46 protein-coding genes, 2 tRNA genes, 1 riboswitch and 1 other annotated feature (1 of these 50 running past the window's edge) are annotated in these 57,671 nt (G+C 37.2%); of the genes, 18 read left to right on the forward strand and 30 right to left on the reverse strand.

Features of this window, described 5'->3' with window-relative positions:
* Positions 1-386: 386 nt before the first annotated feature.
* Positions 387-1,601, reverse strand: a complete 1,215-nt coding sequence (locus tag HMPREF2937_RS11920) for a PDDEXK-like family protein (protein ID WP_083326954.1) — start codon at positions 1,599-1,601, stop codon at positions 387-389.
* A 334-nt stretch (positions 1,602-1,935) separates the two neighbouring features.
* Here HMPREF2937_RS11920 and HMPREF2937_RS13850 point away from each other — a divergent pair, with 334 nt between their 5' ends.
* The 3 genes from HMPREF2937_RS13850 (at position 1,936) to HMPREF2937_RS11935 (ending at position 5,258) form a co-directional block, all read left to right on the forward strand.
* Positions 1,936-2,496: a hypothetical protein gene (locus tag HMPREF2937_RS13850; RefSeq protein ID WP_070864664.1), complete on the forward strand. Its 561-nt coding sequence runs from the start codon at positions 1,936-1,938 to the stop codon at positions 2,494-2,496.
* Positions 2,497-2,533: 37 nt separating this feature from the next.
* Positions 2,534-3,091, forward strand: coding sequence for a hypothetical protein (locus tag HMPREF2937_RS14135; protein ID WP_257245415.1), 558 nt, complete (start codon positions 2,534-2,536; stop codon positions 3,089-3,091).
* Positions 3,092-3,257: 166 nt separating this feature from the next.
* Complete coding sequence (locus tag HMPREF2937_RS11935) at positions 3,258-5,258, forward strand: CocE/NonD family hydrolase (protein WP_070864665.1); 2,001 nt, start codon at positions 3,258-3,260, stop codon at positions 5,256-5,258.
* A gap of 79 nt (positions 5,259-5,337) precedes the next feature.
* Here the strand turns inward: HMPREF2937_RS11935 and HMPREF2937_RS11940 are convergent, their stop codons facing one another.
* From HMPREF2937_RS11940 to HMPREF2937_RS11990, 12 genes are all read right to left on the reverse strand, one after another.
* Positions 5,338-6,531, reverse strand: a complete 1,194-nt coding sequence (locus HMPREF2937_RS11940) for an FAD/NAD(P)-binding oxidoreductase (RefSeq protein WP_070864666.1) — start codon at positions 6,529-6,531, stop codon at positions 5,338-5,340.
* Between the two features lie 360 nt (positions 6,532-6,891).
* Positions 6,892-8,574, reverse strand: coding sequence for a trypsin-like peptidase domain-containing protein (locus tag HMPREF2937_RS11945; protein ID WP_070864668.1), 1,683 nt, complete (start codon positions 8,572-8,574; stop codon positions 6,892-6,894).
* Between the two features lie 215 nt (positions 8,575-8,789).
* Entirely contained in the window at positions 8,790-8,939 is a 150-nt protein-coding gene (locus HMPREF2937_RS14140) for a hypothetical protein (RefSeq protein WP_257245416.1), read from the reverse strand.
* 15 nt (positions 8,940-8,954) lie between these two features.
* Positions 8,955-9,521: a hypothetical protein gene (locus HMPREF2937_RS11950; RefSeq protein WP_257245417.1), complete on the reverse strand. Its 567-nt coding sequence runs from the start codon at positions 9,519-9,521 to the stop codon at positions 8,955-8,957.
* Positions 9,522-9,600: 79 nt separating this feature from the next.
* On the reverse strand, positions 9,601-10,080 hold the full coding sequence (rlmH, locus tag HMPREF2937_RS11955; protein ID WP_070864669.1) for a 23S rRNA (pseudouridine(1915)-N(3))-methyltransferase RlmH: 480 nt from the start codon (positions 10,078-10,080) through the stop codon (positions 9,601-9,603).
* A gap of 447 nt (positions 10,081-10,527) precedes the next feature.
* Complete coding sequence (locus HMPREF2937_RS11960) at positions 10,528-11,328, reverse strand: MBL fold metallo-hydrolase (RefSeq protein ID WP_031262349.1); 801 nt, start codon at positions 11,326-11,328, stop codon at positions 10,528-10,530.
* Positions 11,329-11,623: 295 nt separating this feature from the next.
* Complete coding sequence (locus HMPREF2937_RS11965) at positions 11,624-12,412, reverse strand: two-component system regulatory protein YycI (protein ID WP_070864671.1); 789 nt, start codon at positions 12,410-12,412, stop codon at positions 11,624-11,626.
* On the reverse strand, positions 12,409-13,743 hold the full coding sequence (locus HMPREF2937_RS11970) for a YycH family regulatory protein (RefSeq protein WP_070864673.1): 1,335 nt from the start codon (positions 13,741-13,743) through the stop codon (positions 12,409-12,411). The genes HMPREF2937_RS11965 and HMPREF2937_RS11970 overlap by 4 nt, the downstream gene beginning before the upstream one ends.
* Positions 13,733-15,562, reverse strand: coding sequence for a cell wall metabolism sensor histidine kinase WalK (gene walK, locus HMPREF2937_RS11975; RefSeq protein ID WP_002480278.1), 1,830 nt, complete (start codon positions 15,560-15,562; stop codon positions 13,733-13,735). The genes HMPREF2937_RS11970 and walK overlap by 11 nt, the downstream gene beginning before the upstream one ends.
* An 11-nt stretch (positions 15,563-15,573) precedes the next feature.
* Positions 15,574-16,272: a response regulator YycF gene (gene yycF / locus HMPREF2937_RS11980; protein WP_002480279.1), complete on the reverse strand. Its 699-nt coding sequence runs from the start codon at positions 16,270-16,272 to the stop codon at positions 15,574-15,576.
* A 373-nt stretch (positions 16,273-16,645) separates the two neighbouring features.
* Positions 16,646-16,718 (reverse strand) — tRNA-Asp (locus HMPREF2937_RS11985).
* A 5-nt stretch (positions 16,719-16,723) separates the two neighbouring features.
* A tRNA-Glu gene (locus tag HMPREF2937_RS11990) sits at positions 16,724-16,798 on the reverse strand.
* Positions 16,799-16,905: 107 nt separating this feature from the next.
* On the opposite strand from HMPREF2937_RS11990, the gene HMPREF2937_RS11995 reads away from it, so the two are divergent.
* Positions 16,906-17,799 carry a YitT family protein gene (locus HMPREF2937_RS11995; protein WP_002480280.1) on the forward strand — a complete coding sequence of 298 codons (894 nt, stop codon included), beginning with the start codon at positions 16,906-16,908 and terminating at the stop codon, positions 17,797-17,799.
* Between the two features lie 113 nt (positions 17,800-17,912).
* Here HMPREF2937_RS11995 and HMPREF2937_RS12000 read toward each other — a convergent pair whose 3' ends face one another.
* From HMPREF2937_RS12000 to HMPREF2937_RS12020, 5 genes are all read right to left on the reverse strand, one after another.
* The gene (locus tag HMPREF2937_RS12000) at positions 17,913-19,199 is read right to left on the reverse strand and encodes an adenylosuccinate synthase (RefSeq protein ID WP_002480281.1); all 1,287 of its coding nucleotides are present in this window, start codon (positions 19,197-19,199) and stop codon (positions 17,913-17,915) included.
* A 382-nt stretch (positions 19,200-19,581) separates the two neighbouring features.
* Positions 19,582-20,979 carry a replicative DNA helicase gene (gene dnaB / locus HMPREF2937_RS12005; protein ID WP_002480282.1) on the reverse strand — a complete coding sequence of 466 codons (1,398 nt, stop codon included), beginning with the start codon at positions 20,977-20,979 and terminating at the stop codon, positions 19,582-19,584.
* A 31-nt stretch (positions 20,980-21,010) separates the two neighbouring features.
* A complete protein-coding gene (rplI, locus tag HMPREF2937_RS12010) occupies positions 21,011-21,460 on the reverse strand; it encodes a 50S ribosomal protein L9 (RefSeq protein WP_002480283.1) in 450 nt (149 codons plus the stop codon).
* Complete coding sequence (locus HMPREF2937_RS12015) at positions 21,457-23,424, reverse strand: DHH family phosphoesterase (protein WP_070864675.1); 1,968 nt, start codon at positions 23,422-23,424, stop codon at positions 21,457-21,459. The genes rplI and HMPREF2937_RS12015 overlap by 4 nt, the downstream gene beginning before the upstream one ends.
* A 14-nt stretch (positions 23,425-23,438) precedes the next feature.
* Complete coding sequence (locus HMPREF2937_RS12020) at positions 23,439-24,365, reverse strand: DUF2232 domain-containing protein (RefSeq protein WP_172954256.1); 927 nt, start codon at positions 24,363-24,365, stop codon at positions 23,439-23,441.
* Between the two features lie 216 nt (positions 24,366-24,581).
* Between HMPREF2937_RS12020 and HMPREF2937_RS12025 the strand changes: the two genes are divergently transcribed.
* Together HMPREF2937_RS12025 and HMPREF2937_RS12030 are read left to right on the forward strand one after the other, a co-directional pair.
* Positions 24,582-24,773, forward strand: coding sequence for a hypothetical protein (locus tag HMPREF2937_RS12025; protein ID WP_023014867.1), 192 nt, complete (start codon positions 24,582-24,584; stop codon positions 24,771-24,773).
* Between the two features lie 137 nt (positions 24,774-24,910).
* Positions 24,911-25,141, forward strand: a complete 231-nt coding sequence (locus HMPREF2937_RS12030; RefSeq protein ID WP_002480287.1) for a hypothetical protein — start codon at positions 24,911-24,913, stop codon at positions 25,139-25,141.
* A gap of 278 nt (positions 25,142-25,419) precedes the next feature.
* Here HMPREF2937_RS12030 and serS read toward each other — a convergent pair whose 3' ends face one another.
* Positions 25,420-26,706 carry a serine--tRNA ligase gene (gene serS, locus HMPREF2937_RS12035; RefSeq protein WP_070864676.1) on the reverse strand — a complete coding sequence of 429 codons (1,287 nt, stop codon included), beginning with the start codon at positions 26,704-26,706 and terminating at the stop codon, positions 25,420-25,422.
* A 394-nt stretch (positions 26,707-27,100) separates the two neighbouring features.
* On the reverse strand, positions 27,101-28,615 hold the full coding sequence (gene hutH, locus HMPREF2937_RS12040) for a histidine ammonia-lyase (RefSeq protein WP_070864678.1): 1,515 nt from the start codon (positions 28,613-28,615) through the stop codon (positions 27,101-27,103).
* 435 nt (positions 28,616-29,050) lie between these two features.
* Between hutH and HMPREF2937_RS12045 the strand changes: the two genes are divergently transcribed.
* Positions 29,051-29,869: an NAD(P)H-hydrate dehydratase gene (locus HMPREF2937_RS12045; protein WP_070864680.1), complete on the forward strand. Its 819-nt coding sequence runs from the start codon at positions 29,051-29,053 to the stop codon at positions 29,867-29,869.
* 91 nt (positions 29,870-29,960) lie between these two features.
* Here HMPREF2937_RS12045 and gyrA read toward each other — a convergent pair whose 3' ends face one another.
* The 6 genes from gyrA to dnaA form a co-directional block, all read right to left on the reverse strand.
* The gene (gyrA, locus tag HMPREF2937_RS12050) at positions 29,961-32,645 is read right to left on the reverse strand and encodes a DNA gyrase subunit A (RefSeq protein WP_002480291.1); all 2,685 of its coding nucleotides are present in this window, start codon (positions 32,643-32,645) and stop codon (positions 29,961-29,963) included.
* Positions 32,646-32,706: 61 nt separating this feature from the next.
* Positions 32,707-34,635 carry a DNA topoisomerase (ATP-hydrolyzing) subunit B gene (gyrB, locus tag HMPREF2937_RS12055; RefSeq protein WP_031262353.1) on the reverse strand — a complete coding sequence of 643 codons (1,929 nt, stop codon included), beginning with the start codon at positions 34,633-34,635 and terminating at the stop codon, positions 32,707-32,709.
* A 12-nt stretch (positions 34,636-34,647) separates the two neighbouring features.
* Positions 34,648-35,760, reverse strand: a complete 1,113-nt coding sequence (gene recF, locus HMPREF2937_RS12060) for a DNA replication/repair protein RecF (RefSeq protein ID WP_002480293.1) — start codon at positions 35,758-35,760, stop codon at positions 34,648-34,650.
* Positions 35,757-35,966, reverse strand: coding sequence for a S4 domain-containing protein YaaA (gene yaaA / locus HMPREF2937_RS12065; protein WP_199790672.1), 210 nt, complete (start codon positions 35,964-35,966; stop codon positions 35,757-35,759). Before yaaA ends, recF begins: the two co-directional genes overlap by 4 nt.
* A 368-nt stretch (positions 35,967-36,334) precedes the next feature.
* Complete coding sequence (dnaN, locus tag HMPREF2937_RS12070) at positions 36,335-37,471, reverse strand: DNA polymerase III subunit beta (protein ID WP_060803763.1); 1,137 nt, start codon at positions 37,469-37,471, stop codon at positions 36,335-36,337.
* Positions 37,472-37,728: 257 nt separating this feature from the next.
* The gene (gene dnaA, locus HMPREF2937_RS12075; RefSeq protein WP_023014873.1) at positions 37,729-39,093 is read right to left on the reverse strand and encodes a chromosomal replication initiator protein DnaA; all 1,365 of its coding nucleotides are present in this window, start codon (positions 39,091-39,093) and stop codon (positions 37,729-37,731) included.
* Between the two features lie 644 nt (positions 39,094-39,737).
* On the opposite strand from dnaA, the gene rpmH reads away from it, so the two are divergent.
* From rpmH to HMPREF2937_RS12120, 9 genes are all read left to right on the forward strand, one after another.
* Positions 39,738-39,875, forward strand: coding sequence for a 50S ribosomal protein L34 (gene rpmH, locus HMPREF2937_RS12080; RefSeq protein ID WP_000240855.1), 138 nt, complete (start codon positions 39,738-39,740; stop codon positions 39,873-39,875).
* 142 nt (positions 39,876-40,017) lie between these two features.
* A complete protein-coding gene (rnpA, locus tag HMPREF2937_RS12085) occupies positions 40,018-40,371 on the forward strand; it encodes a ribonuclease P protein component (RefSeq protein ID WP_023014874.1) in 354 nt (117 codons plus the stop codon).
* A gap of 133 nt (positions 40,372-40,504) precedes the next feature.
* Positions 40,505-41,884: a tRNA uridine-5-carboxymethylaminomethyl(34) synthesis GTPase MnmE gene (gene mnmE, locus HMPREF2937_RS12090; protein ID WP_096754688.1), complete on the forward strand. Its 1,380-nt coding sequence runs from the start codon at positions 40,505-40,507 to the stop codon at positions 41,882-41,884.
* A gap of 15 nt (positions 41,885-41,899) precedes the next feature.
* Positions 41,900-43,774 (forward strand): tRNA uridine-5-carboxymethylaminomethyl(34) synthesis enzyme MnmG, encoded by a 1,875-nt coding sequence (gene mnmG, locus HMPREF2937_RS12095; RefSeq protein ID WP_002480299.1) that lies wholly within the window; start codon positions 41,900-41,902, stop codon positions 43,772-43,774.
* Positions 43,775-44,497, forward strand: coding sequence for a 16S rRNA (guanine(527)-N(7))-methyltransferase RsmG (gene rsmG, locus HMPREF2937_RS12100; protein ID WP_023014876.1), 723 nt, complete (start codon positions 43,775-43,777; stop codon positions 44,495-44,497).
* 46 nt (positions 44,498-44,543) lie between these two features.
* Entirely contained in the window at positions 44,544-45,386 is an 843-nt protein-coding gene (gene noc / locus HMPREF2937_RS12105; protein WP_070625486.1) for a nucleoid occlusion protein, read from the forward strand.
* Positions 45,387-45,509: 123 nt separating this feature from the next.
* Positions 45,510-46,505 carry a hypothetical protein gene (locus HMPREF2937_RS12110; RefSeq protein WP_070864682.1) on the forward strand — a complete coding sequence of 332 codons (996 nt, stop codon included), beginning with the start codon at positions 45,510-45,512 and terminating at the stop codon, positions 46,503-46,505.
* 238 nt (positions 46,506-46,743) lie between these two features.
* Positions 46,744-47,652: a hypothetical protein gene (locus tag HMPREF2937_RS12115; RefSeq protein WP_070864684.1), complete on the forward strand. Its 909-nt coding sequence runs from the start codon at positions 46,744-46,746 to the stop codon at positions 47,650-47,652.
* A 97-nt stretch (positions 47,653-47,749) separates the two neighbouring features.
* Positions 47,750-47,861: riboswitch (SAM riboswitch) on the forward strand.
* A gap of 82 nt (positions 47,862-47,943) precedes the next feature.
* Positions 47,944-49,104, forward strand: coding sequence for an aminotransferase class I/II-fold pyridoxal phosphate-dependent enzyme (locus tag HMPREF2937_RS12120; protein ID WP_070864686.1), 1,161 nt, complete (start codon positions 47,944-47,946; stop codon positions 49,102-49,104).
* A 593-nt stretch (positions 49,105-49,697) separates the two neighbouring features.
* Here the strand turns inward: HMPREF2937_RS12120 and HMPREF2937_RS12125 are convergent.
* The 4 genes from HMPREF2937_RS12125 to HMPREF2937_RS12140 form a co-directional block, all read right to left on the reverse strand.
* Positions 49,698-50,447, reverse strand: a complete 750-nt coding sequence (locus tag HMPREF2937_RS12125; protein WP_031262359.1) for a cyclase family protein — start codon at positions 50,445-50,447, stop codon at positions 49,698-49,700.
* Between the two features lie 102 nt (positions 50,448-50,549).
* Positions 50,550-52,793, reverse strand: coding sequence for a 5-methyltetrahydropteroyltriglutamate--homocysteine S-methyltransferase (metE, locus tag HMPREF2937_RS12130; RefSeq protein WP_023014882.1), 2,244 nt, complete (start codon positions 52,791-52,793; stop codon positions 50,550-50,552).
* On the reverse strand, positions 52,790-54,631 hold the full coding sequence (locus tag HMPREF2937_RS12135; RefSeq protein WP_070864687.1) for a bifunctional homocysteine S-methyltransferase/methylenetetrahydrofolate reductase: 1,842 nt from the start codon (positions 54,629-54,631) through the stop codon (positions 52,790-52,792). Before HMPREF2937_RS12135 ends, metE begins: the two co-directional genes overlap by 4 nt.
* On the reverse strand, positions 54,585-55,757 hold the full coding sequence (locus HMPREF2937_RS12140; RefSeq protein WP_002480308.1) for a trans-sulfuration enzyme family protein: 1,173 nt from the start codon (positions 55,755-55,757) through the stop codon (positions 54,585-54,587). Before HMPREF2937_RS12140 ends, HMPREF2937_RS12135 begins: the two co-directional genes overlap by 47 nt.
* A gap of 119 nt (positions 55,758-55,876) precedes the next feature.
* Positions 55,877-56,222 (reverse strand) — a binding site (T-box leader).
* Positions 56,223-56,555: 333 nt separating this feature from the next.
* Between HMPREF2937_RS12140 and HMPREF2937_RS12145 the strand changes: the two genes are divergently transcribed.
* Positions 56,556-57,368: a ParB/RepB/Spo0J family partition protein gene (locus tag HMPREF2937_RS12145; RefSeq protein ID WP_070864689.1), complete on the forward strand. Its 813-nt coding sequence runs from the start codon at positions 56,556-56,558 to the stop codon at positions 57,366-57,368.
* Between the two features lie 83 nt (positions 57,369-57,451).
* Positions 57,452-57,671 carry the start of a mechanosensitive ion channel family protein gene (locus HMPREF2937_RS12150; protein WP_031262363.1) on the forward strand. Its footprint extends 647 nt past the window's final position, so only the first 220 of its 867 coding nucleotides appear in the window; the start codon lies at positions 57,452-57,454; the stop codon falls past the right edge of the window.

The following is a 57,671-nucleotide window of genomic DNA, read 5'->3' on the forward strand; positions in this document are numbered from 1 at the left end:
TTTATATATCAACCGAATTTGACAAAGAGCCAAACTTTAAAGCTATACACATAATAAAACTCTGCAGCATCACTGACTTAACCAGTGTACTGCAGAGTTTTTTCTTTCAAAATATCAATATCTCAAAAAATAATAAATACCAAATGCTACAAGATAAATAACTAAGAATATCACAAAGTTCAACACTATCTTTACAGGCCACGATTTTGAACCAAAACATTTCTTAGTTATTGTAGAACTAATTAACGTTGAACAGAAGACAGTTATACCTATGAAAAGAACTAGTGAAATATCTTCCATATAAAGAGAACACCTTTCTTAGTTCCCCTAATAATTATCCCAATTTAACTTTAACATAATATACGAAGATAATATTATGACGGTTTTCAAACATTATCGACTGTGGCTTTCTCATTATTCATATAGCCTTCTATTAACTTCTCTTCTAATTTATTTAAATCGTTCTTAAGAAACTTATCGAATGCTTGTTTAACTTTTTCTAGCACTTCTTCATGACTCATTACGCCTTCATTAGAATGTGTATAAAAATTCTTAGAGTAAATTGTATGATGTTTACGTGTTAATTTTTTTCTGAAGACTTTAAAGACCTTACTATGTTGAAGCGCAATATTAAGCATATCTGTCCTTACTTCATTTTCTCCTGGACCAATCAACAAAGTAACCCCTGTGAAATGGCTATTATTCTTAATCTCAAACAGAAGGATTCTACCACTATCAGTCCAAGGGATTTCAGTATTATTTTTAGGCATAATACGTTCTAAATTTTTAGTTGTAAATCTGATATAACCTTTGCTACTTTGATCTAAGATTAGGTTTTCATGTTCAGGTATATATGTCTGCAACATTTTAGAGATTTCACTTAATGTATCTGGTTTATATTCATAGATTAAATCCAATGCTCTCTTATGTTTGGCATAAATCTCACCACAAATTTTTTCTAATGCTTCGTCTCCCACGATATGCCTCCTTAAAATATCAATATACTGTTCAATAAAATCTACTGCTTGTGGATGCATCATTGCTTTTTTATTCACCATAGTTTCATCGATACATTCAATGATTTGGTTATAAGAGATATTGGACCATACCTCAACATTACTAGCTTCTTCACCATGCGGTGTTAAGAATATAAATAATTTCTCATAACCGCTATAGAATTGTTCCACCTTATCTTGATACTTCTTCAATTGATACTTAGATTCTTTACTCCATATCTTGTTTTCAATCACAATAAGCGTTTGATTTTGTTCTGACACGACTAATAAATCAATGTTATTCCACTCTCGTAACACTTTCGCATCGTCAAAGTCATTTAATAATAACTTAAAGATTGTTTGTTGATCTTTTTTGGACTCTGAGCATTCAATATAAGCTCGAATTAAACTTTTAATAAAGGCATCGTCAAGCCCATGAATCTCATTTGGATTCAATAACCAAGCCAACATATTACTGTGACGTATTTCGGTGTTCACAACACCAAGTATTTCAAACAAATTAAACTGGTTGGAATACTTTTCAATTTCTTTCAAAGAATCAATGTCTTTCAGAAATTCCATTAATGCTTGTTCATCATTATTCATTCAGCTGCTCCTTGATGTTTTCTTTATCTATATTTAAAGCTTCTTTTAGTCAGCTATGTCATTTATAAGCACAACTTCTAATTTATTCATTTATTATATCATCAACACTTTCAATTTAAGTATCGCTTTTCCTAAGTTATTTAAGCGGATTTATCCACTTATTTCTATGCATCTTAATAAAGAAAAACATCTACTTTATTAGTTATTTCAATTTAGCAACTCTAACTTTATTACATAAAACTAAAAGGTTCTCTATTTATTAAAAAAGTTCTATGAAAGGTTTGTTAAATAGATTATTCTATTAATAACAACGTTAAAGATGGGAGATAGTGTATTGAAAAAGATTGTTGTTAGTTTAGGAATTGTAGCACTTGTAGCTGCATTAGGCATTGCGATTGTCTTTGCGTATGGCAGTTATAAAGATTTGGAACTGAAAAAAGAAGAAACTAAAATAGCTGAAGAAAAAGAGAAAAAAGCAAAAGAGAAACAAAAGAAAAAAGAACAAGAAGACAACGAAAATAACACTGAAGCAGTGAATAGTGAAGAAAGTAATACACGAGAAGCATATGACCAAACACAAAACGATACTAGCGCTTCCCAAGCACCTCAAGCACCTATAAAAGAAACTCAACCTGCACAAAATCAAAACAATAATAACCAAGCATCTTCTAAAAATACATCAGAATCACCAAGTAGCTCTTATGATCCAGATGCTGAGTATGCAAAACAAAAAGAAATGTATGAAAAAGCTGCCAGAGGAGAAATTCCTGAGCCAGGCGCAGACATTTCTGGTGACAATTCACAATTAATGGAACGTGATCCAAGTACGCTTACGAATGATGAAGTTGAACAAAGGGATAGAAGAACAAATGCGATGGAAGCGGAAAGTCAATAATCTAACGTAATACACATATAATAAGGGGAACTAACATATGAATAAGCTTTTAGTAATTTTATCCGTCGTATTAGTACTTGGAATCATAGGTGCTGTGGGTTTCTTTGGATACAACAAATATCAAGAAGTCGAATTAGAGAAAAAGAAATTAGAAGCACAATTAAAACAAGGTGAAGAAAATGATGAGTCAGAAGCTGAGTCTAATAACACTGAAAACATAGGTCAGTCAGATGAATCGACAAGTAATCAACAAGAAGTACAAGCTACTGACGGAAGTGAAACTGTTAAAATTAGTGGCGATTCAGGTAGTGGTACTGCTAATAAAGAAGAATTCTCTGATTTACAAGTGAACAGAGATAATGTCTTCGATTATCTAATCGCTGCCATTAATCAAAGTGAAGGCGGAGACGCTTCAAAAATTAAGTTTCAACAACCAGAACTAATTATGCAAGATGGCGGAATGTGGAAAATTCCTGCGAATAATAAATCAGGACATGGCTCTTATACTTTCATAGTTAATCAAAATGGTACAGTAGAATTTTGGGATGGCATGATGAATGATAAGTTCGATGAAATACATGTGACTTTACCTTAATAAACGAGGATTGAGTGTGATTGCTCAATCCTTTTTTATTTTACCTTCCTTGATTACAGCTAATGTATAAGTTTGACGTTATAAACTCTATGAATGAGAATAGATATGATTCAAAAGTGATAAAGAGATTGTTTTAAATGGCTAAAATAAGGAGGATTCATAATAAATGGGTGTTTTTGATGTAGATTATAATAAGATTAACATTTTGAAAGATATGCCTTATGAGGTCGAAATCACACATCATACATGGATTACCATGTCAGATGGCACAAAGCTTTCAGCTAAAATTTGGTCACCTGTTATGGAAGGTGTGAATAAAGGAACGGTATTAGAATATTTACCATACAGAAAAGATGATTTCACTGCTTTAAGAGATGAAATTAGGCATAAATACTTCGCAGGACATGGTTATACTGCGATCAGAGTAGATATTAGAGGTACTGGAGATTCAGAAGGTATCATTGAGGATGAGTATCCAAAAATCGAACAAGATGATGGTGTAGAAGTCATTGAATGGATTGCGAAACAACCTTGGTCTAATGGTTCTGTCGCGATGATTGGTAAATCATGGGGCGGTTTCAATGGTTTGCAGATTGCCGCAAGACAACCCGAAGCCTTAAAGACTATCATCACATTATGTTCGACAGATGACAGGTACGCAGATGATGTTCATTATCGCGGCGGCACAATGATGGCTTCAGACATGTTGTGGTGGGCGTCTACGATGTTTGCGTATAATGCTCGTCCTCCATTCCCTAAATTTGTCGGTGATAGATGGTATGATATGTGGCTAGATAGATTAGAAAATACACCGCCATTTGTAGAAAAATGGGTAGAACATCAAACAAGAGACAGTTACTGGAAACATGGTTCAGTCAATGAGAATTACTCTGATATTCAAATTCCAGTTCTTACAATGAGCGGTTGGGCAGATGCATATCCAAACGCTGTCTTTCGTTTAATGAATAACTTAAATGTACCTAAAAAGGCCATTGTCGGTCCTTGGGCACATGAGTTCCCTGATCTTGCGATACCTGGCCCTCAAATAGGTTATCTTCAAGAAGTATTAGAATGGTTAGATAAATGGATGGGCTCAACTAAAGATACAACACATCAAGATGAATTCTTAGTATATCTTCAAGATTCAGTAGAACCTCAAACCTCTTATTCATACCGTGATGGTAAATGGTTAGATTTACTACAAGAACAAGTGAATCATCAAGATACCCCAAAAGATTCAGAAGGTACTGTGAGATTAATTAACCGTCAACATCACGGGCTGTACTCAGGCGTCTTCTGTCCATTTGGACAAGAAGGGGATTTACCAGATGACCAAACAATTGATAATGCGTTAGCAACGACAGTGTTACTAAAAACACGAGATACAGACATCAATATGATTGGTATGCCTATCGCAAAGCTGCGTGTGAAATCTGATAAAGAACAAGCTAATATTCATGTCAGATTGTCAGATGTACATCCTAACGGTAAGAAGACTTTAATTACGAGAGGTCAATTCAACATCAATCATCATAAGAGTCATGAGTTCCCTGAAGCCTTACCTATTGATGAATATGTCGATGTCGAATTTCCACTGGATGTTATTGGTTATAACTTACCAAAAGGACATCAGTTAGAAGTTTCTATGTCACCAACCTATTGGCCTCAAGTTTGGCCTTCTGCTGAAATTGTGAACTTAGATGTGGATTTAACAAACTCAAAAATCGAAGTACCTTATGTGAATGATTTTAAAGCAGTTACTTTAAATTATCCACATTCAGAAACAGCAGAACCTTTAGAGAAAGAAGTTATCAGAGAAGGCAGTCGAACAAGAAATGTGATTAAGCAACTTACTGAGGATAAGTGGGTGTTAGCGGATTACTCAGATGAAGGCTTAAGAAACTTACCGCATTTAAATATTACGTATGGTACAGAAAACTATAATGACTTTGTGATTGTCGAAGATAATCCATTATCTGCTTATGTTAAATGTACCTGGGATGTAGTGGTCAAAGATGATGACATCGATACAAGAGTCGAAACGATTAGTGAGATGTGGTGTGATGAAACTTACTTCTATCTCTATAATAAACTTATTGCCTATAATAATGAGCAACACTGCTTTGAAAAAGAATGGCACAAAAAGTATAAACGTAACTTTGTATAAAGTTAAGAGGGTGAGACAAGACGTCCCACCCTCTTTTTCTGGTTAAATACAAACAGTTCAATATGAACTTTTTAACTACTTACATCAAGCCTTTTAACATACCGTACCAATACATTCTTGGTAAGATATCTTTCTTCAAGATATACATACTTCTACGTTCTTTAGCTTGGTTAAATGGCATCGTTTCTCTTGGTTTTTTATTATAATCAAACTCAGCTAACATCATCGTATTATAACTTGTCACGATTGGACATGATGTATAACCATCATAATGATGTGTCAGCATTTCTTGATTCATCACTTGTAGTAAGTTATTCACAACAACTGGTGCTTGTTTTCTAATTGCGGCACCTGTTTTAGATGTTGGTGAGTTAGAAGCATCACCTAACGAAAAGACATTGTTGTATGTCTTGTGCTGCATTGTCGTAGGGTCGATATCTACCCAACCTGCATCATCTGCTAGCGCACTGTTTTTAACGACATCTAAAGGTCCCATGGGCGGTGTGACATGCAACATCTCATAATCTAATGTTTTAGTCTCACCTGTTTGTAAGTTTTCAAAAGTTGCTTTTCTTTGTTCGCCATCAATTGCGATTAAGTGGTGTTGATAATCTACATTAATGCCTCTTTCTTCAACAATACGTTCTAAAGGCTTTTTATATTTATCCACTTCGAACATCGCAGGTTTTGCGGTCTCAAAGATAACATTCGCTTGATTGCGCATATTATGTTTTCTGAAGTAATCCTCAGCTAAAAACATAATTTTCATAGGTGCCCCACCACATTTAACCGCTGTATTCGGATGGGTGAATATCGCATTTCCGTCTTTAAAATTAGACAATTGATTCCAGGTTTCTTTCGCATATTGTGGTGCATAGTTAGAGCACACACCATTTTTGCCGATATTTTCTTTAAGTCCTTTCACATCAGACCAATTCACTTGTAAGCCTGGACATACCACTAAATAGTCATAACTGACTTGTTTCTCATTATCTAGTTGGATGCGATTCTCTTTTGGATTAAATTGCTGAACAGCTTGTTTAATCCAATCAACACCCTTAGGAAGTACTTGTTTCATACTTTTACGTGTGGATTCTAATTTTGATGCCCCTGCACCTACTAACGTCCATAAAGGTTGATAATAATGATCTGACGCAGGATCAACAATTGCGATTTGTCCTTTTAAATCTTTTCTCTGTCTTAAAAGTCGCGCTGCCACTGTGATACCAGCTGTACCGCCACCTATAATGACCACTTTATAATGTTGAGCCATCTTTACCACGTTCCTTTATTTTATGATTGATGACTGATCTTGATTAGCTTCTCAAAAATACCTCTAGGGGTATATTAAAAGATACATCGATATAAGTCAAATGCCTTTAGGGGTATTTATTTGTATATCAATGATGTATAAATAATAGATTCCATTTAATCCCCTTAAAAATAATCCTATTATATATTTTACCCTCACAGTTACACGAAACACTTAATAGACCCCGTATTTTTCATAAATTCTTTGTTTATAGTAAAAACTACATAACTGGCATCATTAAAAATAAAAAAACGACTACTCATTATTAAAACAATCGCTAATATTGTCTAATAAGTGAATAGTCGTTTATGACAAAACTCTTTACTTAATGTTCTTGATAACTTCCTGACGTAGTTTACCTCTTAATTCTGCCATCGTATTCATATTATATTTTTGATATTCTCCAGAAGCAATTCTGAAAGCATGTACACCTAATACTTCATTTTTACTGTTTAATACTGCCCCACCTGAAGATCCAGGTTCAGCCATCATCTGATAATAACCAATAGGATTCACATTACGTGCCATCATAGAGTATTTACCAGTTGAATGATACATCGTACCCATTAGATCATTTTTAAATTTTCCAGCTGGTAAACCATAATGATACATATGGATAGATGTATTCGCTTTAATTTTCGTGATGGATGTTTCTGGTGCGATTTTACGTACGGTCATATATTGAGATAAATCTTCTTTCGTATACAACAACGCGACATCTCCATATTGAAGCATCTTAACGCCTGTAACGGTAACAGTACGTGCTACTTTCGAACCTTCTCGTAATAAATCTATTCTTAAGTTTTGTACTTTTGAAGGTGTCATCGGTTTACGTGCTTGTGAATCGTTGACCACATGATTCGCAGTTAGAATTGTGTGTTTTCCAATTGCGGTACCTGTGCCATAAGTCAGCTTTTTAGTCGTTGGATTGTAGTTAAATATCGTCGCAATATTAGCTGCTTTAGCTGTTGTATGATTAATCGTTACCCCTTTATTACCAGAGGCTTTCATAATTTTTAATGCATCATTGATACCTGAGGCATAGGTAGTCTGCCCGAAGTCTCGAACATTCTCACTACCAGGTATCCCTTTTGGCCAAAGTTTTGGTGCTTGATTATAGTAATTGCTTACTGGAGCTTTCGGCTTAGGCGCAACCTTAGGTACTGGCTTTGGAGCTGTTTTAGGTTTCGTTGTGACTACTACTGTTTTCTTTTTAACAGGTGCTTTCTTTACTGTTGTAAATAACAATTGAACTTTTTTCTTTGGTACTGCTGATGCTTTCTTTTTAGAAACAACTGGTGCCTTTTTCTTACTTACTGTTTTAGCTTTTGGTTTTGATTTAGTGTTTGCTTTTGGCTTTGCTTTTACTATTTTAGATTTTGACACTACTTTTGATTTTTTAGTTACAGGTGCTTTTTTAGCAACTTTTTTAACAGCTGGTTTAGATTTTTTAACTGAGCTTGATAAGTGTTGTGGTTTGATCCCTTTCGGACTCGTAAAAGTTGTTTTAGCCTTTGTTTGTTTAACGTTTGAAGGTACTGCTTTTATTGGTTTAACTGATTGAGATTTAACTGGAGCTGCTTTTTTAATACTTTTAACTGGTGGCGATACTTTAGTATTCTGTTTTGTGATTACATTAGATGTTTTTTGAAGTGGTTTATTAGGTACAATCGGAGGTGTTTGTACCGCTTCAGTTGATACAACTTGAGGTTGTTTTAACTCTGTCTGTTGCTTTGGCATTATTGGAGAATGTGTAGCTTCAACGCTATTTTGTGTAGAAAGTTGTGGCCCATTCTGTGAGTGGTTTGTAACCTGTTCTTCGCTTCCTATAGCCGCTTCTTTATCAGTTGTAACAGCTGCTCTCTGATTAACTTGTCCCTCGATCTCTTGATTCGTTTCTGACGCGTGTGCACTGTTATTTTGAATCACGAACACGCAACCCATCAACATTAAAATTAATATAAAACTATATACATATTTACCCATTGAGAATCCTTGATTCATCAGACCTCATCCCCTTATTTCTATCTATGAAATGGGCACACCCTTATTTCCTCATAAGCATATCCTTTTTAACTAGGTATAGCAATATATTTTTAAAGATTTAATTGACTATTTTTAGTAGTTAAAATGTTCCAGAAAAATGGAGTGTTAATTAATAAAAAATTCGATTGAGAGATAACCGTTAAGTTATCTCATCAACCGAATTAATGAGGTTTCTATCCATGGTTATGAAATAGTAATAGTTTATTTTCGTTAACATTTCCCGCATCTAGAGCGTCAAGTACTTCTCCATTAGAGAGATGATTCCCCAGTGTATTTCCAGTTTCTTGAGCATCTTCCCAATTTTTTTCAAACAATTTTTCCATATCAGCATACATCTTTCATAACTGGTGTATTTCTTCTTCTACCATTTGACTTAAACTTTCAGTTATTGAAAGTGCTGTTAAAGATTCTAATAGCTTTTGTTGAGATGATGATAATGCACCACCACTTGCTTGTACCATATTCGCTTTCAATGTTTTAATTTGTTGTAGTTTATTTGACGCTTGCTTTTTCGCAAACATAAAGGATTTATTATTTGCATCTTGATATTCCTTTAGCTTTTCTAATTCAGCTTTAATCTCACGTTGTTCTCGTTTTCCTAAAAATCCAACCATTGAATGCCTTTTTCCATTTTTGATAATTATTTCATTACCTGCTGATACATACTGTAAATGTTTTACGATACCATCTAATTCGTCCTTATCCGAAACAATTCTTAATATGTTACCATCATAATTTTTGATAAATGACTCTATATATTCATCTTTTCCTATATCATTAAGATTAGATGTTGGTCGCTTTACAAATCTTCGAACATCTTTAACCGTTAACGGTGCAGGATTATAAACAACCACATTCTCAATATCGTTACTAATACCTACAATTATCGCATCACGTCCTCCCAAAGAGTGGCCCGTAATTGTATCTATTAAATATTTTAGTTTAATTTATATTTACATATTATTAGTCTTAACAAAAACCGCATCATTTGTGATACGCTTCCCCGCGCATGATCTTGAATGCTCTATATACTTGTTCAAGTAAGATGACACGCATCATTTGGTGAGGGAAAGTCATTTTGCTGAAGGATAAGGCGTAATTACTTCTGTCTAGGACGTCTTGATGCAAGCCATTTGATCCTCCGATAATGAAGGTAAAGTCACTTTGACCTTGAATCATACGTTGTTGAAGGTTTTTAGCTAATCCCTCTGATGTTAACATGTTACCTTTAATCTCTAATGTAATGACTATGGATTGTGGTTTTACTTTCACTAGTAGTCGTTGTCCTTCTTTTTGTTTCACTTGTTCTATTTCTTTATCGCTCATATTTTCTGGTGCTTTTTCATCAGGAACTTCGATGATTTCTATTTTTGTATAGGCACCTAAGCGTTTTTGGTATTCTGCAATGGCTTGTTTCCAGTATTTTTCTTTTAATTTGCCTACGGCAAGTACAGTTATCTTCATCACATTCTCCTTATATCTGAATAGTTATTCGAGTTATCCACCTATTCACAGCTTACTGTCTTAATAAGTGGCTTATGTATATAAATTCACTGCTATTCTTGTGTATTTTACCCACATTTCTGTGGTTAACTTGTAGATATGTGGATAACTCTGTTAATAATGTGGGTATTTCTCTGTGGATTGTGCACAAATGTGGGTAACTTATCCTCATTTTGTGCATAACTTTGAGGTCAGTCTTACATAGTTATTCACAGTTTTACGCTTTCTTTACACAAAATTGTGAATAACTACCCTACGTGCACACTACCTTAGAAATTATACATTTTCTCCCTAAGTTTTATCTACACTTTTTCCGTTTTTTGTGATGACTTTTGCGTGTTTTTTTACTTTTCTTCGTAAAAAAACAGCCAATGAAGTGGTTCGCTTCATTGGCTGTCTCAAACTTATTTATATTGTATAAATCGGTGTAGGTTCTGCTTTATCTGTATCGCATAGTAGAACTTCTTTATTTGTATCAATATCATGATGATTTAAGACTTGTCCTACACTCATACGCGCTAAGTCTTTCATATTGTTATCTTGTGATAAGTGAGAAAGATAAATACGTTTCGTGTTGCCTGTAATGACATCACACATTGCCATTGCCGCATCTTCATTTGAGACGTGCCCCATATCACCTAAGATACGTTGTTTAGTTTTCCAAGGGTAACGACACATGCGCAACATATCTACATCATGGTTACTTTCAAACATGAAGGCATCACTGCCTCTGATCATACCTTTCATACGGTCTGAAACATAGCCTGTGTCTGTAATCATCGTAAATTTTTTGTAGTTATTATGGAAAATATAGAATTGCGGATCAATCGCATCATGTGACACATTGAATGATTCAATATCGAATCCAGCTAATGAATGTGTTTCATATGGATTGAAAATGAATTTTTGATCCATTGGAATCTTGCTGTCTTTCTTTTCTATCGCTTGCCAAGTTTTTTCGTTGGCATAAATCGGTAATTTATATTTACGCGCAAGAACACCTAATCCTTTAATATGGTCAATGTGTTCATGCGTGACTAAAATCCCATTTAAATCTTGAATATTTTTATCAATCTTACTGAAGAGTTCTTCCATCTTCTTGCCAGTTAATCCAGCATCAACGAGCAGGCTTCCTTTATCACTTTCTACATAAGTGGCATTGCCTGTACTACCACTCGCAAGTACGCTCATACGTATCAAGCGATTCACCCTTTCTAAGTTTCTAACTGTTTCTATTTATTTTGGACATCCGAATACATTTTAATTATTATCTCAAATTATGAGCTGTTTGTTAAAAATACGGCTTGGTCATACTGCCGTTTGAGTGGCCGAACAGTGCCGTCCCTCATCTTTTTTAATTTTTACTTATCTATTGTACACCTAATTGATACAGCTGCCCACCATATCAGATGAAATAGTTTCACACATTGAACATCCTATGTATAAGAGGAGTACCATCAGATTAATCTCATGATACTCCTCTTTGCTTATTTTATATTGTTGGTTATCTCACAATAATCTTCGGATTTTTTGAAGTCGCTTCAACATAGTACGTTTTCGTTTTGGTACTGCCAGCGTGATTAACTTTAATCTCCCAACTTGCTTGGAGAACTTGAACATTGGTTTCTCTCACTACTGAGTAATATCCTAAACGAATATTAGTGACCGCATCATTACGTTTTAAATAACGGTTGAAGTATAAAGCTTCAATCGCATTACGCGCACTGATGACATGTTGTGCTTCGTTATTTTCACCTTTTGAAGTACTGAGCTCATGTAGCGCTGTTTGGCGATAACTGCTCGCTTCTTCGTCATCATTAATTTTAAACTTCAACATTGCTTTATCATTGTTCATAATCGGCAAACCATTAAAAGTTTGTTCGAACGTTTCTTCGTTATTATCTGTACTAAATAATTGGTAATCTTCACCTTTATAAATATTTTTCTTCATGTACATTTTAAGGCTGGTTACTTGATCATTGCTGACGCTGATCGGTGGGCTGATGTTACCTTGTGCGATTTTACCATCATCTTCTGTTTTAACTTCGTCTTTTGATTTCGCGTAATTCGTGAAATCTTTAGAACGGCCTGTGACTAGTTGAACTTTCAATCCTCTGACATCCGGTAATTCTTTGGGAATACTGATTTCTTCTTGTCTAAAATTGACCTCATTATTCCCTTCAGCATCATTAATGTAAGATTTGTTGATTTTATTCACATACATCACAGCTAACATAATATTGATGATGAGGAACACGAAAATGAAGAGTGTCTTTGCGTACTTCCAATTCATGACTTAAGCCCTCCATTCTCGTAAGCATACCATTCACCATCATACTGCACATACCACTGTGGTACATACTCACTATTACGCTGAACTTCCATGTCATCTTCTTCTCGATCTTTCATCGTATAACCAATCGTGATATTCGTTATTTTCTTAAAGTCGATGGATGGATTATTTGCTAAGTTAGAACGTACTGTTTCTGCGCCAGGGAGTTTTTCCTTTTCTTCACCGCTATCAATGGTGATATTGCTTTTTAATAAAGAGCGTCCATAACTGAAAACACCTTTCTCACCCCAAGCCACTTGGATGGTACTTAAGTTATTTTCGTTAAATACAGGTACACCATTTAAAAACATTTGATAAGTTAATTCACCAGACTCATCATCCGTATCAAAGAGGCGGAAATCATCTGTAAAACCACCATGTGCGTTAATAAAGTCGAATGTACTAGGAATCGTTTCTAACATATTCTTAGATTTTGATTCATCTTCAGATAAGTTCATATAACGATAGAGTTCATTTTTAGAATCATATGTTGCGACACCTGTATTATTGTTGTAAGTCGTATTACCGCTTTTCGTACTACGCACCACTACAGAATCATTAAAGAGTATCGAATTCATCGTTTCCACACTAATGTGATTAAAAATCGTACGGTACGTTTTTAAATGTTGCGGCTTTTCAGGCGCAAAGATATGCGTTGCCGCATCAATTGTATTTCTATTCGTAATAATATCTGCGAACGGTATTAAATTCGGTTTGATTTTACCTACTAAGTCATTAACCTTGTTGCTTGGAATAGATGTTGTCATACGCATCACACGGTGATGGTCACTGCTGATGGCATAAATGACTGCTGTATCCTTTTGCTCTGCATCAATCAATAAACGATTGAACTCATACTTATTTGAGACCTTCGCATCCATATTCAAGACTTGACCCAAATACATAGATAAAGGCATATCATACGCAAAGTCTAACACCAAGAAGTTATCGCTGAGTTCTGGAATAAATAGGTTATGCGCATGATAGACTTCATGAGCATCTTCAACCTCTTGATTCTTTAATACCTTCACAATATTACGGTTAATCGTACGGGTTTCTAAAGCACCTGTGAACTTATCATCATTCGAATACACCACTTGATACGGTGAAATGACACTCGCCATAGGTTCTGAATTCGCTTTGCCGATGGTATTCTGATTTGTTTTTTTATTATCTTGGCTTTCAAGATTCGCAAGGTCTGGTGAGAAGTTCCACATTAAATATGTCAGCACAATACTCATTAAGACTAAAAGTGTGAGAATCACGGATTTCGCTGCTTCTTTATGCCTCATCCCAATCACCATCTTCTATAACTTCACACGGTAATGTGATGAAGATTGAGGTACCTTGTCCCTCGACACTATTTGCCCAAATACGTCCGTTATGTGCTTCCACAATTTCTTTTGAAATCGCAAGACCTAAACCTGTACCGCCCATCTTACGTGTACGTGCTTTATCTACACGGAAGAAACGATCAAAGATTTTATCCACTTTATTAATCGGAATACCAATACCATTATCTTTAATACGAATCGTCATACGGTTATACAATGGATTCGGTTTCACGTGAAACTCAACACGCTTGCTGCCACGTGAGTATTTCATCGCATTCGTAATGACGTTATCAAACACTTGCGTCATCTTATCTGGATCAATTTCCGCAAAGATAGTTTCATCAGGAATGTCACGCACAAATGTTACATCTTTTGAAGCCATCTCATGACGGTTGATGATTTTATTAATGAACATATTAAAGTCCACAATTTCTTTAGTGATTTGTTCTGTATCATTATCCATACGTGATAAATTCAATAAGTCATTAACCAAGCGAATCATACGTACCGTTTCTTCTCTTGTTACAGATAAGAACTGCGGTGCAATTTCAGGATCTTGCCAAGCGCCTTCTTCTAGAGCTTCTAAATAACTGTTCATAGAAGTTAACGGCGTACGCAACTCATGTGAAACATTCGCAACGAATTCACGACGTTCTTGTTCTACTTGTTGCTGTTCTGTTACATCATGTAACACCGCAATGTAACCTGTCACAAAGCCAGTGTCTTGTACAATCGTACTGAAGCTGACACGCGCAATAATACCTTCCGCTTCATTAATATCTAACAAGAAGCTATTATTATTTTCCTGCATCTCATCTAACGCGAATTCATCTTCTAAATCTAAGACACCCAGCATGTTGTAACCCATAACATCTTCTTTAGACATACCTAACATCTTTAATGCCATATCATTCACAATACGCACACGTCCACGTCTGTCCGTCGCAATGACCCCATCACTCATATGTGTGATAACTGAGTCCAAACGACGTTTCTCACTTTCCGTATTCGCTTGTGCTTCTTGTACACGTTTTGACAAGTTGTTGAAGGCTAATGCCAGTTCACCGATTTCATCATTACCATAGATTTTTACACGTTGCGTATAATTACCTTTTGACATTTCAACCGTTTGGTTACGCATATCCGTAATCGGTTTAGTAATCGTACGCGCAATGAAGAATCCGAGTAATCCTGTGATAAATAAAGAAATCGCAGTACCTACAATGAAGATTTGGTTAAAGTTGTTTAATTGGTCATAAACACTATCGATATCCGCTTCAATATAAATATCACCGATGACACCTTTAGACGACTTCACAGGCAAGTTATAGATCCATACACGCTGTTTACCTTTACCATAGTCTTTCAGCATCGTATGGTCATTCGCTTGTCCTAATGAAAGTGCCTTTTGAATAGAAGTATCATTGGCTTTTTGATTAATGATACTGTTAGAAGATTGTTTCGTCGACGCGACTATAATTTGATCTTTATCAATATAGTTGATTTGTTCAATTTCTTGGCGGTTCGCATATTCATTAAGTAATTCTTGAATCTCTTTTTGCGTATTGACTGATTTGTCTTCTTCATTGACCTTCTCCACGTTAATCTCTATTTGTTTCGCATACTGCGAAATATTATTTTTGAATGTCTGTGTTAATTCACGTTCTAAGTTATTGGTAAAATATAAACCAATAATCTGCATCCCAATAATAATTAACAAGACATAAACAATCACGAGCTTCGTGTGAAGGGACTGAAATTGTTTAAGCCATTTCATATCCTATGGCCTCAGTCGTGCTGCTGCAAGAAGTATCCGACACCGCGGCGTGTCACGATATATTCTGGATGTGACGGATCATCTTCGATTTTTTCTCTTAAACGACGGATTGTAACATCGACCGTACGTACGTCACCGAAATAATCATAGCCCCATACCGTTTGCAGTAAGTGTTCACGTGTCATAACTTGTCCCATATGGTTCGCTAAATAATGGAACAATTCAAATTCACGATGTGTCAATTCAATATCTTTGCCGCGTTTCTTAATAGAATACGCATCTGGGTAGATGACAATATCTTTAATTTTAATTTCGTTCGGTGCATTATTTGCTTCTTGCGGTTGTGTATATTGACGACGTAAGTTCGCTTTCACACGTGCAATCAATTCACGTGTGCTGAAAGGTTTCGTCACATAGTCATCCGCACCTAGTTCTAAACCAAGCACCTTATCAATTTCTGAGTCTTTTGCCGTCAACATAATAATCGGCATTTCATATTTCTTACGTACTTCACGGCAGACTTCCATACCATCTCTGCCTGGAAGCATAATATCTAAGAGTACGATGTCTGGTTCTTCTTCATAAATTAAGTCAATCGCATCATTTCCGTCATATGCACAAAAGACTTCATAACCCTCTTTTTTCAAGTTAAATTCTAGAATATCAGCAATAGGTTTTTCATCGTCTACTACAACTACTTTTCTCGCCATAATCCTAAACCTCATTTCTAATCATAATCGTACATGAATAATTTTATTTAGACATAAGTATCTACTATATAATTTACCATTTCTAGCACGCCAATTCTATTTTTCATGCCAAATTAATTCTATTATTGACTATCTATTTTTTCGGGTAAAAGACATTATGTGAAGATATTGTAAATTTTATGTGGATTGCAGAAATGGGGATGTCTAAAAGAGAGGATTCATGCATGTTTATGCTATTGTAACATTTCATTACATTTTATACCTTGATTTTGTTTTTTAATAGCACGTTATCTAATTATAAAACTAACTATCTTAAACATAAAACAAGAAAAAGACAAAATAAAAATGCCCACCCTATTGGATGAGCATTGTACGGTCTCGACGGGAATCGAACCCGCGATCTCCTGCGTGACAGGCAGGCGTGTTAACCGCTACACTACGAGACCTAAAATGGTGACTCCTACGGGACTCGAACCCGTGTTACCGCCGTGAAAGGGCGGTGTCTTAACCGCTTGACCAAGGAGCCGTTTTTCAAGCACAAGATAGATTATAGCACAGCTCTTTAAAAAAACACAAGCAATTTTTAAAGTTTTTTTGTATAATTTTTACATAACCCATTTTAGGAGGCAAATTATGAATCAATCCACGCACTCTGGGGGTCATACAAAGAAAGAGAAAAAACTGTCTCTCACACAAATTATTATACGTATCCTTTTCTTAACGATAGGTTCAATGCTTACGGCAGTAGGACTTGAACTCTTCTTAGTTCCAAATAAATTGTTAGATGGCGGGATCGTCGGTGTTTCGATTATCTTATCTCATCTAACAGGTTTATCACTCGGTGTGTTTATCTTTATTCTTAACTTACCGTTTTTCTTCTTAGGTTATAAACAGATCGGTAAAACATTTGCGGTATCTACGCTTTATGCGATTACTGTCTTATCTATCGGAACTATGTTGCTCCATGATATCCCTGCAGTCGTTAGAGAACCTTTACTTATCACCATCTTCGGTGGTGCCATTGTCGGTATCGGTGTCGGTTTAGTCATCCGTGCCGGCGGTAGTATGGATGGAACAGAAATTATGTCCATTCTCGTGCATAACCGTCTGCCATTTTCAGTCGGTGAAATCGTGATGATCTTCAACTTCTTTATTTTCGCAGTCGCTGGTTTTGTATTCACATGGGAAAGTGCCATGTACAGTGTTGTCGCTTATTTCATCGCTTTTAAAATGATTGATTTAATTTTAATCGGTTTAGATGAATCAAAAGCGGTCTGGATTATTAGTGATGAGTATAAAGAAATTGGAGAAGCGATTAACGACCGTTTAGGGCGTGGTGTGACGTACTTACACGCAGAGGGTGCCTATACAGGCGATCCGCGTAAAGTCGTCTTCACAGTCATCACACGTGTTGAGGAAGCGAAATTAAAAGAAGTCGTTATTCAAATCGATCCGAACGCCTTCTTATCCTTCGGTAATGTTTCTGAAGTACGTGGCGGACACCATCGTAAGAAAAAAATTCATTAAACTTCATCATAAGCTTTATGAATACAAAAAATGCAATGCAGGTTCATACCCGCATTGCATTTTTCTATATCATTGATTTTAAGTTGCTGTAATTACAACTTGTTATTTTTAAATTATGACCATAAAGGTTTTAACATATTTGTTTGTGTACGGTCTGGACCTACAGAGAAGATTGAGATACCTACGTTACATAACTCAGAAATACGTTCTAAGTAACGACGTGCGTTATCTGGTAATTCTTCTAATGATTGTACGCCTGTAATATCTTCAGACCAACCTGGTAATTCTTCGTAAATTGGTTTACAACGGTTCAACGCGTTTAAGTTTGCTGGGTATTCAGTGATTTCTTCACCATCTAACTCATACGCAACACAGATTTTAACTGTATCTAAACCAGTTAAAACGTCGATTGAGTTGATAGATAAGTCAGTAATACCACTTACACGACGTGAATGACGTAATACCACTGAGTCGAACCAGCCGACACGACGTGGACGTCCTGTAGTTGTACCATATTCGCGACCTACTTCACGGATATGATGACCATCTTCATCGAATAGTTCAGTAGGGAATGGACCATCACCTACACGTGACGTATACGCTTTACATACACCGATAACTTTAGATACTGATGTTGGTCCGATACCGCCGCCGACAGTAACGTTACCAGCAATCGGGTTACTTGATGTAACGAATGGGTATGTACCATGGTCGATGTCTAACATAACCCCTTGTGCACCTTCGAATAATACACGTTCATTAGCTACAAGTGCATCATCTAATAATTTAGGTGTGTCTGTTACATATTCTTTTAAGCGTTGACCAGCTGCATAGTATTCTTCGAAGATATCTTCGAAAGCTGGTGCTTCTTCATTAAACATACCTTTAAAGTATGCTGCTTTGTGTTCAAGATTTGCTTTTAATAAGCGTTCGAATGTTTCTTTGTCTAATAAATCCGCCATACGGATACCGATTCTTTGTGCTTTATCAACGTATGCTGGGCCGATACCTTTCTTAGTCGTACCGATTTTGTTATCACCACGAAGACGTTCTTCATACTCATCTTGTAATAAGTGGTAAGGCAAAATAACCTGTGCACGATTTGAAATACGCAAATTATTTGTTGGAATGCCGCGTTCATTTAATGCGTCCAACTCTTTTAATAATGCAACCGGATCAACTACAACACCGTTACCGATAACAGATAGTTTATCTTGATAGAAAATGCCTGATGGCACTAAGTGTAATTTATAAGTTTCTCCGCCGAATTTGATTGTATGTCCTGCGTTATTTCCGCCTGAAAAACGTGCAATAACGTCCGCTTGTTCTGCTAAAAAGTCTGTGATTTTACCTTTACCTTCGTCTCCCCATTGTGTCCCAACAACTACGATTGATGACATAAGAGCACCTCCAAGTTATTCTCAATTAACCATTCAATATTCTATCAATTGTAAGCGTGTAATGCAAATAGAAAACGAACATTAAATATTACAGATTTTTGGCAGTTCAGTGAACACTCAAACTTCCGAAAAAGTAATATAAACCCTTTAATACCAATGTTTTATACCGTTTATCACACTTTATATTACACATACTTATTGACAAAATAACCCTTTTAAATCGACTTAAAACCGTACATTAAAACCTAATACCAGTTTATTGTACGTAAAAATATTTTTAAATTCGTTTCTATTTCGCCTTATTTTTTCTAATTTCCCATTAAAAAAAGACCAAAACGCGCGTTTGGTCTTTTAAATTCATCTATAATTTCATTTTTAATTTTTACATCATATCTGCATGTGCATAATCAATGTCCGTGAATTTGTTGTATTGCTTCATGAAGTGCAATTTAACAGTTCCTGTCGGGCCGTTACGCTGCTTCGCAATAATGACTTCAATTTCACCATTATCATCATTTGTGACAGGTTCCATGCCGCCATCGTCATCTTCTTCACCGTCTTCACGATTATAGTAATCATCACGGTATAAGAAAGCAACGATATCCGCATCTTGCTCGATAGAACCTGATTCACGAATGTCACTCATCATCGGGCGTTTATCTTGTCGTTGTTCAACACCACGAGATAACTGACTCAGTGCAATAACCGGACATTCTAATTCACGTGCAATCGCTTTTAACGTTCTTGAGATTTCAGATACTTCTTGTTGACGGTTATCAGACATACGAGAACCGCTTCCCATAATCAACTGCAAGTAGTCGATCACAATCATGTCTAAACCATGCTCTTGTTTGAGTCGACGACACTTAGAACGTAAATCTGTAATTCTGATACCCGGTGTATCATCAATAAAGATTTTCGTTTTAGATAACTTACCGACTGCTACTGTGAAACGATTCCAGTCTTCATCTGTCATCGTCCCAGTACGTAAACGGTTCGAGTCTACATTTCCTGAACTACAAATCATACGTGTTGCTAATTGGTCTGCACCCATCTCTAGCGAGAAGATACCGACCGTATAATTACTTTCATGGGTCGCAACTTTTTGCGCAATATTCAATGCGAAGGCAGTCTTACCTACCGAAGGACGTGCAGCTAAAATGATTAAATCATTTCGGTTAAAGCCTGCAGTCATCTGGTCTAAATCACGATAGCCTGTCGGGATACCTGGTGTTTGACCACTGTTTTGGTCTAACTCTTCAGCATTCTCATAAACTTGTCCTAAGACGTCTCTGATATCTTTAAACCCTTCAGATTCTCTCGTAGATGCGAGTTCTAAAATCTTACGCTCTGCATCACTTAAAATATCATCTAAATCAAGTTCTGAATCATAACCGTCTTTCGCGATTTGATCTGCGACACGAATCAAATTACGTTTCGCAGCTAATTTATAAACAATCTCGCGATAGTACTCAATATTTCTTGTCGTCGGCACATTGCTTGCGAGCTCCGCAAGATATTGCGGGCCACCCGCTTCACTCAATGTCCCTTCAGATGTCAGCTGGTCCATTAAGGTTACGACATCTATTTCACTATTTTCCTCAAAGAGGTGCATCATCGCACGGAAGATGTGTTGGTGAGCGCCTCTATAAAAGGACTCAGGAAGTAAGACTCCCTGAGTTTCCCCCATGAGCTGTGGATCAATAATAATGGCACCTAAGACAGATTGCTCAGCTTCGTTGTTATGCGGCATCTGGTTTTGTTCATACATTCCATCCATTTTTTGATTACACCTCTAATTATTTCATTGCTTATTTTTGTTCAACAGTGTGAACACGGATTGTACCATCGACTTTTTTGTCTAATTTTACTGGTACATTTGTATAACCTAAGGCATGGATACCGTTAGGTAAGTCCATTTTACGTTTATCAATTTTGATATCGTGTTGTTTTTGTAAGGCTTGTGCAATTTGTTTTGTGCTGACAGAACCGAATAATTTGCCGCCTTCACCTGATTTAGCTGTGACTTCTACTTCGATGTCTTCAAGACGTTTTGCTAATGCTTTCGCATCTTCGATTTCTTGTTCTCTTTCTTCTTCAGCACGTTTGTTTTTAAGTTCTAATTGTTTCAAGTTACCTGGTGTTGCTTCTACTGCAACATTTTTCTTGAATAAGAAGTTTTGTGCGTAGCCTACAGGTACGTCTTTAACTTCGCCTTTCTTACCTTTACCTTTAACATCTTGTGTGAAAATTACTTTCATTGTCCTTCACTCCTACTAATTTGTTCATCTATTGCTTGTTGTAATTGTTCTACTGCTTCATCTACTGTTACACCTTTAATTTGCGTGGCAGCATTTGTTAAATGTCCACCGCCGCCTAAAGCTTCCATTGTCAGTTGGACGTTGATAGAGCCGAGTGAACGGGCTGAAATACCCACTAAGTCATCTTCTCGTCTAGCCACTACATAAGAGGCCTCTACACCATCTAAACTTAACAATTCGTCTGCAGCTTGTGCAACTGTAACAGGGTGATAGATTTTATCATTAGATCCGTGTGCCACCGCAATACCATTGCTTTGTAGTTTCACAGTACGGATAAGTTCTGAACGATTAATGTACGTATCAATATCATCTTTTAAGAAATGCTGCGTCAAGATCGTATCTGCACCATGTGCTCTTAAGTAACTTGCCGCATCAAAGGTTCTTGAACCTGTACGTAATGTGAAGTTACGCGTATCGACAATAATACCTGCATACATAATCGTTGATTCTAATCTTGTCAGACGTTGTTCTGTCGGTTGGTATTCAAGGAGTTCCGTCACAAGCTCAGCTGTAGAGCTGGCATAAGGTTCCATATATACCAATAATGGATGAGATATAAAGCTTTCACCACGACGGTGATGGTCAATCACGACTTTACGGTTTGCTTTATTTAAAATGTTCTCATCTAATACCATTTCTGGTTTATGTGTATCAACAACAACTAATGTCGTTTTCGATGTCATAATATCCCACGCATCATCTGATGTGATGAAACGTTCTTTTAATTCTGGTTTCTTATCAATTTCATCCATCACACGACGTAATGTCGGATCGATATCTTCTTCATTTAATACAACATAAGCATCTAAGTTATTCATCATCGCAAAGCGTGAAACACCTATAGCTGCACCGATTGCGTCTAAGTCAGGACGTTTATGTCCCATAATGATAACTTTGTCGCCTTCCATCAAGATATCTTTTAAAGCATGTGAGATAACACGGGCACGTACACGCGTACGTTTTTCCATCGGGTCAGTCTTACCACCATAGAATCTTACATTACCATTGATATGTTTGATTGCGACTTGGTCACCACCACGGCCAAGGGCTAAGTCTAAACCTGATTGTGATAATTCCCCTAAGTCAATCAAGTTCTCTGAACCTTCACCGACACCAATACTTAATGTCAATTGTGCGCGGTAACCTACACTCTTTTCACGTAGGTTTCGCAACAAGTCGAAATTTGATTCTTCTAATTGGTCAAGAATACGACGGTTTAAATACGCTACGAATTGGTCTGAACTATAACGCTTGAAATAGATATCATACTCAGAAGCCCAACGACTGATGACACGTGTGACCATAGAGTTGATTTCAGAACGCTGTGTATCGTTCATATTTTGTGTGATTTCATCGTAGTTATCAAGGAATAAGGTTGCGATAACTGGTTTCGACTCTTCATATAATTCATACGTGTGTACTTCTTCGGTAATATCAAAGAAATATAAGACGTGTTCATCTTCTGAATAACGCACACGATAATGATAATTGCCATCTGTAATTTCAATCTCTTGCGTCTTCTCTAATTGTTTCAGAATGTTCGGGTACACTTCATTTATCGGATCTGAGATAACATTACGATCCAATCGTTCAGACATGAAATGGTTCATCCATTCTACATCTTCATTCTCATCAAGAACAATGATGCCAATTGGCAAACTTTTAATCGCGATACTATTGCCAGCTGATATCTGTCCGCTTAAATCATCTACATATTGATCTAATCGTATGAATGCATTACGAAACGCAGATGCACTGATAATAATCATCACAAGTAAGACTGCAGTTGCGATACCAGCAATCAATTGGTTAAAGATAAACCAAACAACAACTAATGCGATTGCAGTTAATACCATAAGCAAGAAAGGAATAAACAGTGCTTTCTTCGTAGATTGACGATTCATTCTGTCACCTCAAATCATTTTTTAATAAATCGTTTTAAATTGAATGTAATATCTACAACACCCAGTAAGCCGATAATCGGTATCACAGGTGTCAGTAAAAATCCTATAACCATTAATAAAATGCCCACACCTACCGGCATACGTTTCGCTTTCGCAAAGTAAGCAATGAAACTTAAACCTTGGATGAACATAATGAATGATAAGATAACTTGCATATTTAAAACGATACTTTGGAACGTGCCAGGTTGCGTTGCGAACATGACACAAAGCAATACTATAAAATAAATGTATGCGAGTACACGTTTAAACTGCCATGCATATAACGGTTTAAACACTGGGGTTGCTATTTTAAACTTACGTAAAATCGGAAACGATACAATCAAGTTAATGAGTATCATAATAAAAATAACGATAATCGTATAACTAGGTAATTGAACTGCTAATTGTCTAAAACCTTCTTCTAACACACTACGTGAAGAAGCATCTAGTCCACTCATTGCCATTGCTTGATACATTTGATCTTTAAATGGTTTCACAAGCACTTGTGAAAGCGGAAGTTTATCGAAGACTTGAAGCAGCATAAAGCCTGCCAAACTGATGATACTCATATATGTAGTTGCGATATAGAGTATACGTTCTTTCGATGTACGTTCTTTTAATAATTGCCCTACTATCAAACTCAAAATCAAAATGAAGATGATATAACTCAGTACACCCTCACTTCCGAACAGGACAGTTAAAATAACTGTAATCAGTGCGGCAATACCGAAAGACATAATAGACTTATGCCATAGAATAATACCAGGCACCGTTGCAATAAAAAATAAGATGAGTCCGGCAACCGGTATAACATAGGTGACTGCCACAATAATCAGCAATGCCAATGTTGCAAGTAGCGTCGCCTTCAGGTCTATTTTTGCAAACAAATTCGCCACTCCTATACTTTAGTAACTATAAGAATTATTTTAACATAGTTGGCAAGAATCACCTACTTGATATCACTAGCTTGCTACATGTTTTTAACAGCATAGATAAAGTTCAATTTCTTCAGTTGTATCTTATCAACTATACCCAATATTTTATAATGTTTCCCTTTAGAAAAGTGAGGTATATAATAAATAAAGTATTTATATTATAACAACTATGGAGGAGATTTTATGACAGCTGGAAGTATCGTTACATATTCTATTGTAGGTTTGTTATTAATTGCAGCGATGATTATTTTATTTATTGAAACGAAAAAACCTAAGCAAGTAAGAAATCAAAAAATGACGATCATCGCTTTATTACTCACTACCGCATCAACTCTAATCATCTTCATTTTTAGTTTGATTCAATCACTCTCTTAACTAAATAAGAAAGACTTGGACTCTATCCATTTGTTAAATTTTTATTAATTCCCGAAAACGCTATCGTAATATATTGCAAACCACGTTATAATGAGAGTGATAAAAAAAGATTTAAACGAAGAAGGAGTACCAGAAGTATGCAGAAAGTTTTCTTAGCTGGAAGCAGTCTTGCGCTGTTCTTCACAAGCATTTTATGTTTCGTATTGCATGCCTTAATTAAAATGAGCATTACAGGTCTCATCTTTTTAAACGCAGGAAATTTTCTGATTCCATTAGGTTGTGCATTTGTGACACTAAGTATTATGAGTGTCATCGCATTTCTATATGTTGATACCGCTGAGCAATCAGAAACACAAAACCAAGAGTGATAAAGTTAGACTGACGCTTGTCTGAAGTAAGACATCCGTTCGTGTACAAACTCTTTAACATCAACACTTTCAAACTATTCTATTTCAACCGATTATCCTTAGAGGGTAGTCGGTTTTTCTTTATGTTTCAGGAAATAACAAGACGGGAAATATTAATTTTCGATATAAAAAGAGGACGCTATGTTGGTAAGGCATAGCGTCCATGTGGTAGGTAAATATATATATTGGAACGAGGTTGGATCATCTTAATTCGTTTTCCAACTACTCGATGATCCCATTTATTTTGTTGCAGGGCCGATTTTTTCTTTTCCGCCCATGAACGGTACCAATGCTTTAGGAATCGTAATTGATCCATCAGCGTTTTGGTAATTTTCAACAATTGCTGCAAACGTACGACCTACTGCTAAACCGCTTCCGTTCAATGTATGAACTAATTCTGGTTTAGCATCTTTGTCGCGTTTGAAACGAATGTTAGCACGACGTGCTTGGAAATCTGTCATGTTAGAGCATGAGCTGATTTCTTTGTAATCTTGATAACTTGGAAGCCAAACTTCTAAGTCATATGTTTTACTTGAACTGAAACCTAAGTCGCCAGTACAAAGAATGACACGACGATATGGTAATTCAAGTTCTTCTAAGATTGCTTCTGCGTCGCTTGTTAACTGCTCTAATGCATCCCAAGAATCTTCAGGTTTTTCAAAACGTACCAACTCAACTTTATCGAATTGGTGTAAACGGATTAAGCCACGTGTGTCACGTCCGGCAGAACCCGCTTCACTTCTGAAGCAAGCTGACTGTCCAGTGAACTTGCCTGGCAATTTATCTGCAGACAAGACTTCTTCGCGGTAGAAGTTAGTTAACGGTACTTCCGCAGTAGGAATCATGTAAAGTCCTTCTTTTTCAATCTTGAATAAGTCTTCTTCGAATTTTGGAAGTTGACCTGTACCATACATAGAATTTGCATTCACAAGTTGTGGTACCATCATTTCAGTATAGCCGTGCTGTGTTGTATGTTTTGTTAACATGTAGTTCATTAATGCACGTTCTAACTGTGCACCTTCATTTGTTAAGAAGACGAAACGCGCACCAGATACACGTGCAGCACGTTCGAAATCTGCCATACCTAATTCTTCAACTAAATCCCAGTGTGCTTTCGCTTCGAAGTCGAATTCACGAGGCGTACCCCATTTTTTCACTTCGATGTTTTCTTCATCAGTTTCGCCTTCTGGCACATCATCATGCATGATATTAGGGATTGTAGATAATTTATAATGTAAGTCATCATCCACTTTGTTTAACTCAGTATCGATATCTTTGATTTTATCGCCAAGTTCTCTCATTTGTTTAATGACATCATCCGCATTTTCTTGATTGCGTTTTTTCTCAGCGATTTCACCGCTTACTCGGTTACGTTCAGCTTTCATTTCTTCTGCTTTACCGATTAACTCACGGCGTTTACCATCAAGTTCTAATACTTTGTCCACGATTTGTGGGTCCATTCCGCGTAATCTTACTTTCTCTTTCAAGCGATCCGTTTCGTTTCTAAACAATTTAATATCTAACATGTGTCAGTCATCCTTTCAAAATAAGTGTCGGGGTATTTAAATTTAAATTAATAATATAATTAGAGCAGCTGAAAAAAGAATAAAAAAACACCACGCCCCTACAAGGGACGTGGTATTACGTGTTGCCACCCTATTTAACAGTATGTATCAAATTAATTGATGCACACTGCACTCTCTCTAAAATAACGGTTAAACCGGTTGTTCTCTCAAATGCAGGTAGATTCGTCACGTAGTCTTAATTGCTTATTCACACCAACCATAAGCTCTCTGGAATTAATAACTAGGATTACTTATCCTGCGAACAATGTCTTATGAACTTAACTTCACTATAGCAAATAGTTATTTAAATTGCAACTCAAATATAAAATTTTTCTGAATTCAAGAAAAATTCATGTTATTTGCATTCTGCATCAGTATACGCTGCTTGCTGTAAATAACGCGATACTTGCGTGATATCATGATGGAATTGACGGTCTTCTGTAATGGATGGCGTAATATTTCTTAACGTCTCATATTTCTCAAGTGAGCGTGGTGATAATTGATCAATACCTTTTAATTCCACCGCTTGCAACGCAATAATTAATTCAATCGATAACACTCTACGCGCATTATCCACAATTTGATAGCCATGTCTTGAACCAATTGTACCCATAGAGACATGATCTTCTTGGTTCGCAGATGAAGGGATAGAATCCACACTCGCAGGATGCGCCAATGTTTTATTTTCTGATACTAAACTCGCTGCCGCATACTGCATAATCATCGCACCACTTTGTAAGCCTGGTTCAGGACTTAAGAAAGCAGGTAAACCACCATTCAATTGTGGATTTACTAAACGTTCTAAACGACGTTCTGCGATATTCGCAAGTTCACTTACCGCAATTTTCAAGAAGTCTAACGCATATGCAACAGGTTGACCATGGAAGTTGCCGCCTGAAATAACTAATGTTTCATCACCTTCATGGAAGATTAACGGATTATCATTCGCCGCATTCATTTCACGTTCTAATTGTTGTTTCACAAATTTCAATGTTTCAAAGCTTGCGCCATGAACTTGCGGAATACAACGTAACGTATACGCATCTTGAACTCTGATTTCACCTTGTGTCGTCGTTAACTGAGAATCCTCTAACCAATACAACATACGATCTGCGACTGCACTTTGTTCAGGGAAATTACGCGCATCATGTACTTCAGGACGATACGCATCCGTAATACCGTTTAACGCTTGATGTGTTAACGATGCAATCCATTCTGATTGATAAGCTAACGCTTCCGCTTCAATCCAGCTGATGACACCTTGTGCTGTCATAGCTTGTGTCCCGTTAATCAACGCCAAACCTTCTTTGGCAGATAACGCTAACGGTTCACGACCTAATTCATGTAAGACCTCAATACTGTCCTTTTCTTCTTGTTGATAAAAGACTTTGCCTTCTCCAATTAAAGCTAACGCAAGATGAGATAGAGGTGCTAAGTCACCTGAAGCGCCTAATGAACCTTGTTGTGGAATAATCGGAATAATACGTTCATTAATAAAATAAACTAATTGATCGACTAAATCAGTTGTGACACCTGAATGACCTTTCAACATTGTATTCAAACGTAAAATCATCATCACAAGTGCAACATCATGAGAAAACGGATCACCTGTACCGCAAGCATGCGAACGAATCAAGTTCACTTGAAGTTGATTGTATTGCTGCGAATCGATTAAGACATCACTAAACAAGCCGAAGCCTGTTGTAATTCCGTAAATCGTTTCTTTATTTTTAATAATATCTTCTACAATGGCACGACTTTGTTTAACGCGTTCCATCGCATCAGATGAGATTGTTACCTTATCTTGCTGGTGTAAAAATTTTTTTATATCTTCAATTGTGAGCGATGCTCCGTTTAATTCTAGTGTCAATTGAATTACCCCCTCAGAAAATAAATGTATACAATTATCCCAAGTATACGCTTACATTTTTAGAAGGACAATAGATTCTGCCAAAGCCGTAGTGTGTTAATACGTCACTAGTTTAGCACGCTAAATTTAAATAACAGTTTTCTATCCAGCCAGACAATATGAGTTAAACAAAGGTAATCTTCACCCGTTCATCCTTACGCGCACAAGACTTTACAAAACGTTCAATAAGTCTTCGCAAGGAAAGTGTTGACTTACCTAAACGATAGGTATAAGATGTTGTAATGCATTGAGAAACAATCAACATTACAGGTATGAAAGGCTCACTCCAATGACAGGGGTGTGCTTAAATTTTATAAATAATCAAATACATCGAAAACCTAAAGCTCCATTGTATGAAGCTTAAGTGTAAAATGAATGGGTTATGGAGGGATTATGGTGGAAATTTTAACAGATGTTACGATTCCAAAACGAAAAGATGAGACGCACAAAGGAGATTACGGCAGAATCTTATTAATTGGCGGAAACGCAAATTTAGGCGGCGCAATTATCATGGCTGCACGTGCATGTGTGTATAGCGGAAGCGGTTTGATTACAGTTGCAACACATCCGACGAATCATGCAGCTTTACATTCACGCTGTCCTGAAGCGATGGTCGTGGATATTAATGATACGAAGATGTTAACGAAACTCATTGAAACATCAGACAGTATTTTAATCGGCCCTGGACTTGGTTTAGATTTTAAAGGCAATAATGCGATGACATTCTTGCTTCAAAATATCCAACCGCATCAGAACCTGATTATTGATGGTGATGCGATTACAATTATGAGTAAATTAAAAGTGGAAGTACCTAAGTGTCAAAATGTTGTGTTCACACCACACCAAATGGAATGGGAAAGATTAAGCGGCATTCCAATTGAGGAACAAACTTATGAACGTAACCGTGAAGCTGTAGATCAAATACACTCTGCAGTTGTCTTAAAACAACATGGCACAGAAATCTATTTAAAAGATAACACGTACAAATTAGAGATTGGTACACCAGCTATGGCCACTGGCGGTATGGGTGATACATTATCAGGTATTATCACAAGTTTTATCGGTCAGTTTGACGACTTTGATTATGCGGTTAAAACTGCGACTTATGTGCATAGTTATATTGGCGAACACTTATCTAAAGAAATGTACGTTGTTCCGCCATCAAACTTAATCGCAGAAATCCCATATGCGATGAAGCGTTTAGAAGAAAAATAAAATTAAACTTAATCTATTAAGAGTAATAAAAAAGCTTTCTGCTTAACCTAGTGGTTTTGCAGAAAGCTTTTATTTTATCTATTCACTTAAATTATTCTTCTTCGTTATCTTCATCTTCTGAATCTGCGTTTTCAATATCTTCGTTCACGCGATCCATGAAGTCTTGTCTTAATTCAGTGCGTTCACCGTCTTCTTCTACAGTTTCATCTAATTCTTCTGTATGAATCGTACGGTCATCATCTTCTGATTCTACGACTTGTTCATTGATTGTTGGTGTTGGACCATTTTCACCTGGTTCTGTTTCATCTTCAGAAGTACCTTCTAATTCATCTTCTGGTTCTTCTTGAACTTTCGCAACCGTAGAAACAAATTGTTCATCGCTCAAGCGGATTAATCTTACCCCTTGTGCTGAACGTCCGTTTTGTGAAATGTCGCCGACATCGATACGGATAATCACACCATGGTTTGTGACAATCATTAAGTCCTCTTCGCCTGTTACTGTTGTGATGCAGACGATATCACCATTTTTCTCAGTAATCGTAGCTGTTTTGATACCTTTACCGCCACGGTTAGACACACGATATTCTTCAAGTGGTGTACGTTTACCGTAACCATTTTCAGTGACTACTAATACTTCATCTTCACTATCGCCATTTGCGACTGCGAGTCCAATGACTTCATCACCTTCACGTAAAGTGATACCTTTTACGCCGGCAGCTGTTCGGCCAAGTGGGCGTAAGAGTGATTCTTTGAAGCGGATAAGTGATGCACGTGATGTACCAAGTAAGACATCTTTTGAGCCGTCTGTAAGACGTACTGCTACAAGTTCATCTTCATCTCTGAAGTTGATCGCAATCTTACCGTTTCTATTGATGTGTGAGAAGTTGCTTAGAGATGAACGTTTCACGATACCGTGTTTCGTTGCGAAGATTAAGAAGGCATCTTCTTTCTCTAAATCTTTCACCGCAATCATCGTACTGATGACTTCATCATTTTCAAGCTCAATTGCGTTGATAACTGGAATACCTTTAGACTGACGTGAGAGTTCCGGCACCTCGTACCCTTTAAGTTTGTAGACACGTCCTTGGTTCGTAAAGAACAATACATGGTCGTGGGTACTCAATGTGACAATTTGACTCACGAAGTCTTCTTCTAATGTATTCATACCTTGCACACCGCGACCGCCACGATTTTGTGCACGGTACGTAGAAACAGGTAAACGTTTGATGTAGTTATTATGACTTAATGTGATTACAATTTGTTCTTCTGGAATTAAGTCTTCATCTTCAATATGGTCTAAACCGCCAAGTTGAATTTCAGTACGACGTTCATCACCATATCGTTCTCTGACTTCGATTAATTCGTCACGAACAAGTTGTAATAATTTTTCTTCGTCAGCAAGAATCGCTCTTAATTCTTCAATGTATGCAATTAAGTCGTTATATTCTGATTCAATTTTATCTCTTTCTAAACCTGTTAAACGTCTTAAACGCATATCTAAGATAGCTTGTGCTTGACGCTCAGATAATTTGAAGCGTTCTTGTAAACGTTCCATTGCTACTTTATCTGTATCAGATTCACGGATTGTTGTGATGATTTCATCAATATGGTCTAACGCAATACGTAAACCTTCTAAGATATGTGCACGGTCTTCAGCTTTTTTCAAGTTGTATTCTGTACGTCTACGTACGACTACTTTTTGATGTTCTAAGTATTCGACCAATGCTTCTTTTAAATTAATTAATTTCGGTCTGCCATTGATTAAGGCAATCATGTTTACACCGAATGAAGTTTGAAGTGGTGTTTGTTTGTATAAATTATTTAGAATAACACTCGCATTCGCATCTTTACGGACATCGATTACGACACGTACGCCAGTACGTAAACTTGTTTCATCACGTAAGTCTGTAATACCATCAATTTTCTTGTCACGTACTAATTCTGCGATTTTCTCAATCATACGCGCTTTGTTGACTTGGAACGGAATTTCAGTCACAACGATACGTTGACGACCGCCGCCGCGTTCTTCAATTTCAGCACGTGCACGCATTTGAATAGATCCACGTCCTGTTTCATAAGCACGACGGATACCGCTCTTACCTAAAATTAAACCAGCAGTCGGGAAGTCCGGTCCAGTGATGTCTTCCATCAATTCTGCGATTGTGATATCAGGATTATGACTTAAACTTAATACACCATTGATGACTTCTGTCATGTTGTGAGGTGGAATATTCGTCGCCATACCTACCGCGATACCTGCAGCACCGTTCACTAAGAGGTTAGGGAAACGCGCCGGTAAGACTTCCGGCTCTCTTTCTGTACCATCATAGTTATCGATAAAGTTGATTGTATCTTTATTGATATCTCTTAATAATTCAGTCGCAAGTTTTGTCATACGTGCTTCTGTATAACGCATTGCTGCTGCACCATCGCCATCCATGGAACCGAAGTTACCTTGACCGTCTACAAGAGGATAACGATAGCTGAAATCCTGAGCCATACGTACCATGGCTTCATAGATAGATGAGTCACCGTGAGGGTGGTATTTACCCATTACGTCACCTACGATACGTGCGGATTTCTTATACGGTTTATCAGGCGTCATCCCTTGTTCGTTCAACCCGTACAAAATACGACGATGTACCGGTTTCAAACCATCTCTGACGTCTGGCAAAGCACGAGATACGATAACACTCATCGCATAGTCTAAGAACGATTCACGCATCTCGTTACTAATATTTCGTTCAATTATTCTTGATTCAGGATATTCAGCCATCAAGATTGCCTCCTTAAGTTATTAATTCCGTAGCTGTTTCGCTGATTCATAGCTTCCAAAATTAGAAATCCAAGTTCGCGTAAACCGCATTTTCTTCGATGAATTGACGACGGTTTTCTACAACATCGCCCATTAACATTTCGAAAGTTAAATCCGCTTCAATCGCATCTTCTAATGTCACTTGTAACATTGAACGATGTTCTGGATTCATTGTTGTTTCCCATAATTGATCTGCATCCATTTCACCTAAACCTTTATAACGGGCAATAGACCATTTCGGTGTCGGTTTCAATTCAGATTTCAATTTCTCTAATTCACGTTCGTTAAAGACATAGTATTTCTGTTTACCTTGTGTCAATTTGAATAAAGGCGGTTGTGCAATGTATACATAACCCGCTTCAATCAACGGACGCATGAAGCGATAGAAGAATGTCAATAACAGTGTTCTGATATGCGCACCATCCACATCGGCATCTGTCATGATAACGATTTTGTGATAACGTGCTTTCGAAATATCGAATTCTTCTCCGATACCGGTACCGAATGCAGTAATCATAGAACGGATTTCATTATTATTTAAGATTCTGTCTAAACGTGATTTTTCAACGTTCAAGATCTTACCACGTAGCGGTAAAATCGCTTGTGTTCTTGAATCACGACCAAGTTTTGTAGACCCCCCGGCAGAGTCACCTTCGACGATGAAGATTTCACTCTCTTCAGGGTTTTTACTTGAACAGTCAGCTAATTTACCTGGTAAGCTTGAAACTTCTAATGCTGATTTTCTACGAGTTACTTCACGTGCTTTTTTAGCTGCGATACGTGCACGAGAAGCCATCATACCTTTTTCGACAATAATACGAGCAACTTGTGGATGTTCTAACAAGAAACGCTCCATATCCTCTGTGAAGAGTCTGTCTACGATTTGACGAACTTCAGAGTTGCCGAGTTTTGTTTTTGTTTGTCCTTCGAATTGAGGGTTGCTGTGCTTAATTGAGACAACCGCTGTTAAACCTTCACGTGTATCTTCACCAGATAAACGCTCTTTATCATCTTTCATAATGCCTTGTTGAATACCATAACTGTTCAATACACGTGTTAACGCACGTTTAAAGCCGTCTTCATGTGTACCGCCTTCATAAGTATGGATATTGTTCGCATAAGATAATAAGTTTGTTGAGAAACCGCTGTTGTATTGCAATGCAATTTCTACTTCCACGTCATCTTTACGGTCATGTAAGTAAACCGGCTCATCAAATAAAGGCTCTTTATTCTCGTTGATTAACTCAACGTAAGATTTAATACCGCCTTCATAGTGATATGAGTCTTCTTTTACTTCTTCACCGCGTTCATCACGTAAAGTAAGCTGAATGCCTTTGTTTAAGAAAGCCAACTCACGAATACGTTTTTGAAGCAATTCATACTGATACGTTGTTGTTTCAGTAAAGATTTCAGGGTCAGCTTTAAAGCGGATTTCAGTTCCTGTATGTTCTGTTTCGCCAACCACTTTTAAATCATATTGAGGAACCCCGCGTTTATACGCTTGGTTATAAATTTTATTATTACGGTGTACAAACACTTCTAATGTTTCAGAAAGTGCGTTAACAACTGAAGATCCTACACCATGCAGACCGCCTGATACTTTGTATCCGCCACCGCCGAATTTACCGCCGGCATGCAATACAGTTAAGATAACCTCAACTGCTGGACGGCCCATTTTTTCTTGAATATCAACTGGAATACCACGGCCGTTATCTGTTACACGAATCCAGTTATCTTTCTCGATAATGACTTCGATTGTATCAGCATAGCCAGCCAATGCTTCGTCAATACTATTATCTACAATTTCCCATACAAGATGGTGCAGACCTCTTTCTGAAGTCGATCCGATATACATACCTGGACGTTTACGAACGGCTTCAAGTCCTTCTAATACCTGTATTTGTCCAGCACCATAATCTTCCGTGTTGTTCACATCTGACAATGCTTCCACCTTCACTTTCTATCACTTGATAATTTCACCTTGATTGATTCGGTAAAGTTTTGCATGTTTCATAATTTCATGATCAATACCTTCTACAGACGTTGTAGTCACAAATGTCTGCACCTTATCTTGAATTGTACTCAGCAGGTGAGTCTGACGAGAGTCATCTAATTCACTCAGCACATCATCAAGCAATAAGATAGGGTATTCGCCGACTTCTTTGTTAATCAGTTCAATCTCAGCCAGCTTAATTGATAATGCAGATGTCCGCTGTTGACCTTGTGAGCCATAAGTCTGAGCATCCATCCCATTAACGTTAAAACCTAAATCATCACGGTGCGGACCATAAAGGGCCACGCCGCGTTCTATTTCTCTGTCCATATTGTCAGCCATCAATTGCTGCACTTCTTCAAACAAAGCCGCTTCATCCTCAGTATCAGACAACTTCAAGCTCGGACGATATTTAACCTCTAAGCTTTCTCTGTTGTCTGTAATGCTGGCATGAATCGGTTGTGCAAGCACTTCTAATTCCTCGATAAAGTGCGCACGCTTCAAAGTGACTTTAAGCGCATACTCCGCAAACTGCTGATTTAATACCTCAAGCATTGTGCGGTCTGTTTTCTGCTTAATCTGAAGCTGTTTTAAGTAATTGTTCTTTTGTTTCAAAATCCGTTGATATTGAGACAAATCATTCAGGTAAACCGCAGACATCTGACCTAGCTCCATATCAATAAAGCGACGTCTGACTTGCGGTGATCCTTTGACAATATTCAGGTCCTCTGGGGCAAAAAGAACAACATTCAAGTGTCCGATATATTGTGTCAGACGATGTTGTTCTAAATGATTTACTTTAACCTTTTTGCCTTTTTTAGTTATAAACATGGTCAATGGCATCTTCCCATGTCGATAACTCAGCTCACCTTCTATTTTAGCATACTCAGCCCCAAAGCGTATGAGCTCTTTATCATTTGAAGTCCGATGGCTTTTCGCTAATGCAAGTGTGTAAATGGATTCTAATAAATTAGTTTTGCCTTGCGCATTTTCACCAATCAAAATATTCACATCTGGATGGCAATCCAATGCGACTTCTTCATAATTGCGATAATTTTCAAGTTGGAGTGCATTTAATTTCATTGGTCACCTTGATGAGCAATTACAAAAGAACCCACTTCAGGTATTTCAATTTGATCGCCATCTTCGAGTTTTTTACCACGACGTGTTTCACGCTCGCCGTTTAAGAAAACTTCGAAATCTTTTAAAAACCATTTTGCCTGTCCACCTGATTCAATAATGCCTTCAGTTTTCAGGAATTGTCCTAAAGTAATGTCACCTTCAACCATGATTTTTTCAGTCAACACACTCACTCCATTTCTTTATAAGGTCATTAATATATTATACCTTTTTTCGTAATAAATTTCATGTTTGAGCGGTTGAAATCTAGCGTTTTCTCATCATTTTTTCACGTTAATCTCATATTTTGAATTTTTCAGCGTCTTTAACACTCATTTTTCGCATTTTAAAAGGTGACATTGAACATTTTAAGCGCATCGATATTTTTATCCTAAATAATTTTAAAGTGCATTCAGCGACATCTGAGACACTTTAAAATGAATTTCACGTTGTTATTTTGAATCTGCCATAAAAAAACGGAAACCCTGCAACGAGGATTTCCGTTTTTTAAAGTGAATGTCACCTTTTGTTTTTGAGATTAGTATGTTCTGATTGGCAAGATTAATTGCACAACTGAATCGTCATCTTTTGGTTTTAATGTGAATGGTTTCATCGTACCGAAGAATTCAACTTCTACTTCGTCATTATCGATTGCTTTTAAAGCGTCCATCATGTACTTAGAGTTGAATGAGATTTTCAAGCTGCTACCTTCAACACTGTTTGCATCAACATCTTCTTTTACCGTACCGATTTCTGGTGATGTAGAAGAAAGTTCAACTTCTTGATTGCCAGTGCTTAATTTGATTACGTTATTGCCGCCTTCACGTGCAAGTAAAGAGGCACGATCAATCGCGTGATAGAAATCACTGTTGCTCATTTCAATTTTTGTTTCGTAGTTCTCTGGGAACAAACGAGACGTATCTGGATAATGTCCTTCAAGCAATCTTGAAATGAAATTGATGTTGCCGACTTTAAATAACACTTGGTTAGATGCGAAGAAGATATTAATGTCATCTTCTGAATCAGTGACAATTTTATTAAGTTCAGCTAAAGCTTTACCTGGAATGATGACATTTTTATTATCAATGTCTTCGTCTTCTAGTTTAAGTTTACGAACTGCTAAACGGTGTGAGTCTGTTGCAGTGCATATTAATTCATTATCTTGAATCAACCAGTTCACACCAGTTAAAACTGGCCGTGTTTCTGAGGTGGACACTGCGAAGTTTGTTTGTGCAATCACGTTTTTAAGTACTTTAATTGGTAATTGAATTGCGTCATCTTGAGAAACTTGAGGTAATAGTGGATATTGATCTGGGTCTAAGCCGCTCAAGTTGAACTCTGAATGACCTGAAGTAATCAATGTTTGGAATTGCTCATTTGTTGATAACTTCACATCTTTGCCTGGTAATTTTTTAATAATATCTACAAAGAAACGACCAGGAAGTACAACGGATCCTGTTTCAGCAATCGTTACAATCTCTTCTCCGTCAACTTCTTTAGGGATTGAAATTTCAATTGAAATCTCAGAATCTGAACCTGTTAAAATAATGCCTTCTTCTTTTGCATCGATTTTGATACCCGTTAAGATCGGCAATGTTGTTCTTGGTGAAATGGCTTTTAATGTGTCATTTAATTGATTTATGAAATAGTCTCTTTTAATCGTGAATTCCATCATAAATTTTAAACTCCTTCCAGTCGTTTATAACTTAATTATATAGGTTTTAAAACCGTAGTAATAGTAGTAGGGGCTGTGGATAAGTGGATAACCGAGTTAAAACCTTGTCACACAAAGTTATACACATGTGGATAAACTGTGTATGGTGTGTACAACTTTTACACATTGTCCACAATGACGATTTAGTCCGCTGTATTATAACAGCTTTGATTTCTCACTTATTTTTACCCGAATTGCTAGTAAAATTATTTAAATGTTTACTGATTTCGAATTTCTTTCTCCAAATTTTCCACTTCTTGTTTAAAAATCGGATCTTTTTCCATATCTACCCGTATTGTTCTATGAGCATGAATCACAGTTGTATGATCACGTCCCCCGAACTCTTCTCCGATTTTAGGAAGGGAGAAATCTGTAAGTTCGCGTGATAGATACATCGCGATTTGACGCGGATAGGCAATGGATTTCGTACGTTTTTTCGCAATGAAATCTTCTTGGCGCACATTGTAATATTGACCGACTACTTTTTGAATATCTTGAATTGTGATTTTCTTAGATTTCGGTGTTTGAATAATATCTTTTAGTGCTTCAGCAGTCAGTTCAGTCGTAATCGGTTCACCTTGTAATCTTGAATAGGCGATGACACGTGTTAATGCACCTTCTAATTCACGAATGTTCGACTGAATTTGATTTGCGATATAGGTTAAAGATTCTAATGGAATATCCACATCTTCTTCCTCTAATTTTTTCTGCAGAATAGCCATTCTTGTTTCATAATCAGGCGGTGTGATATCCACGATCAAGCCCCATTCGAAGCGTGAACGCAGGCGATCTTCTAATTTCGAAATTTCCTTTGGTGGTCGGTCACTTGAAATCACAATTTGTTTTTCTGCTTGGTGTAAGTCATTGAAAGTATGGAAGAATTCTTCTTGTGTTTGTTCTTTGTTTTGAATGAATTGAATATCATCAATCAATAGAACATCAATGTTTCTGTATTTTTCACGGAATTGTTCCGTTTCGTTATCACGAATAGATTTAATAAATTCATTCGTGAATTTTTCACTTGATGTGTAGATAACTTTCGCATCTTTATTATTTTGTAGAACGTAATGACCGATAGCATGCATCAAGTGAGTTTTGCCTAAACCTACGCCTCCGTAGATGAAGAGTGGGTTGTAAGCTTTTGCGGGTGCTTCCGCGACTGCAAGACTTGCAGCATGAGGGAAGCGGTTCCCAGGTCCGATAACAAAAGTTTCGAATGTGTTGTGTGCGTTAAATTGATCTTCGCTGCTGTTTAGGAAACCAGGAGTTTCCGTTTCTTTTTCTGGCTGTTTGTCTTTTTGATCATCTTTAAGTTTTTTATCAGCTGTTAAATCGCTTTGAATGACAAATCGAGGTTTAAGCGGCGTTCCAATCGCTTTTTCGAATAAATTTTCTACAATATCCATGTATTGCTTCTTTAGAAAATTTTGAATGAAGTTATCTTCGACTAAAATAATCGCTTCAGAATCTTCGATGTCGATCAGCTTTGTTTTTGGAGGCTCAAACCAAGTTGAGTAACTGACTTCTGCCAATTCGCTTTTAGCTAATTCAAGAACTTTTTCCCAAATTTCTTCTTTTGACATATAAACTCCATCTTTCTTTAAAATTTTTTTGACTTATACACAAAATCACACCCCGTGGATAACTTTCCACACAGGCTGTTAATAATTATCCACAAGTTAATCACAATCGGTGGATAACTTTATTTAATTTTGCGTTATACACAGAAAAAATGTTGATAATTGTAAGTTGTAAACCGTTTATTTATCAAACCTTACAAGACTTATCCACACAATTATACTTATTAACAAATCTACCTGTCAAACTCTTGTGGATATGTGGTTTTTATGTGCAAACGTCTGTGTATAGTAACATAATTATCCACAGAATGTCACTGTTCATCTGTGAATAAGTGGATAACTTTTTGAATATATCTCACTTAAAATGTACTTGCTTTATAAGGTTGAATTTGTTATATTTTAGTAGTTGCTTGAATTATGACTAAGATATTGATAATTGAACTAAGTAAGGTAAGCCTTTTGATATAGATGCTTAACCTTTCGCAGACACCGTAGAAATACTTCGGTGATACTTGGTAGAAGGCTGTAATATCTCGGTTATATTAGATGAGGCTGTAGATGCAGATCTTTTCCAAGACTCTCATCACATTGTTAAGATGAGAAAGCGACTATAAATGAAGATAGATTCGATATGGAGGTGTTTTTACATGGTAAAACGTACTTATCAACCAAATAAACGTAAACACAGTAAAGTTCATGGTTTCAGAAAACGCATGAGCACTAAAAATGGCCGTAAAGTATTAGCGCGTCGTCGTCGCAAAGGCCGTAAAGTTTTATCAGCATAAGATCACTGACCTATCAGTGGTCTTTTTTTTGCTTTCATGCAGGTAAAAAAGATACACGGGTTGGAAAATACAGTTCTGATTCTTTACACTAGAACTTAATGATAGGGTAGGGGAGCAGCAAGAATAGAAAAATAAGTGAGTGATGGAAGTGGAAAAAGCATATCGCATTAAAAGAAATAGCGATTTTCAAACGATTTATAGAAGAGGAAAGTCATTCGCAAATCGCCAATTTGTCGTTTATGTCATGCCAGATAAAAATTTGACTCATTTTCAATTAGGAATCAGTGTTTCTAAAAAACTCGGCAATGCAGTGACACGCAATCGTATTAAAAGAGCAATCAGAGAAAACTTTAAAGTACATAAAGAAGATATGATTGCGAAAAAGATTATTGTTATTGCAAGACAACCTGCAAAAGATATGACTGTACTGGAAATTCAAAAAAGTTTAGAGCATGTACTTAAAATTGCAAAACTATTCAATAAGAGAATAAAGTAGACTAACCGAAGTCTTATACCAGACAAACGTCAGTCTAACCTCCATAGAATTCGAACACATATGTGGCAATTTACAATAAAAGTCATTACAATTATAGAGTTAGAAATTTAAGTAGAGGAGGCGAAGCAGCATGTTGGATTTAGATACAATTACCAGTATTTCTACTCCGATGGGAGAGGGTGCGATTGGTATTGTCCGTTTATCAGGAAGTCGTGCAATCGAAATCACTGATAAACTCTATAAAGGAAAGAAACCATTAGCTGAAGTAGATTCGCATACAATTAATTATGGACATATTGTCGATCCTGATACGAATGAAGTAGTAGAAGAAGTAATGGTATCCGTGCTGCGTGCACCAAAAACATTTACAAGAGAAGATATCGTAGAAATTAACTGTCACGGCGGAATCTTAACGATTAATCGTGTATTAGAACTTACAATGACAGCTGGTGCTAGAATGGCTGAACCTGGGGAGTATACAAAACGCGCATTCTTAAATGGCCGTATTGACTTATCTCAAGCTGAAGCAGTCATGGATTTCATACGTTCTAAGACAGACCGAGCGTCTAAAGTTGCGATGAATCAGATTGAAGGACGTTTAAGTGATATGATCAAGCGTCAACGTCAATCTATTTTAGAAATCCTAGCACAGGTTGAAGTGAATATTGATTACCCAGAATATGACGATGTAGAAGATGCGACAACTGAATTCTTATTAGAGAAATCAGAAGAAATCAAATCAGAAATCGATCGTCTTTTAGCAACAGGTACACAGGGTAAAATCATGAGAGAAGGACTTTCGACAGTTATAGTCGGTAAGCCTAACGTCGGTAAGTCTTCTATGTTGAATAACTTAATTCAAGACAATAAAGCGATTGTGACAGAAGTTGCGGGTACTACACGGGATGTCTTAGAAGAATACGTCAATGTGCGTGGTGTACCACTTCGTCTCGTCGACACAGCAGGCATCCGTGAGACTGAGGACATTGTAGAAAAAATCGGTGTGGAACGTTCACGCAAAGCTTTAAGTGAAGCAGATTTAATCTTATTTGTCTTAAACTACAATGAAGCATTAACAGAAGAAGATGTTAAATTATATGAAGTCATTAAGAATGAAGATGCGATTGTGATTGTGAATAAAACAGATTTAGAACAACATCTTGATTTAGATGAAGTTCGTGATATGGTCGGAGATATGCCAGTCATTGAAACATCTATGTTAAAACAAGAAGGCATTGATCAATTAGAAGAACAAATTCGTGACTTGTTCTTCGGCGGTGAAGTTCAAAACCAAGATATGACTTACGTTTCAAACTCAAGACATATTTCATTGCTGAAACAAGCACGTCACTCGATACAAGATGCAATAGATGCAGCAGAAGCTGGTATTCCTATGGATATGGTTCAAATTGATTTAACTAGAACTTGGGAGATTTTAGGAGAGATTATCGGTGCTTCTGCAAGTGACGAATTGATTGACCAGTTATTCAGTCAGTTCTGTCTCGGAAAATAAAAAGGAGGACAAAGTATGGCTTTGGATTATGATGTAATTGTCATCGGTGCTGGGCATGCCGGTATTGAAGCAGGACTTGCTTCTGCACGACGCGGCGCCAACACATTGATGCTGACAATTAATTTAGATAACGTTGGTTTTATGCCATGTAACCCATCAGTAGGGGGACCAGCTAAAGGAATTGTTGTTCGTGAAATCGACGCACTCGGCGGTCAAATGGCTAAAACAATCGATAGAACGCATATTCAAATGCGTATGTTGAATACAGGTAAAGGACCTGCAGTACGTGCATTACGTGCACAAGCAGATAAAGCTTTATACCAACGTGAAATGAAACGTGTATTAGAAGATGAAGAAAACTTGCATATCATGCAAGGAATGGTAGATGAATTAATTATTGAAGATGACGAAATTAAAGGTGTGCGTACGAATATTGGTACAGAATACCGTTCAAAAGCCGTTATCGTCACAACAGGTACATTCTTACGCGGTGAAATTATTTTAGGTAACTTGAAATATTCAAGCGGCCCTAACCACCAATTACCATCTATTACACTAGCGGATAACTTACGTGAACTTGGTTTTGAAGTCGTACGTTTCAAAACAGGTACACCGCCACGTGTAAACTCAAAAACGATTGATTATGATAAAACAGAAATTCAACCAGGTGACGATGTAGGACGTGCATTCAGTTTCGATACAACTGAATATATCTTAGATCAATTACCATGCTGGTTAACTTATACAAATGATAAGACACACCAAGTGATCGATGACAACTTACATCTGTCAGCGATGTACTCAGGTATGATTAAAGGTAAAGGGCCACGTTACTGTCCATCTATTGAAGATAAATACGTGCGTTTCCATGATAAACCACGTCACCAATTATTCTTAGAACCAGAAGGTCGTGACACGAACGAAGTATATGTTCAAGGTCTTTCAACAAGCTTGCCAGAACATGTACAACGTGAAATGCTTCAAACGATTCCTGGCTTAGAAAAAGCAGATATGATGCGTGCGGGTTATGCAATTGAATATGATGCATTAGTACCGACACAATTATGGCCGACACTTGAAACTAAGAAAATCAAAAACTTATACACTGCAGGTCAAATTAACGGAACTTCAGGTTATGAAGAAGCGGCTGGCCAAGGTTTAATGGCGGGTATTAATGCGGCAGGACGTGTATTAGGCACAGGCGAAAAAGTATTAAGTCGTTCTGATGCTTATATTGGTGTCTTAATTGATGACTTGATTACAAAAGGTACGAATGAACCTTACCGTCTATTAACATCACGTGCAGAATATCGTTTATTATTACGTCACGATAATGCAGACCTACGTTTGACTGACCTAGGTCATGAATTAGGCTTGATTTCAGAAGAACGTTACGCGCGTTTCAATGAAAAACGTGATCAAATCCAAGCTGAAATTGATCGTTTATCTAACATTCGTATTAAGCCGAATGAACACACACAATCTGTGATTAAATCACGTAACGGTTCTCCACTAAAAGACGGTATCTTAGCGATTGAATTACTACGTCGTCCAGAAATGGATTACCAAGCAATCCTTGATATCTTAGAAGAAGAACATCAAATCCCAGCTGACGTTGAAGAACAAGTTGAAATTCAAACGAAATATGAAGGTTATATCAATAAATCATTACAACAAGTAGAAAAAGTAAAACGTATGGAACAGAAGAAAATTCCACACGACTTGGACTATAGTAAAATTGACAGCTTAGCAAGTGAAGCACGTGAAAAATTAGCAGAAGTTAAACCATTAAACATTGCACAAGCGTCACGTATTTCAGGCGTTAACCCTGCTGATATTTCAATTTTACTGATTTATCTAGAACAAGGTAAGCTTGAAAGGGTGAAATAAATGAGTGTTGAATGGTTGGCTAACAAGCTAGAAACACACGGCATTACATTGAACGACCAACAAAAACAACAGTTTCAAACTTATTATGAAATGCTTGTAGAGTGGAATGAAAAAATGAACTTAACAAGCATTACAGATGAATCAGAAGTATATTTGAAACACTTCTATGATTCAATTACAGCCGCATTTTATGTGGATATGACAAAAGAACTCAGCATTTGTGATGTAGGTGCTGGTGCTGGGTTCCCAAGTATCCCGTTAAAAATTGTCTTTCCACAGCTGAAAGTGACAATTGTAGATTCGTTGAATAAACGTATCCAATTCCTAAATCATCTTGCCGATGCTTTAGGGTTACAAGGTGTCAGCTTTGTACATGAACGTGCAGAGAACTTTGGGAATACCCGTGGAGACAACCGGGAGTCTTATGACATTGTGACAGCACGTGCAGTTGCACGTCTGACAGTGTTAAGTGAGTTATGCTTGCCGTTAGTGAAAACAGGCGGTCATTTCGTAGCGATGAAATCTTCTAAAGGTGAAGAAGAGTTAGAAGAAGCACGCTTTGCGATTGGGGTCTTCGGCGGCAGAGTTGAAGCGATCGAAACTTTTGAATTGCCTGAAGATGCAGGTGAGCGTCAAATTATTATCATTGAAAAGCGTAGTAAAACGCCTAAAAAATATCCGAGAAAAGCCGGAACGCCTAACAAATCTCCTTTACTAAAATAAAAATAAATATTAGTATATAATTATATTTAGAGGGAGAGATTGCGGAATGAAAAAGCCTTTTTCTAAACTATTCGGTTTAACAAATAAAGATGAAGAAATGACAGGCGCTACTGAAGATGAACGCAATAATCATGTTGAATCAATTCAAATTGAAAAGATTGTGCCGAACCGCTATCAACCAAGACAAGTCTTTGATCAAAGCAAGATTAATGAACTTGCGGAATCCATCCAAGAACATGGATTGCTACAACCGATTGTGGTACGACCGATTGAAGAAGGAATGTATGAAATCATAGCTGGGGAACGTCGCTTCAGAGCTATGAGCAGTATTCATATGGCTTATGCAGATGTGATTATTCGTGATATGACGGATGAAGAAACAGCAGTCGTCGCTTTAATAGAAAATATTCAACGTGAGAATTTATCAGCAGTTGAAGAAGCAGAAGCCTATCAGAAACTGTTAGAGCTTGGAGACACAACACAAAGTGAATTAGCACAAAGTGTCGGTAAAAGCCAAAGCTTTATCGCAAACAAACTGCGTTTACTGAAACTTGCTCCTAAAGTGCTTACGAAACTTTCAGAAGGCAAGATTACAGAACGTCACGCACGTGCTTTGTTAAGTTTATCTCACGAAGAACAAGAAGAAATGGTCCAAATTATTATTGATCAACACTTGAACGTGAAACAAACAGAAGCGAGAGTCAAAGCCAAAGTAGGACCTGAAAAAGTTAAAGCTGTGCCGCTTCAATTCGCCAAAGATTTGACGAAAGCACGCGAAACTCTACAAAACAGCTTTGAAACTATCGAACAAAGTGGAATCCGTGTCGAACAAAAAGAACGCGACCACGATGATTATTTAGAAATTAAAATCAGAGTATATAAACGTTAACAACCATTCGCCTCGTTGCGAGTGGTTTTTTTATTTTCTTAAATAAAAAGTGAACAACTAATAGCTTTTTGTATATAATAGAAAAGGATGAGATATTGAAAGTGAAGGAGAATTAAGACATCTATGAAATTACAGCATTTATTTACTTCAGCAGTAGTTTTAACCCTTTTATTAGCTGGATGCAGTCACAATGAAAAACAAAATGATTCTGCAAAGCAAGAAGCAAAAAGTAAAACGGATAATAAAAAAAGTGAACACAAATCAACTTCCAAAAAAGAAAATGAAGCAAACAAAGATGAGCAACAAATAGAGAAGGCAGTCAGCCAATTAACAATCAATGAGAAAATAGCTTTAGCAATGTTTTTACCACAAGAAAAAACAAATTATATGATATCAGCTGATGAGTTATTGAATCATTCATATATAAGATATACGCACGGTGTAGCTCTTGGTAAGATGTTAGGCGATGAGGCAACAAAACAATCTATTCAAGAGTATCATTTAAATAAAATGTTACCTGAAAGAATTACAAATGTGCCACAAAACGTAAAATTTTATGAACCTGAAGAAACTAAGCAAAACTTTGCTGAGCTATTTGGTTTTACAGGAAACCAGATTATTATTGCAGGTAGTCAAAGTCCTAAGACTTATGATGAAATTTTAAAAGATCGAGGGACTCATATCTATAACTTAGAAGATTTATACAAACAATATGGTCATAATCCAAACTTTAAAAAGGTCGTAAGTTTGGTTAAAGTAAGCGAATCAGTGAGGAATCCAGAGAGTGATAATGCATCTTCTTCTAAAGAAACAGATAATGCTACTTCAAATAATAAACAAAGAAGAAAGTTAAGTCCTGGTGATGTATATACACCAGATGGTAACATGAATAGTCAAGTTGCAATACACAAGGTAGAAGAATATATAGGACATAAACTAGATCCACGAAAATATGAATTTAATGGGCCTCCTAAAAGACATTTCGTTGATGATTACACATTGGATCATACATGGACTGTTAATTTTAGAAATTTAGAAACACATACACAGTATAATTATTCAGTTGATAAAGATGGAAAAGTAGAAAAACTAGATAACTTTGGTACGCCACCAGAGTAGTACTTGGTTCTGCAGTATAATACTGCAGAACTTTTGTATTTGGTAGGGTCGGCTACTTATGGTAAAAAATCCTCTTTATTTAAACTTTTAAATTAAAATTGTCAGAGTGTCTTTTGAAAGAGTAATAAATAATCATACTTAACTCGATCACTTTCTTTTAATTCAGGACAATATGTGTCCCGTACCTTCTATATAATGAAATTATATATTCAAATATACAAAGAGGAGCAAGCTATCTATGAAATTTAAACATGTATTGACTACCGCTGCAGCACTTTCAATATTATTGGCAGGTTGCGGCTCAAATGAAAAACAAGAAGATACGCAAAAACACGAAGAAAAAGAAAAAACAAATCATCAAAAAGCAGAGAAAAAAGAAAATACACAGCATGAACAAACAACAAAACATGAAAAATCACATACTCATAAACAAACGACAGAACAAGCTGTCAGCCAACTGACACCACAAGAAAAGGTCGCTTTGGCGTTATACGCACCTAAATCAGCTGAATTTACAGTGACAGCAAATGAATTATTAAACCACAGCTATGTCCAAAACACGAATGGCGGTTCGCGACAACGAGAAATTCAGCAATTAACACTTTATACAGGTAGTTCTGAAATCGTAACAAATAAACCTCAAAATATGGTGATTTATGGCACAACTAACTCTAAAGGTCCATTTGCGGCAGTTATTGGTGTGAGTGATACACAAGTGTTGGTATCAGGAACACAAGGTATCAATCCATATCAACAATTAGCAAACATGGGAGCAGTTTATAATATTAAAGATCTATATAAACAATACAAAGATGAACCGAACTTTAAACAAGTGGCAAATTTAATCCGAATCACAAATCAAGATGCACAATCAGCAGCACAAGAAAGTAACAGTAATTCAAGCTCTGAAAGTCATTCATCTACTTCTGAAGGTCAAGTCACACGTGCGAATGTCATTGATAAAGTAGAAGAATATGAAGGTCACAAACTAGATACAAGCACGTATACGTATAAAGAACCTGAACAAAAGAGTGATGGAAGCTGGGGCTTCTCATTTGTAGATAAATCAGGTGATTTAGCAGGATCATACATTGTGAATGCGGATGGTTCAGTGGAGAAATTTGATTCAAAAGGCCAACCTGAATAAAGAATATTGACTCTACGGCTTTTAGTGAGCTGTAGAGTTTTTCATTTTAACTTAAATTGATAAATGTCAGAATTTTTAGTACAATAGAAGTCATTAAAACTTATCTAGAGAAGTAGAGGGAATTGGCCCGATGACGCTTCAGCAACAGAAGATCCAGGCATTGAATCTGACTGTGCTACATCCAACAAGTATAACTTGAAAGATAGGTGCCATATACATAGAAAGCTATATGTCGCTTATAGGTGATATATAGCTTTTTTAATAGGAGCATCAAACAAAGGGGGAACTTAAATGGTGATTTCAAGAAGATTAGCGAAGATACCAGATAGTTATTTCGGAAAAACAATGGGGAGAAAGATAGAACATGGTCCGCTTCCTCTCATCAATATGGCAGTAGGCATCCCAGATGGGGAAACACCTAAAGGCATTGTCGATGAATTTGCGAACGCATTACGTGTGCCTGAAAACCAAAAGTACGGTGCGTTTCATGGTAAAGAAAGCTTTAAGCAAGCAATTGTTGATTTCTATAAACGACAATATAATGTTGAATTGGATAAAGATGATGAAGTCTGTATTTTATATGGCACAAAGAATGGATTAGTAGGTTTGCCGAATTGTATTGTTAACCCTGAAGATTACGTTTTATTGCCAGATCCAGGTTATACAGATTACCTAGCAGGGGTGTTGTTCGCAGATGCGAAACCTTATGCGTTAGAGTTAGAACCACCATATTATCAACCTGACTTTGATAAAGTGCCAGGGGAAGTCTTAAGTCAGACTAAATTGATTTATTTAACGTATCCTAATAACCCGACTGGATCAACTGTTACACAAGATGTCTTTGATGATGTAGTTCAAAAGTTCAGAGGTACACAAACGAAAATTGTACATGATTTTGCCTATGCAGCGTTCGGTTTTGACCATAAAAATCCGAGTATCCTACAGACAGCTGGAGGCAAAGAAGTCGCAATCGAGGTGTATTCACTTTCTAAAGGCTATAATATGTCTGGCTATCGTGTCGGTTTCGCAGTCGGCAACAAAGATGTGATTCAAGCTTTGAAGAAATATCATACACATCACCATGCGGGTATGTTTGGTGCGCTTCAAGATGCGGCGACATTTGCGCTTAACAACTATGATTATTTCTTAGATAAACAAAGTGAAGTCTTTAAAGCACGTCACGATCGTTTCACTGCGATTTTAGATGAAGGAAACATCCCTTATGAACCGATGACAGGTGGCATCTTCTTATGGTTGAAAGCACCAAAAGGATATGACGGAGAACAATTTGTGGAATTCTTACTTCAAGATCAATCTATTTTAGTGGCGCCAGGTATTCCATTTGGTGAAAATGGACGTCATTATGTTCGTGTATCACTTGCGTTAGAGGATGAACAATTAGATGAAGCAGCGAAGCGGTTGAAATCACTTAGTGCGATGTACAAAGAATAATCTTTTATTTAAATAGTGAATAAAATCCCTCATAACGTTGTTATAGAGACGTTTATACGTATATTATTGATTGTAAGAAGTTTCAAAAGGTATTATGATATTACTGTAATAAAAACACTCAGGAACTCTGGAAAGTAGCTGAGTGTAAAAATGTTAGGCGTATGGTCTAAGCCATATTCAACCTAGGCTTATGAGATAGTCGATTGTGCTCTAACGCAATCGGCTATTATTTATTATCTTTTTAAACAAAAATGAAGCACTGAATATAAAGTTTTTTGTTCACGGGGTGGTGGGACATGTACTTTATATTCAGTGCTTTTTTATAAGTAGTAAAAAGGAGTATAGTGATTACCCATTATCGGGAGAGTGGGTAATCGGAATTTACTTACTATTTTGTATCGGGTTCAAAATAGTAACATTTATGAAAAGAATTGTTCTTATCGGGTTAAGAACAGTGGCGATTCATTGCCCCAATTCCTGTGGACCCAGGGCAATGTAGCCAACTTTTATTGTATTTACTCATAACTTTTAAAGGAGTTTCGTTTTTAAGATTTAATAATGGCTGCATGTCATGGATGATCGCGGGTCCATGACTATGCGTTTGGCTTAATCGCAAATGCACGGACCGGGAATCCTGGCGCATCTGCCGGTTTTGGACATATTGTATAAATCACTGCGCCTCGTTCTGGGAGGCGGTCTAAATTCGTTAGGAGCTCAATTTGGTACGTGTCTTGTCCGAGTACATAACGTTCACCGATTAAATCGCCGTGTTTTGCGACATCGACTGAAGCGTCTGTATCGAATGTTTCATGACCGACTGAACGTACACCGCGTTCTTCAAGTAAGAATTGTAATGCATCGAGTGACCATCCGGGTGCGTGAGGGTTACCTTCAGCATCTTTATTCTCAAATTGCTCCACATTCGGCCAACGGTGTGACCAATCACTGCGGAATGCGACGAACGTATCAGGTTCGATTCGGCCATGTTGTGCTTCCCACTCAAGTAAATGATCGCGAGTTAAACGGAAATCGGGGTTTTCCGCAACTTCTTTAGAGTAATCAAGTACGATAAGCGGTAACACTAATTCTTTCAAATCTAATTCATGTAAATATCTTCTGTTTTCGACAAAGTGGATGGGGGCATCGATATGTGTGCCATATTGTGTGGCAACACTCCATCTTTGTACAAAATAACCATCTTCTGCAACGGTACTGATTGTATCAATATATGCAGCTTCTAATGCGCTGAAATGTGGGCTGTCTGTGTCAAAGGTATGGGTTAAATCGACCCATTCACTTTCTTTTAGACTTTTCAGCTGATCCCATAAAGGATAACTCATTATAAACACCTCATGACTGCTTAAAATTGTAGGGCTGATATAAGTGTATTTACGAGTGAGTTTTAAGACTGCGGGCTCACTCGTAAATCACTCATGACAAGTGAATTAAGCTGTTTCTTGTCCTTCTTTGTTTCTTAATTTTTTAACTGCTGAAACTAATACTGTTAATGCTTCTTTTACTTGATCTTCGTTACGTGTTTTCAAACCGCAGTCTGGGTTAACCCAGAATAATGAACGGTCGATTTCTTGTAAACCACGGTTGATTGCGACTGTGATTTCTTCTTCAGTCGGGATACGTGGACTGTGGATATCATATACACCTAATCCGATACCTAAATCATACGTTACATCCTCGAAGTCTTTGATTAAAGCACCATGGCTGCGTGATGTTTCGATTGAGATAACATCTGCATCCAAGTCGTGGATAGTATGGATGATTTCGCCGAATTGAGAATAGCACATATGCGTATGGATTTGCGTCGCATCTGACACTGAAGATGTTGCTAAGCGGAATGAACGTAACGCTTGTTTCAAGTATTCTTCATGGTATTCAGAGCGTAATGGTAAACCTTCACGTAATGCTGGTTCATCTACTTGGATAATTTTTATGCCTGCATCTTCTAATGCTAAAACTTCTTCGTTGATAGCTAAAGCGATTTGGTCTTGTACTTCATGGCGTGGGATGTCTACACGTTCGAATGACCAGTTTAAGATAGTTACAGGACCAGTCAACATACCTTTTACAGGGTGGTCAGTTAAGCTTTGCGCATAAGCTGTTTCTTCCACTGTGATTGGTTTAGTCCATTTAACATCTCCATAGATAACTGGTGGTTTAACAGCACGAGATCCGTATGATTGAACCCAACCGTATTTTGTAACTAAGAAGCCTTGTAAACGTTCACCGAAGAACTCAACCATGTCATTACGTTCGAACTCACCATGTACAAATACATCTAAGCCGATATCTTCTTGGATTTGAATCCAGCGTGCGATTTCATCGCGTAAGAATTGGTTATATTCTTCATCACTGATACGTTGGTTTTTCCAGTCAGCACGTTTTTTACGAACTTCTTTCGTTTGTGGGAATGAACCAATTGTAGTTGTTGGTAATTCTGGTAATTTTAAGCGTGCATCTTGAACTTTTTTACGTTCAGGGAATGCTGACTCACGTTGTGTACGTACGCTGTCAAAGTCGTATTCAAGGTTTTTGAATGCTTGGTTTTGGAAGCGCTCGTAAGCTGCTTTTAATTTATCGTATTTTTCGCTGTCTCCATTATTGATAACACGTTTTAAAGCGTCTAATTCGTCTAATTTTTCAGTTGCGAAGCTTAAACCTTCTTCAATTGATTCATCTAATTCTTCATCGTCTAATGAAACAGGAACATGAAGTAATGAAGATGATGGTTGGATAACTAACTCATCAGTATAATTTTCTAAAGTTTCAATCAATTCTTTTTTCGCTTCGATATCTGCAGCCCATACATTACGGCCATCAATAATACCTGCGTATAATGCTTTGTCTTTAGATAATTTGCCTGCTTTAATTTGTTCAAGGTTTTTACCACCGTCATGTACGAAGTCTAAACCGAAACCTTTAACAGGTAAGCTATTCACAAAGTCTAAATCTACATGTTCGAAATAAGTTTGGATGACTAATTTATCAGCTAACCCAGCTTTATCGAAGTATTCATAGACGTGACGTGTAACGTCTTGTAATTGTTCTGCATCATCAGTTACTAATACAGGTTCGTCGATTTGAATGTATTCAGCACCTGCATCAACAAGTGATTGTAATACTTCTTTGTATAATGGAAGCAATGCTTCAACTTTCTCTTCAAATGTTTGATCGCCGCCGCGTGATAATTGAACGAATGTTACAGGACCTAAAATCACTGGGTGTGCATTTACGTTTAATTGTTTAGCGAATTCGAAACGTTCTAATAAAACGTTGCGGTTTAATTTAGGTTCTACGTTGTCCCATTCAGGTACGATGTAGTGATAGTTTGTGTTGAACCATTTAATTAAGGCACTTGCGACATTTTCTTTTGTACCACGTGCGATATTGAATAATAAATCATCGTTGACTTCTTGACCTTGGAAACGTTCTGGGATGATGTTGAATAATAATGATACGTCTAATACGTGGTCATATAATGAGAAGTCTCCAACAGGTACGCTGTCAATGCTGTAGTGTTTTTGTAATAATAAGTTTTCTTTATGCAGGTCGTTTAATGTTGTTGTTAATTCATCATAGTTTGTTTTACCTGCCCAGTAACTTTCGATTGCTTTCTTCCATTCTCTCTTGCGTCCTAAACGTGGGAATCCGATATTAGCTGTTGTAATTGTCATATTATTGCCTCCTGATTTTTTGCAGTTTGTTTTTTAAAGTAATGTGTAAGTTCGAGTGAAAAGTCTACTTGTTCAAATGGTGTAATGATATAGAGTCCATTAAAGTGTTTGATAACTTCATCTATCAATTTGCGACAGATGCGCAAGCTCAGTTCTTTGGTTTTTTGTTTATCATCTTTAACCGCTTCGAACTGATCTAATATTTCATCTGGCAATGAAATGCCAGGGACTTCATTGTGTAAGAATGTTGCATTTTTATAACTTGTTATTGGCATGATACCGATAAAGAATGGGGTATCAAGATGTGCTGTCTTTTCAGCAATTTCTTGAATACGCTCGACAGTGTAGACAGGCTGTGTAATGAAGTAACTCATACCGCAGTCTACTTTTTTGTCTAAGCGTTTCACCGCTGCTTCCATCTTGCGGACGTTCGGGTTGAACGCACCGGCAATATTGAAGTTCGTTTTCGTTTTCAATGCGCCGCCGTCAATATTAAGTCCTTGGTTGAAACGAACAGCGAGTTCAGTTAAACCTCTTGAATTTACATCATAAACATTCGTCGCACCTGGCAGATGCCCCACCTTAGATGGGTCACCTGTAATCGCGAGTATCTCGTTAATACCAAGCAGTGATAAGCCGAGTAAGTGAGATTGTAAACCGATTAAGTTCCTGTCTCTGCAGGTAATGTGGACCAGCGGTTCAATGTTGTAATTCTGCTTAATAATACTAGCTGCTGCGATGTTGCTAACGCGTACCGTTGCGAGTGAGTTATCTGCAAGTGTGATAGCGTCGACTTTCGCTTTATCTAGTTTTGTGACATTCGCAAAGAATTTCGTTGTATCTAAGTGCTTTGGTGTATCTAGTTCAACGATGACTGTCGGACCAGCTTTGACTTTAGTCGTTAAGTTATTCTTTTTGACCGGAATAGAAGGGTAATTACTTTTTCTTCTGATCGGAATAACTTTCTTTTCTAAAGTTGGTTTTAAGCCTTCAATCGCTTGCTTGATGAAGCGGATATGTTCAGGTGTAGTACCGCAACAACCGCCGATTAAGTGTACGCCTTCTTTCACTAGCGTTTCAGCTATCTTACCGAAGTAAGAAGCGTTGTCGCTGTAGTGAATTGTAGAATCTTCAAAGTCTAAGAGACTTGCGTTCGGGTAACATGAGAGAATCGCATGTTGCGGAATCTCAATATGTGTGAAAGATTGTTGCATATGGTGCGGACCGTGATGGCAATTCAAGCCGATAACGTCTGCACCTTCTGCTTCAACTTGTTTAAGTGCTTCGTTAATTTCTGTTCCGTCTTGCAAGTAGTTGGTGCTTGAAGCAGTTAACTGTGCGATAACTGGAATATTGTACTTTTTCTTCGTCGCTCTGATTACCTGCAAGAGTTCGTTTAAATCGTAATAAGTTTCAAAGAGGAGTGCGTCAACACCCTCGTCAATCAGTGTTTCAATTTGAATATCTGTGTGATACAAAATCGTCGATAGCGACAAGTCATTTTGTTTCACGCCTTTAAAACCTCCGACAGTTCCTAAAATAAACGTGTCTTCATTGGCTGCTTGTTTCGCTATTCTGACACCGGCACGTGTGATGTCTCTTACTTGGTGTTCTAATCCGAAAGCTTGAAGCTTTTCGAAGTTGGCACCGTAAGTATTGGTTTGAATGACATCCGCACCAGCTTCAATGTAAGATCGATGAATTTGTTCGATTTTCTTTGGATGTGTAAGATTATATGCTTCAGGGCAAGTATCGATCCCTTCAGAGTAGAGAATCGTTCCTATTGCACCGTCAGCTACTAATACGTTCTTGCTCAAAGTTTGTAGAAACCGGCTCATAGTATGCTTCCTCCAATGCTGCTTCAAAATCTGCAATCAACTCGTCTGGGTCTTCTAAGCCCACACTCAGTCTCAAGAGATCGAACGTAATTCCGCGTTCGTTACGCACATCTTCTGGAACAGAAGCATGTGACATTGTGGCTGGATGAGAGACGATAGTTTGAATACCGCCTAGGCTGACTGCGATTTGCGGTATTTTTAATGCTTTCGCAAATGTCGGTACCTTTTCTGCTTCGCTTAATCTGAAGCCAAGTACTGCACCGCCATTTTCAGCTTGGCGTTGATTGATTTCATCATTTCCTGGGTAATATACATCAGTAATTTCAGGACGTGATTTTAAGAATTCAACAATCTTTTCAGTGTTTTTCACTGATTGATTCCATCGTACATAAAGCGTTTTAAGATGCTTTGTCAGTGTCCAGCTGTCTTGAGCTGATAATCCGCTTCCTAAAGTGTTTTGTAAGAATTGTAATGATTCTGCAACTTCCGCGTTGTTTGTTACAACTGCCCCTGCAATTAAGTCACTGTGGCCGCTTAAGAATTTAGTGGCACTATGAATCACAATGTCAGCACCTAAATGCAATGGCTTTTGTGATAGGGGTGTTAAGAATGTATTGTCGACTGAAACAAGGATATTATGTTTCTTTGCGACATCCGCAATGGCTTGAATATCTGTCACTTTAAATAATGGATTTGACGGTGTTTCCAGATGAATTAGTTTCGTATTTTCCTGAATCGCTTGTTCAACTGCTAATGGGTTTGTCGTATCTACTGCTGTGACTTCGATATTAAATCCTGGTAAAACATGTTCGCATAAGCGGTATGTCCCACCGTAAACATCATTCGGAATAATTAAGTGATCTCCTGATTTCAGTAAGAAGAAAACTGCTGAAATTGCTCCGATTCCTGAGTTATAAGCGATACCGTACTCGGCATCTTCAAGTGCTGCAAGCTTTTCTTCTAACAATGCTCGGTTCGGGTGGCCTGATCTTGCGTAATCGTAAGGGACCTCTGAACCAATCAATGCTGTCGGGAAAGTCGATGAGTCATAAAGTGGCGGGTTGGCTGCTAAAATGTGCGGGAATTGATGATACTTAATTAAATTTGTTTCTGATGATAGTGACATACATATACACTCCTTTAGTTATTGAGATTGCTTTTGGCTGCGGAAGTTCTGGAACTAAGGAGGGAAGCTGACCACGAAAAAAAAGCTTCCGTCCTTTAAACCCGAAAAAAGATTCGGATGTAAAGGACGAAAGCTTGAGCTTCGCGGTACCACCTTAATTCGCTGCTTTATTGCTAAAGCAACCTCTTCCAGTACGCTAAATCTGTTCATGGCAGCTACTGAAGGTCGGTTCCGTTATATGTATCAGCTGTTGCTGTAAATAACAATAACGTGTGCGTCATTCCAGTACGCCATTATGCAAAAATGTTAATACTGTAGCGCTATAACGGGCGCCCCCGTTGATGCCTCATATCGACACCACCACTCCAAGGCCATTTTCAAACTTTCTTTCTGTGCTTCCTTTCAGCGGACAGAAGCTCTCTGTGTCAGCAGTGTAAGTTCTACTTTCCTTATTATCGTGTTTCAAGACGATATTCAATTGTTTCTCTTTCGTGTTGAAAGGTTTGTTTTTTGTTGATGACCACATTGTATATTGGTTCTGTTTTGTTTGTCAACAGAATTTTCAGAATAGTAGGTTTTTACTGACAATTAAAAACGAGAGAAACATAAGCGTAGCAAGGGTTGGACGTTGCTGAAAAATTTTTAAAATTTTTTTGAATCAAGCCATTTTTCAGCCGTTATTTTTCAATTTGAGAATGAAAATTCCTTTATTGCATTCATGATTTTCCTTACAATAAGAGAGGAGCAAAAATTAAAAATGTAACACTATTTTAGTGACGAAAGTGAGGTGACTGGAACGTGCGTGACATAACAAATGAGAACGATGGACATGTAGAATATATCGATTTAGATGCAATTCGGCCAAACCCTTATCAGCCTAGAAAACATTTTGATCAAGAAAAATTAGCAGATCTCGCAGCTTCTATTCGTGAACATGGCGTCTTACAACCGATTATCTTACGCAAAACGGTGCAAGGTTACCATATTGTCGTAGGTGAACGCCGTTTCAGAGCCTCTCATTTAGCAGGCTTGAACTCAGTACCAGCGATAGTCAAAGAGATGTCTGATGCTGAGATGATGGAACTCGCCATTATAGAGAACCTGCAGCGGGAAGATTTGAATGCGATTGAAGAAGCGGAAAGTTATCGCAAGCTGATGGATGATTTACATATCACACAAAAAGAGGTGGCTGAACGTTTAGGTAAATCCCGTCCTTATATCGCGAATATGTTGCGATTGTTGAATTTACCGCCTGCTGTCGCCGAGTGGGTAAAAGACGGCAAATTATCAGGTGCGCATGGTCGTACATTATTAATACTAAAAGACGAAACCAAAATGAAACAAATCGCTAAACAAGTCATGAAAGAAGCGTGGAGTGTGCGTTATTTAGAACAATACATTGCAGAGCTGACTTCACCTACTTCAGAAGATGATGCTAAGAAAAAGACAAAGAAACCGCGCATGATTGAACGGCAGGAACGCTTGCTTAAAGAGCGCTTTGGTACCAATGTAGCCATCACAACTAAGCGAAATAAAGGACAAATCACTTTTGAATTCAAATCAGAAGAAGAATTTAAGCGTTTGATTCAACAATTACACAGTGAAACATAAGAAATTATGTTGTATTCATGGTAAAATATATAATTGTTGTGAAATGACAGGAGGACGAACTTTTGAATACGTTTTGGAATACAATGCAAGGTGTTTTCAACTCACTCGTTGAGCCGTTTACAAAGCCTGAAACGTACGCAATGATACTCAACAAGCTCATCATGATTGTCATCTACGTAGTCGTTGCGATGATTATTATCAACTTAGTCAATAAGTCGATTGATCAGTTCTTTAAACTACAAAACCGCAATGCACATGGTAGAAAACGATCTCATACATTAAGTGCGATGTTGAAGAATATTG

Source organism: Staphylococcus sp. HMSC061G12 (assembly GCF_001838465.1).
Lineage (GTDB): Bacteria > Bacillota > Bacilli > Staphylococcales > Staphylococcaceae > Staphylococcus > Staphylococcus simulans.

Excerpts from the sequence above, each read along its gene's own strand:
- HMPREF2937_RS11920 (WP_083326954.1), bottom strand. The coding sequence starts at position 1,601 with ATGAATAATGATGAACAAGCATTAATGGAATTTCTGAAAGACATTGAT.
- HMPREF2937_RS14135 (WP_257245415.1), top strand. The coding sequence starts at position 2,534 with ATGAATAAGCTTTTAGTAATTTTATCCGTCGTATTAGTACTTGGAATC.
- HMPREF2937_RS11935 (WP_070864665.1), top strand. The coding sequence starts at position 3,258 with ATGGGTGTTTTTGATGTAGATTATAATAAGATTAACATTTTGAAAGAT.
- HMPREF2937_RS11940 (WP_070864666.1), bottom strand. The coding sequence starts at position 6,531 with ATGGCTCAACATTATAAAGTGGTCATTATAGGTGGCGGTACAGCTGGT.
- HMPREF2937_RS11945 (WP_070864668.1), bottom strand. The coding sequence starts at position 8,574 with ATGAATCAAGGATTCTCAATGGGTAAATATGTATATAGTTTTATATTA.
- HMPREF2937_RS14140 (WP_257245416.1), bottom strand. The coding sequence starts at position 8,939 with ATGGAAAAATTGTTTGAAAAAAATTGGGAAGATGCTCAAGAAACTGGA.
- rlmH (WP_070864669.1), bottom strand. The coding sequence starts at position 10,080 with ATGAAGATAACTGTACTTGCCGTAGGCAAATTAAAAGAAAAATACTGG.
- HMPREF2937_RS11965 (WP_070864671.1), bottom strand. The coding sequence starts at position 12,412 with ATGAATTGGAAGTACGCAAAGACACTCTTCATTTTCGTGTTCCTCATC.
- HMPREF2937_RS11970 (WP_070864673.1), bottom strand. The coding sequence starts at position 13,743 with ATGAGGCATAAAGAAGCAGCGAAATCCGTGATTCTCACACTTTTAGTC.
- walK (WP_002480278.1), bottom strand. The coding sequence starts at position 15,562 with ATGAAATGGCTTAAACAATTTCAGTCCCTTCACACGAAGCTCGTGATT.
- yycF (WP_002480279.1), bottom strand. The coding sequence starts at position 16,272 with ATGGCGAGAAAAGTAGTTGTAGTAGACGATGAAAAACCTATTGCTGAT.
- HMPREF2937_RS11995 (WP_002480280.1), top strand. The coding sequence starts at position 16,906 with ATGAATCAATCCACGCACTCTGGGGGTCATACAAAGAAAGAGAAAAAA.
- HMPREF2937_RS12000 (WP_002480281.1), bottom strand. The coding sequence starts at position 19,199 with ATGTCATCAATCGTAGTTGTTGGGACACAATGGGGAGACGAAGGTAAA.
- dnaB (WP_002480282.1), bottom strand. The coding sequence starts at position 20,979 with ATGGATGGAATGTATGAACAAAACCAGATGCCGCATAACAACGAAGCT.
- rplI (WP_002480283.1), bottom strand. The coding sequence starts at position 21,460 with ATGAAAGTAATTTTCACACAAGATGTTAAAGGTAAAGGTAAGAAAGGC.
- HMPREF2937_RS12015 (WP_070864675.1), bottom strand. The coding sequence starts at position 23,424 with ATGAATCGTCAATCTACGAAGAAAGCACTGTTTATTCCTTTCTTGCTT.
- HMPREF2937_RS12025 (WP_023014867.1), top strand. The coding sequence starts at position 24,582 with ATGACAGCTGGAAGTATCGTTACATATTCTATTGTAGGTTTGTTATTA.
- HMPREF2937_RS12030 (WP_002480287.1), top strand. The coding sequence starts at position 24,911 with ATGCAGAAAGTTTTCTTAGCTGGAAGCAGTCTTGCGCTGTTCTTCACA.
- serS (WP_070864676.1), bottom strand. The coding sequence starts at position 26,706 with ATGTTAGATATTAAATTGTTTAGAAACGAAACGGATCGCTTGAAAGAG.
- gyrA (WP_002480291.1), bottom strand. The coding sequence starts at position 32,645 with ATGGCTGAATATCCTGAATCAAGAATAATTGAACGAAATATTAGTAAC.
- recF (WP_002480293.1), bottom strand. The coding sequence starts at position 35,760 with ATGAAATTAAATGCACTCCAACTTGAAAATTATCGCAATTATGAAGAA.
- yaaA (WP_199790672.1), bottom strand. The coding sequence starts at position 35,966 with ATGGTTGAAGGTGACATTACTTTAGGACAATTCCTGAAAACTGAAGGC.
- dnaN (WP_060803763.1), bottom strand. The coding sequence starts at position 37,471 with ATGATGGAATTCACGATTAAAAGAGACTATTTCATAAATCAATTAAAT.
- dnaA (WP_023014873.1), bottom strand. The coding sequence starts at position 39,093 with ATGTCAAAAGAAGAAATTTGGGAAAAAGTTCTTGAATTAGCTAAAAGC.
- rpmH (WP_000240855.1), top strand. The coding sequence starts at position 39,738 with ATGGTAAAACGTACTTATCAACCAAATAAACGTAAACACAGTAAAGTT.
- rnpA (WP_023014874.1), top strand. The coding sequence starts at position 40,018 with ATGGAAGTGGAAAAAGCATATCGCATTAAAAGAAATAGCGATTTTCAA.
- mnmG (WP_002480299.1), top strand. The coding sequence starts at position 41,900 with ATGGCTTTGGATTATGATGTAATTGTCATCGGTGCTGGGCATGCCGGT.
- rsmG (WP_023014876.1), top strand. The coding sequence starts at position 43,775 with ATGAGTGTTGAATGGTTGGCTAACAAGCTAGAAACACACGGCATTACA.
- noc (WP_070625486.1), top strand. The coding sequence starts at position 44,544 with ATGAAAAAGCCTTTTTCTAAACTATTCGGTTTAACAAATAAAGATGAA.
- HMPREF2937_RS12110 (WP_070864682.1), top strand. The coding sequence starts at position 45,510 with ATGAAATTACAGCATTTATTTACTTCAGCAGTAGTTTTAACCCTTTTA.
- HMPREF2937_RS12115 (WP_070864684.1), top strand. The coding sequence starts at position 46,744 with ATGAAATTTAAACATGTATTGACTACCGCTGCAGCACTTTCAATATTA.
- HMPREF2937_RS12120 (WP_070864686.1), top strand. The coding sequence starts at position 47,944 with ATGGTGATTTCAAGAAGATTAGCGAAGATACCAGATAGTTATTTCGGA.
- metE (WP_023014882.1), bottom strand. The coding sequence starts at position 52,793 with ATGACAATTACAACAGCTAATATCGGATTCCCACGTTTAGGACGCAAG.
- HMPREF2937_RS12135 (WP_070864687.1), bottom strand. The coding sequence starts at position 54,631 with ATGAGCCGGTTTCTACAAACTTTGAGCAAGAACGTATTAGTAGCTGAC.
- HMPREF2937_RS12140 (WP_002480308.1), bottom strand. The coding sequence starts at position 55,757 with ATGTCACTATCATCAGAAACAAATTTAATTAAGTATCATCAATTCCCG.